The following is a 56,475-nucleotide window of genomic DNA, read 5'->3' on the forward strand; positions in this document are numbered from 1 at the left end:
TGCCCGGCCACGGCGGTGGTGATGCCGACGACCTCGCCGTTCGCGGTGGTGAGCGCGCCGCCGGAGTTGCCGGGGTTGAGGGCCGCGTCGGTCTGCATCACCGGTGGGATCAGTGGAAGAAGTGCCGCGCGCCGGTGAAGTACATCGTCACGCCGGCCTCGGCGGCCGCCGCGACGACCTCCTCGTCCCGGATCGAACCGCCCGGCTGGACGATCGCCTTGACGCCGGCCGCGATCAGGATCGCCGGGCCGTCCGCGAACGGGAAGAAGGCGTCCGAGGCCGCGTACGCGCCCTTGGCCCGCTCGCCGGCCCGCTCGACCGCCAGCTTGCAGGAGTCCACCCGGTTGACCTGGCCCATGCCGACGCCCACCGAGGCGCCGTCCTTGGCCAGCAGGATGGCGTTGGACTTGACGGCCCGGCAGGCCCGCCAGGCGAAGGCCAGCTCGGCCAGCTCCGCCTCGGTCAGCGCCTCACCGGTGGCCAGCGTCCAGTTCGCCGGGTCGTCGCCCTCGGCGTGCACCCGGTCGGTGTCCTGGAGCAGCACGCCGCCGGAGACCGGGCGCACCTCCTGGCGGTTGGCCGGGGCCTCGGGGGCCAGCAGCACCCGAAGGTTCTTCTTGCGGGCCAGCACCTCGACCGCGCCGTCCTCGTAACCCGGGGCCACCACGACCTCGGTGAAGATCGGGGCGATCTGCTCGGCCAGCTCGACGCTGACCGGGCGGTTGACCGCGATCACGCCGCCGTACGCGGAGACCGGGTCGCACTCGTGCGCCTTGCGGTGCGCCTCGGCGACGTCCGCGCCGGTCGCGATGCCGCACGGGTTGGCGTGCTTGATGATCGCGACGGCCGGCTCGGCGTGGTCGTACGCGGCGCGGCGGGCGGCGTCGGTGTCGACGTAGTTGTTGTACGACATCTCCTTGCCGTGCAGCTGCTGCGCGCCGGCCAGGCCGCCCGTGCCGTCGCTGTACAGCGCGGCGCCCTGGTGCGGGTTCTCGCCGTAGCGCAGCACGTTCTGGCGCTCCCAGGTGGCGCCCAGGAACTCGGGGAAGCGCTCGTCGCTCGGCGCGTAGCCGGCCTCGAACCAGGAGGCGACGGCCACGTCGTACGCGGCGGTGTGGGCGAACGCGGCACCGGCCAGGCGCTTGCGGGTGGCCAGGTCGAAGCCGCCCTCCCGGACGGCCGTCAGCACGTCGCCGTAGCGGGCCGGGTCGACCACGACGGCCACCGACGGGTGGTTCTTGGCGGCGGCGCGGACCATGCTCGGACCGCCGATGTCGATCTGCTCGACGCACTCGTCCGGGGTGGCGCCCGAGGCGACGGTCGCCTTGAACGGGTAGAGGTTCACCACGACCAGGTCGAAGGGCTCGACGCCCAGCTCGGCCAGCTGCTCACGGTGCGACTCCAGCCGCAGGTCGGCGAGCACGCCGGCGTGCACGCGGGGGTGCAGCGTCTTCACGCGCCCGTCCAGGCACTCCGGGAAGCCGGTCAGCTCGGAGACCTCCGTCACCGGGACGCCGGCGGCGGCGATCCGGCCGGCGGTGGAGCCGGTGGAGACGATGGCGACCCCGGCGGCGTGCAGGCCCTGGGCCAGCTCCTCCAGACCGGTCTTGTCGTACACGCTGATCAGCGCGCGACGGATCGGACGGATGTTCTCGGAGACAGGGGGGGTGGTGGAGCTGGCACTCATGCCGGGATCCATACCTTTCGGTCCTCGATGCGGTGACCTTCGCGGGCCAGCCGGCCCACGACGTCGACGAGCAGCTTGCGCTCGACAGTCTTGATGCGCTCGTGCAGCGCTTCGCCGCCATCGGCGTGATCGGCGTCGGCGACCTCGACGACGCCCTGCGCGATGATCGGCCCGGTGTCCACGCCGGCGTCGACCAGGTGGACGGTGCAGCCGGTGACCTTCACCCCGTACGCCAGCGCGTCGGTGACGCCGTGGGCGCCGGGGAAGGACGGCAGCAGTGCGGGATGGGTGTTGACGATCCGTCCCGCGAAGGCCGCGATGAACTCGGGGCCGAGGATCTTCATGAAACCGGCCGTGACCACCAGGTCCGGCTCGTACGCGGCGGTGGAGGCGGTCAGCGCGCGGTCCCAGTCCGCCCGGTCGGAGAAGTCCTTCACCCGGTGGACGAAGGTGGGCAGGCCGGCCTTCGCGGCGCGCTCCAGGCCGACGATCCCGTCCCGGTCCGCACCGACGGCGAGGATCTCGGCGCCGTAGGCCGGGTCGGCGACGGCGTCGATCAGCGCCTGCAGATTGGTGCCGGAGCCGGAGACCAGCACCACCAGGCGGGCCGGTCCGGGCGTACGGGGCGGGAAGAGCTGGGCGGGGGCGGCGGCCACTGCGCGATTCTCCGTAGGTCGGGCGCCGTCCGCTGGTACGTCCACCGGCGGTGGGGCCACTACGAACGGCAGGTCGAGCGAGGGGGAACACCAGGAAAACCCGCCGCGACGCGGGCCCCGGGAACCGATGTGAGCTGCTGACCGTCACCACGATAACGGCTGGTCGGACGGCCTCCGCACCCTCCCGGCGGCGCTACGCGCGTAGTTGAGACGGGGATCTCCCCGGCCACCGCACCCGCGCCGACCGGGCGGCCCGCCGCGCGGCCCGGGCCCCGGAGCGGCCGCGACCACGGGGCAGCCGCGGGGCAGGCCGCCGGTGGGCCGACGAACGACTGCGGGATCATAGGGGACGCGGGAGACCGCCCCTCCGACCGAGAAGGAATGGCCGAACCATGAGCAGCGGTGACGACACCGGCGAGCGCAACCCCTTCGCGCCGCCGCCGGCGGATGCCCCGGACCAGCCGTGGCAGCCACGCGGCCCCCGGCCCGGCGAAGGGGACGGCACCGGTGGGCCCGACGGCCAGGGCGACGGTCGGTACCCGCAGTTCCCGCCGCCGCACACCTGGGGCCCCGCCCACCCCGGCGACCAGCGCCAGCAGCGGCCGCCGGCCCCGCAGCCGCCCCGGCTCGACCCCACCGACCCGGCCCATCGCCGGGCCCGCAACGCCGCCATGTCCGGGCTGTTCTCGCTGGTCTCGCTGTTCGCCGGGTTCTACTGGGTCGCGTTGCTCGCCGGCGCGCTCGGCATCGTCCTCGGCATCGGCGCGATGCGCACCCGCAGGCCGGCCAAGGCCGCCGCGGTCGGCACCGGCTTCCCCGGCGTTCCCGGTGCCCACGGCTTCCCCGGTGCCCACGGCGTTCCCGGGCCCCCGGCGTCCAACCCGCTCACCCCGGCCGCGCTCGCCGGCATGCTCACCGGCGCGATGGCCGTCGTCGTCGCGACGTCCGTGATCGGGCTCGGGCTGTACTACCACGACTACGTCACCTGCGTCCGGGACTCCCTGACCACCGTCGGTGCCGACAACTGCGACCGGCTGGCGCCCAAGTGGTACGTCGACCTCACCGGGAACGGCCCCGAGTAAGGCCCGAGCAGGCCCTAGTCGTCCTCGGCCGGGCCCGCGTCCCCGCGCCCGCTCAGGCGCAGGACGGCGGCGTACGCGCGGGCGCGCAGCAGCAGCGTGCTCCGGCGGGCCTGGGCCGCGAGCCGGGCGCGAGCGGCGGGTCCGCGCCGGTCCGCGGTCGGCACGGCGGCCCGGCGGGCGGGGCTGAGCGCCCGGTACCGCACCAGCAGCGCGCCCGGCAGCGCCACCGCCGCGAACCAGCCCGCCGCCGCCAGGCCCGTCCAACCCGGCACCGGCCCCAGCCGGGCCATCCGGCCCGGCCCCAGCGCACCGCCGGACAACCAGCCCGACACCGCCGCACCGGCCCCGGTCAGCAGCGCCGCCGCCAGCACCGCCAGCACCGTCGCCGCCACCGGCCACGGCCCGTCCCCCGCCGGGCGCCGCCCCGCCGCCGCCCGCCCCAGCACCACCGCCGGCACCACCCCCGCCAGCACCGGCAGCAGCAGGGCCGCCAGCCGCCAGCCCCCCGGACCGGCCTCCGGCACCAGCGCGAACAGCGGAAACTCCGGCACCGGGCCCAGCACCGTGCCACCCGGCGCCACCGCCGTCCCGGAGCCCACCCCGAACCCCGGGCCCAGCGCGTACGCCGCACCCCACAGCACCGCGTTCGGCAGCAGCACCACCGCCAGCAGCGACAGCCCGACCACCGCCGCCGGCCCCCGCCCGAGCACCGCCATCCCGCGCCCGCCGCCGACCACCGCGTCCAGCACCGCCGCCACCGCCACCAGCAGCCCGCCCGCCGCCACCAGGCCCGACCCCGCCGCCAGCGCCGCGCCCCGTACCGCGGGCGCGCAGCCGTACGGACGGAACCCGGGCGGCAGGCGGTCCAGCAGCGGCCACCCGGGGCGGGCCGGTGCGGTCGGCCCGGTGGCGCGAGCCGACCGGACCCCGGCGGCCGTCGCCACCGCGGCCAGCAGTCCCACCGCCAGGACGTCCGGGAACACCCTCGCCCGGAACAGCCCGGCACCCGCGCAGTGCAGCACCACCGCGACCCCCACCGCGCAGTAGCCCGCCCACACCGCCACCGGCCCGCCCCACCACGACCGCAGCCCGCGCCGCGCCGCCACCCCGGCTCCCGCCCGGAACAGCTGAACCACCGCCAACACGCCGATCAGCAGCGGGGTGACGGTCAGCGGGGCGCCGGCGTCCCCGCGCAGCACCGGCGCGCCGTGCCCGAGCAGCCAGAACGCCCCCGCCAACCGGGTGGCCCCGGCCGCGCCGTCGTCCGCGTACGGCGTCGCCACCCACAGCCCCAGCACCGGCACTCCGACCACCGCCAGGCCGACCAGCGCCGTCCGCACCCCCGTCAGCAGGTCAGCCAGCACGGGGCGCCCGCCCAGCGCGCCCGGCACTTCCAGCATCGGACGGCCCATCAGCTGCGTCATGCGCCTCATGGTGCCAAGGCGACTCGCCATGCTCCGTGAACCGGCAAACCGCCGCCGTGTCCCAGATTATTGGCTTATGCGCATTTTCAGACCCTGCCCCCAAGCCGCCGGCGCCCCGGCCCGGAGCGTCTGATGACCACGCCCCCCACCGCCCACACGCCCACGCCGAACCGCCGCACCCGCAAGGACACGGCCCGCCTGCTGGCGAAGCTGACCCCCCGTGAGGCCCAGGCCCTCGCCCACCTCGCCGCCGGCCACGACCTCCCGCAGACCGCCGCCGCCCTCGGCATCACCCCCGCCACCGCCCGCGGCCACGTCCAACGGGCCATGCGCAAACTCGGCGTCACCACCGCGGCGGAAGCCATCGCCCTCACCTCCTCGCCCCCGGCCACCGCGGGCCCCGGCGGCGAGCGGAAACGGAAGGCCGGCAGCCCGGCGGACCCCGGCCGCAGCAGAGCCCCGGGCGGCGACACCCGGCAGCCACCGGCGAATCCCCGGCGCAACCCCGGCCCGGCCGCGCCGGCCGACCACGAACCGGCACACCCCCGCAGCGGAGCCGCACGCACGGGAGGCCACCACCCGGCAGCCGACCCCGCGGGCCACGATCCGGTGAACGGACGCAGCCGCCGGGCACCAGGCGACGGCCGGCAGACCGGACCGACAACGACCCCCACGACCAGCGCGCCCGCAGGCGCTCGCCACGCCGCCGACTCCACCGACTCCACCGACTCCGCAGACGACGAACGGGACACGCCCGCAGGCCACCGGCCGACAGACCCCCGCAGCAGCACCGGCCCGGCCGCGCCTGCGGATCAACCGCCGGCACACCTGCGCGGCAGCGGCGCGAGTCCCGGCGACGACCGGCAGGATGCGGCTGCGGGGCACCCGGCGCTGGGCCCCCACAGCGCGCAGGAGCAGCGTCCGGCAGGCGCACACGGCAACGCCGACCCCGCTGACGGCACGCGGGACGCGGCCGCCGGTCGCCGGCCGACAGGCCCCCGCAGAGCGGAGGACCAGCGCTCGGCACACGGCAGCCCGGCTCCCGGCGGCGGCAGCCAGCAGTTGGCTCCGGGCCGCCGGCCCGCGGGCCCGCGCAGGTCGCAGGAGCAGCACGAGGGCCCCCGCGCGGCACCGGCGGCGGCCGGGGCCGGGGCCGGTGGGCAGGGGTTCGAGGGGGTGTACGAGGGGGCGTACGTGCGGTTGGTGCAGCAGGCGTTCCTGCTGACGGCCTGTCGGCACCGGGCGGTGCACTGTGTGGCCCGGGCGTTCGGGGAGGCGGCGCGGGACTGGGAGGAGGTGGCCGGGGCGGGGGATCCGGAGGGGTGGGTGCGGGTGCGGGCGTTCGAGCTGGCGTTGTCGCCGTGGCACCGGGGCGGGCCCCGACGGGCGCACGCGTGGCGGTTGCCGCACCGGCGGATCAGGGTGCGTCCGGCCGACGAGTCGCAGGCGGTGCTGCCGGATCACGACCGGCTGACGGACCGGGACCGGGCGCTGCTGAAGGCGTTGAAGCGGCTGTCCCGGCCGCAGCGACGGGCGCTGGTGCTGCACGACGGGCTGGGGCTGCCGGCGGCGGCGGTCGCGGTGGAGGTGGAGTCGACCCTGGCGGCCGCCGAGGGGCGGGTGTGGACGGCGCGGGCGGCGCTGGCGCAGTGGGTGCCGGACCTGGTCGGGGCGGATCCGGCGGCGCCGGGCTTCGCGGACCGGTTGAGCGGTCTGCTGCACCGGGCGGCCGTGCGGGGCTGCCCGGAGCCGCACCGGCCGGCGGTGCCGGTGCTGCGGGCGCGGCACGGGCTGGTGCGGGCGGGCCGGACGGGGGCGGCGGCACTGCTCACGGTGGCGGTGGGCGGGGCGGCGCTGGCGACGTTGGCGGGGGTGCGGCCGGCGGTGTGGTTCCGGCCGCCGGAGCCGCCGGCCCCGTCGTTGTGCGTCCCGGTCACGGCGGCGGACGAACCGGGGGTGCCGGTGGCGCCGGACGGGCCGCCGGTCGGGATCAGCAGTCTGTGGTGCAGCCGCACCCCGGGCGTCGAGCCGGTGGTGCTGGAGCCGCAGCAGCGGGCGGTGGCGCTGTGGGAGCTGCCGCAGACCGCCCCCCGGGGCGGGGCCGACGCGCCGCCGCCGCGGGGTCCGGCGGCCGGTCCGCCGGTGTGTTCGCCCTGGTCGCCGCTGCCCTGCACGACCGGACCGACCCGGCCCTGAGGACGGCGAGCGAGGAAACGGCGAGCGCCCCCGCCCGGTTCGGGCGGGGGCGCTCGACGGCGATCGGACGGCGTCAGCCGGCGATGATCTCGCGCGCCAGGCGGGCGGTCTCGGACGGCGTCTTGCCGACCTTGACACCGGCGGCCTCGAGGGCCTCCTTCTTGGCCTGGGCGGTGCCCGAGGAGCCGGAGACGATGGCGCCGGCGTGGCCCATGGTCTTGCCCTCGGGGGCGGTGAAGCCCGCGACGTAGCCGACGACCGGCTTGGTGACGTGCTCGGCGATGTAGGCCGCGGCACGCTCCTCGGCGTCGCCACCGATCTCACCGATCATGACGATGAGCTCGGTCTCCGGGTCCTCCTGGAACGCCTTGAGGGCGTCGATGTGGGTGGTGCCGATGACCGGGTCACCGCCGATGCCCACGGCCGAGGAGAAGCCGATGTCGCGCAGCTCGTACATGAGCTGGTAGGTCAGGGTGCCGGACTTCGAGACCAGACCGATCTTGCCGGACGTGGTGATGTCGGCCGGGATGATGCCGGCGTTCGACTGTCCGGGGCTGATCAGGCCGGGGCAGTTCGGGCCGATGATCCGGGTCTTGTTGCCCTTGGAACCGGCGTAGGCCCAGAAGGCGGCGGTGTCGTGCACCGGGACGCCCTCGGTGATGACGACGGCGAGGCCGATCTCGGCGTCGATGGCCTCGATCACGGCGGCCTTGGTGAACGCCGGCGGGACGAAGAGGACGGAGACGTCGGCCCCGGTCTTCTCCATCGCCTCGGCGACGGAGCCGAAGACCGGGATCTCGGTGCCGTCGACGTCGACCGTGGTGCCGGCCTTGCGCGGGTTCACGCCGCCGACGATCTGGGTGCCGGAGGCGAGCATGCGGCGGGTGTGCTTCATGCCCTCGGCGCCGGTCATGCCCTGGACGATGACCTTGCTGTCCTTGGTAAGGAAGATAGCCATGGTGTGAAAGTCCCCTTCCTTACTTGTTGGCCAGCTCGGCGGCGCGGTCAGCGGCGCCGTCCATGGTGTCCACGCGCTGGACCAGCGGGTGGTTGGCGTCGTCGAGGATCTTGCGACCCAGCTCGGCGTTGTTGCCGTCGAGGCGGACGACCAGCGGCTTGTTGACGTCCTCGCCCTTGCTCGCGAGGAGCTCCAGGGCCTGCACGATGCCGTTGGCGACCGCGTCGCACGCGGTGATGCCGCCGAAGACGTTGACGAAGACCGACTTGACGTCGGGGTCGCCCAGGATGATCTCCAGGCCGTTCGCCATGACCTCGGCGGAGGCGCCGCCACCGATGTCGAGGAAGTTGGCGGGCTTGACGCCGCCGTGGTTCTCACCGGCGTAGGCGACCACGTCGAGGGTGCTCATGACGAGGCCCGCGCCGTTGCCGATGATGCCGACCTGGCCGTCGAGCTTGACGTAGTTCAGGCCCTTGGCCTTGGCGGCGGCCTCGAGCGGGTTGGCCGCGGCCTTGTCCTCCAGCGCCTCGTGCTCCGGCTGACGGAACTCGGCGTTCTCGTCCAGGGAGACCTTGCCGTCGAGCGCGATGATCTTGCCGTCACCGGACTTGATCAGCGGGTTGACCTCGACGAGGAGGGCGTCCTCCTTGATGAAGACGGTCCACAGCTTCTGCAGGACCTCGGCGACCTGGTCGGCGACCTCGGCCGGGAACTTCGCCGCGGCGACGATCTCGGCGGCCTTCTCCGGGGTGCAGCCCTCGTTGGCGTCGACCGGGATCTTGGCGAGCGCGTCCGGGTTCTGCTCGGCCACGACCTCGATCTCCACGCCGCCCTCGACGCTGGCCATGGCCAGGAAGGTGCGGTTGGTGCGGTCCAGCAGGAACGAGACGTAGTACTCGTCCTTGATGTCCGCGGTCTGGGCAAGCATCACCTTGTGAACGGTGTGGCCCTTGATGTCCATGCCGAGGATCGCCTCGGCCTTGGCGACGGCGTCCGCCGGGTCGGCGGCGAGCTTCACGCCACCGGCCTTGCCTCGGCCACCCACCTTCACCTGAGCCTTGACGACGGCGCGGCCGCCGAAGCGCTCCGCGATGGCGGCAGCGTCTGCGGCGGTCTCGATGACATCACCGTCAAGCACGGGCACACCGTGCTTGGCGAAGAGGTCCCTCGCCTGGTACTCGAACAGGTCCACGTGTTTGTCCTTGTTCGTGGTCGCGGATTGTGTCTCTACGAGCGTGCCACGGCAGGATCTTCGCTGCGGGTCGTCGGGGCGGTGCGGGTACGCAGAGGTACGGCCTTGCGGCCCACACAGCCACGGGCGCACACGTCAATCAACACGCGCGTCACGTCCGTCTGGCAGGTTATCCCCGCAGGACGGGCGTGTTCCGCCCGGGGCCTGCCCGTCTTGGGTGAGAACCGTCACAGACAGCCTACGGCGGGCCGCCGTGCGCCCCGGTCCACCGGTCGGCGGGTTTCGCACGTCCGGGTGAATCCGTCACACCCCCTGGTCGGGCACCGGGATCGGGCGCTTCTCGATCGCCGCGGCCATGATCTCCGGGAAGGCGTCCGGGGTGCAGGCGAAGGCCGGCGCGCCGAGGGCGGCCAGGGCGGCGGCGTGGGCGTGGTCGTACGCGGGCGCACCTTCGTCGGAGAGCGCGAGCAGGGCGATGAACTGGACGCCGGCGGCCTTCATGGCGGCGACCCGGCGGAGCATGCCGTCCCGGATGCCGCCCTCGTAGAGGTCGCTGATCAGCACCACGACGGTCTCGGACGGCCGGGTGATCTTCGACTGGCAGTAGGCAAGCGCGCGGTTGATGTCGGTGCCGCCGCCGAGCTGGGTGGCGAACAGGACGTCGACCGGGTCGGTGAGCTGCTCGGTGAGGTCGACCACCGAGGTGTCGAACACCACCAGGCGGGTGTCCAGGGTCCGCATCGAGGCGAGCACCGCGCCGAACACCGCCGAGTGCACCACCGAGGGCGCCATCGAGCCGGACTGGTCGATGCAGAGGATGACGTCCTTCTTCACCGCGCGCTGGGCGCGGGCGTAGCCGACCAGCCGCTCGGGGACGACGGTGCCGTGCTCGGGCAGGTAGTTCTTCAGGTTGGCCCGGATGGTGCGGTCCCAGTCGATGTCCCGGTGGCGCGGCCGGTTCACCTTGGCGCTGCGGTCGAGGGCGCCGCCCAGGGTGGCCCTGGTCCGGTCGGCGAGGCGGCGCTCCAGGTCGGCGACCACCTTGCCGACCACGGCGCGGGCGGTCTCCCGGGTGGTCTCGGGCAGCGCGTGCTTGAGCGAGAGCAGGGTGCCCACCAGGTGCACGTCCGGTTCGACGGCCTCCAGCATCTCCGGCTCCAGCAGCAGGCGGTCCAGGCCGAGCCGGGTGATCGCGTCCTGCTGCATCAGCTGGACGACGGTGGACGGGAAGTACTCGCGGATGTCGCCCAGCCAGCGGGCCACCTGCGGGGCCGAGCCGCCCAGCCCGGCGCTGCGGCGGGCGCCGCGCGCCGCCCGGGTGCCCTCCTCGGGCGCGCCCCGGTAGAGCGCGGCGAGGGCGCCGTCCATCGCGGCGTCCCGGCCGCTCAGGGTGCAGCCGGTGCCGTCGGCCTCGCCGCCGAGCACCAGGCGCCACCGGCGGAGCCGTTCGTCGGCGCTGGTCGTCGCGGTCATCTCGTCCTCCTTGAGGTCCTTGCGGTGGGGTTCAGGTGTTGCGGTCGGCGGCCTGCCGGGGGATCCGCGGCCGGACGCCGAGCAGCAGGGCGACCACCGGCACCGCCGCGTCGGCCCGGGCCCGGTCGAGCTCGTCGCCGGCGGCCCGCGCCGCCGGGGCCTCGCCGAGCGACCCGGCCGCGACCCGGCCGCCGATGGTGTTGCGCACGCCCGCCTCCAGGCCGGCGAAGGTGCGGCGCAGCAGCGGCAGGACGTCGGTGAAGACCTCGGCGGACACGCCGGTCAGCCATTCGTCGAGCAGGGCGAGCAGCCGGGGGTCGTGCAGCAGCAGGGCGCCGCCGCCGGTGAGGAAGCCCTCCACCCAGCCGGCCGCGTCCGCCGGGGCGCTGGCGACGGACAGGACGAGCCGCAGCCGCCGGCCGGCCTCCTCGGAGTCGAGCCGGCCGTCGTCCAGCAGGAGCCGGACGGCCCGACCGCGCAGCAGGCCGGGGGCGCCGGTGGCCGGTCCGCCGCCCGGTTCGCGGCGGGCCAGCGAGCGCAGGGCGCCGGCCCAGCGGTCGGCCAGGCCGTCCGACGGGTCCGCGTCGCCCGGGCCGTCCGGCCGCCCGCCGCCGGAGCCGGAGCCGGAGAGCAGGCCGATCGCGCCGTGCACCTCGTCCAGCCGGCCGCGCATCGCCGCCGCGCCCTCGGCGTCCAGGCCGACGCAGGCGGGCGGCAGGGCGACGCGGATCCGGTCGGCCAGGCCGGTGGCGACCTCGCCGAGCGCGCCGTGGTCGGTGCCGCGGACGTCGCCGTAGCGCAGCGCGCGGACCAGCGCGGGCAGCGCGCCGGCCAGGTGCGCGACATCGGTGTCCAGCGCCGCGCAGTCGGCGAGCACCCGCATCACGGCGGGCAGCGCGCCGGACAGGCCGGCCAGCAGGCAGGTCTCCACCAGGCCGGTCAGCTCGGCGAGTTCGACCGCCGCCCGGGCGGTGCCGACGGCCTTGCCGGTGGCCGCCTCCTCGACCGTGGTGCCCCACTGGGCGGCCTCGGCGATCCGGACCGCGAACTCGGGCTGCCAGCACAGCCGCCAGCTCTCCCGGAACGTCCCGGTCGAGTTCACCGCGGACCGCGCCGGCACGCCCCAGTCGATGCCGAGCAGCCGCAACCGGTGCAGCAGCCGGGACTTGGCGGCGTCGTTCTCCTTGCGCAGGTCGAGGTCGACGTCCTTCGGCGCGGCCTCCGGCTTCAGCCGCAGCGAGCGCTGCAGCCGGACGAGGTCCCGCTGGAGCGGCACCGTCGGTGCGGCGTCCGGGACTTCGCCGAGCGCGTCGCCGATCACCAGGCGGTCCCGGACCAGCTCCAGGGCGACGTCCGAGCCCTCGCACATCACGGCGCGGACGGCGTCCAGGGTCTCGGTCAGCCCGGCCAGCGGGCGGCCGCGCAGCACCGCCAGGGTGGTGGCGAGGCGGACCGCCTCGATCACGTGGGCGGAGGAGACCGGGTGGTCCTCGGCGCGCAGCAGCCCGGCGGCCCGGGCCATCCAGTGCGGCACCGGGTCGCCGTCGACGGTGAACAGGTGGTGGTACCAGCCGGGGGACTCCACGCCCGCGCCGTACCCGGCGGCCTGGGAGAGCCGGCGGTGCGTCCACGGCACCCAGGTGATGTCCGTCCGCACCTTCTTCGGCAGCCCGGCGAGCAGCGCCTTGTCGTGGGCGACGGTCGGCATGGCCGCCAGCGCCGGCACGTGGAAGGCCCCGCAGACCACGGCGATCCGCCGGTGCCCGGCCCGGCGGGCGGCGCGGATCTGCTGGCGCATGTACGCCTCGCGCAGTTCGTCCCGCCGGGACTCCCCCAGGCCCTCCGTGCGCAGCGCCGCCATCGCCTCCCCGACGGCGGCGAACGGCGCGAGCGCGTCCGCCCCGGGGGCCCGGTGCTCGATCACGTCCTCCCACCAGCGCTCCGGGTCGTCGTGCCCGGCGGCCCCGGCCAGCAGCGCGATCGGGTCGGCGGTCGGCCCGGGGGGCTCCTCCTCCTCGGCGCCGAGGCCGTACCCGGCGGGCAGGTCGATGAACCGGACCGGCAGCTCCCGTTCGACGCCGTACCGGATCGCCACCCACTCCGGGGAGAACTCGGCGTACGGCCAGAACGCGGCCTTCGCCGGCTCGTCCACCGCGTGGGCGAGCAGGGCGACCGGGGGCACCAGGTCCTTCTCGGCGGCCAGCGCGACGATCCCGTCGGCCTCCGGCGGGCCCTCGATCAGCACCGCGTCCGGCTGCCACTGCGCGAGCGCGGCGGCCACCGCCCGGGCCGAGCCCGGGCCGTGGTGCCGGATGCCGAGCAGTGCGACCTCGGCCGAGCTCATCGGACCTCCTCGCGGGCGGCCCGGTAGAAGTCCTTCCAGCCGTCGCGCTCGCGCACCACCCCTTCGACGTACTCGCGCCACACCGCCTGGTCCGCCACCGGGTCGCGGACGACGGCGCCGAGGATGCCGGCCGTGACGTCGCCGGCCCGCAGCACGCCGTCGCCGAAGTGGGCGGCCAGGGCGAGGCCGTTGGTCACCACCGAGATCGCCTCGGCGGTGGAGAGGGTGCCGCTCGGGGTCTTGACCTTCGTCCGGCCGTCCACCGTGAGCCCGGCCCGCAGCTCGCGGAAGACGGTGACCACCCGCCTGATCTCCTCGGCGCCGCCCGGCAGTTCGGGCAGCTCCAGGGAACGGCCGAGCTGGTTGACCCGGCGGGTGACGATGTCGACCTCCTCCTCCAGCGAGGCCGGCAGCGGCAGCACCACCGTGTTGAACCGGCGGCGCAGCGCGCTGGACAGCTCGTTGACGCCGCGGTCGCGGTCGTTGGCGGTGGCGATCACGTTGAACCCGCGCACCGCCTGCGTCTCGCTGCCCAACTCCGGCACCGGCAGGGTCTTCTCCGACAGGATGGTGATCAGACTGTCCTGCACGTCCGCCGGGATGCGGGTCAGCTCCTCGATCCGGGCGAGCTTGCCGTCCGCCATCGCCCGCATCAGCGGGGACGGCACCAGGGCGTCCCGGCTCGGGCCGTGGGTGAGCAGCTGGGCGTAGTTCCAGCCGTACCGGACGGCCTCCTCGGGGGTGCCGGCGGTGCCCTGCACCAGCAGCGTCGAGTCACCACTGATCGCGGCGGCCAGGTGCTCGGACACCCAGGTCTTCGCGGTGCCGGGCACGCCGAGCAGCAGCAGGGCGCGGTCCGTCGCCAGGGTCGTGACGGCGACCTCCACCACCCGGCGCGGGCCGATGTACTTGGGGGTGATGCTGGTGCCGTCGGCCAGCTCGCCGCCGAGCAGGTACGTCGCCACGGCCCACGGCGAGAGCTTCCAGCGTTCGGGGCGCGGACGGTCGTCCTGTGCGGCCAGCGCGGCCAGTTCGGCCGCGAAGGCGTCCTCGGCGTGCTGCCGCAGAACGTCGGTCATGGGGGCTCCTTCGGGTCGGCCGCCGGGCGCACGGGTGGCCGGACGGCAGGGTGATCGGGGGGAGCCAGGTCGGCGTCCCGGCCTGTGGGACCAACCCTGCACCGGGGCACTGACAGTCCGCCGGACGCTCCGGACGGACGGTCAGCCACTGTCAGTGCCCCCGCCTACCGTCGGTGGCATGGAGGAACGCTGGAGCACCGAACACGTCCTGTCCCTGGCACCTGACGCCGCGTCGCAGAAGGCGGCGGGCAAGCTCTCCTCGCCCGCGCCCTGGTCGGGCACGGGCACCGACGGCACCGCGGTCTGGGGCGAGTGCCGGGGCAGCGGCAGCACGCCGTACCGCACCGTGGTCGAACTCGCCACGCCCGCCTACCAGTGCAGCTGCCCGAGCCGGAAGTTCCCGTGCAAGCACGCGCTCGGGCTCCTCCTGCTGTGGAGCGGCGCCCCGGAGGCCGTCCCGGCCGCCGAACCAGCCGAGTGGGCGGCCGACTGGCTCCGGGCCCGCCAGGAGCGCGGCGAGAAGCGGGCCGCCGCCCCGGCCGACCCGGCGGCCGCCCGCCGCCGGGCCGAGAAGCGCGGCGCCCGGGTGGCCGCCGGCGCGGTCGAGCTGCGGCTGCGCCTGGCCGACCGGATCCGGCACGGCCTGGCCGACCAGTCCACCGCCGGACCCTGGGAGGAGGTCGCCGCCCGGATGGTCGACGCCCAGGCGCCCGGCCTGGCCACCCGGATCCGCGAACTCGACACCGTCCCGGCGGACCGGCTGCTGGAGGAGTACGCGATGCTCCACCTGCTCGCCACCGCCGCCACCCGGGTCGACGAACTGCCGGCCGAGCTGGCCGCCACCGTCCGCACCCGGGTCGGCATCACCACCGACACCGCCGAGGTGCTGGCCGGCCCGACCGTCCGGGACCGCTGGCTGGTCCTCGGCAGCCGGGACACCACGGACGACCGGCTCACCACCCGCCGGGTCTGGCTGCGCGGCGCCAAGACCGGCCGCCCGGCCCTGCTGCTCGCCTTCGGCCGCCCCGGCCAGGCCCCCGACCTCGCCCTGCCCACCGGCCACCTGCTGGAGGCCGAGCTCGCCTTCCACCCGGGTGCCCGCCCGCTGCGCGCCGCGCTCGGCACCCGGTACGGCGCGCCCGAGGCCGGCCCGGCCGCCCCGCCCGCCGGCCTCACCGTCGCCGAGGCGGTGGCCGGCTACGGCACCGCCGTCGCGGACGACCCGTGGCTGGACAGCTGGCCGACCGTCCTCACCGAGGTCGTGCCGGTCCGCACCCCGGACGGCTGGCACCTGACGGACGGCCACCACACCGTGCCGGTCCGCGCCTCGGCGGTGCCGGAGGCGGCGCTGTGGCGGCTGCTCGCGGTCTCCACCGGCCGCCCGCTGACGGTCTTCGGCGAGTACGGCCACCAGGGCTTCGCCCCGGTCACGGCCTGGGCCGGCGACCACCGCCCGACCGGCCTCACCACCGCCTGACCGGCCGGCCCGCCTCAGCACCGCCACCACCGCCCGACCGGCCGGCCCGCCTCAGCACCGCCACCACCGCCCGACCGGCCGGCCGAAGACCGTCGGACCGGCCCGGTCGCCGTCGCGCCCGCGCCGCTCAACCCACCTCAGGAGCCCCGAGAATGACCATCACCCAGGACCCGTGGGAGACCCTGCACACCACCGCCCTGCTCGGCACCGACCGCCGCCCGCTCCCGGCCACCGCCCTGCCCCTCGCCGAGTCCGTGGACCAGGCCGACCCGGCCACCGCCCTGCTGGAGCTGGCCGCCCTGGCCACCGTCCGCCGCCGGGCCGGCGCCCTGCCCGTCCTCGCCGCCGAACCGCCCGGCCCGCCCGCGCCCGCGGACCCCCGCCCCGAGCTGCCCGCGCCCGCCGCCCGCCGGCTCGCCGTGCTGCTCACCGGTCGGCCCGCCGGCGGCACCGGCGCCACCTTGGCCAACCTCGCCGAGCTGCTGCCCCAGTGGCTCGCCACCGCCCGCGCCCGGGGCCTGCGCCCGCCCGCCGCGCTGATACCCGGCCTGCTCGACGCGGCCCGGGCCCGCAGCGAACTGCGCTCCGACGCCGTCGCGTTGGCCGGTCCGCCGGGCCGCTGGCTGGCCCGGCAGAACCCGGACTGGCGGTTCGTGCTGCGCACCACCACCCCCGAGGCGGCCGAGCGGCCCGGGCCGGGCGAGGACCACCAGCTGTGGCACGAGGGCCTGTTCGCGGAGCGGGTCACCCACCTCACCCTGCTGCGCCGCCGTGACCCGGCCGCCGGGCTGGAGCTGCTGCGCAGCACCTGGTCCACCGAGCGCGCCGAGGACCGTCTGCTCTTCCTGGACGCCCTCCAGGACGGCCTCTCCCCCGCCGACGAGCCGTTCCTGGAGGCCGCCCTCGGCGACCGCAGCAAGAACGTCCGCGCCACCGCCGCCGAACTGCTGTCCACCCTGCCCGGCTCGGCCCTCGCCGCGCGGATGGCCGAGCGCGCCCGGGCCGCCGTCCGCCTCGCCGAGGCCGGCACCCACCTGCTGGTCACCCCGCCCGCCGAGTGCGACGCGGCCATGCAGCGCGACGGCATCGCGCCCAAGTCCCCCACCGGGCGCGGCGAACGGGCCTGGTGGTTCGGCGAGGTGGTCGCCGCCGCCCCGCTGGCGGTGTGGCCGCGCAGCACCGGCCTGACCCCGGAGCAGTTGCTCGCCCTCCGGGTCGGCGACAGCATCGACGAGACCAGCAGCAGCTGGGCCGACGACCTGCGGGAGGCCTGGGCGCGCGCCGCCGTCCGCCAGCACGACGCCGACTGGGCCCGCGCGCTGCTCGGCCCGGCCCCCACCCCGCCCACCCGGGGCGCCGGCCGCGCCCGGGCACCGCGCGCCACCGGTGCCCCCGCCAAGCTGCTGGCCGTCCTGCCGCCCGAGGAACGGGCCGCCTGGACGGCCGCGTTCATCGAGGTGCACGGCCTGGGCGAGGCGTTCCAACTGCTCGGCGCCTGCGGCACGCCGTGGACGCCGCCGCTGTCCACCGCCGTGGTCGCCGCACTGGCCCGGGCCGCCGCCTCCGGCGCGTACCCGTGGAGCCACAGCGGGGTGCTCGGGATGACGGAACGCGCGCTCGCCCCGGAGACGGCGGCCGCCGTCGAGGAGCTGGCCGCCGGGGCCACCCCGGACTCCGCCTGGTCCGAGACCTTCGCGCGGCTGGCCGGCACGCTGCGCTTCCGCGAGGCGATGCTCGCCGAACTCGACGGCTAGCCGGTCACCGGAACCGGAGAACGACGACGGCGGGCCGGTCCCGGGACACACCCCGAGGAACCGGCCCGCCGCGTAGGTCGAACTTCAGCCCGCCGCCCGCAGGTTGGCCTCCACCCAGGCGACCACGTCGCGGGTGGGCGTGCCCGGGGTGAAGATGTCCGCGACGCCCATCGCCTTGAGCTCGGCGATGTCCTCGTCCGGGATGATCCCGCCGCAGAAGACCTTGATGTCCTCCGCGTCGCGCTCCTTCAGCAGCTCCAGCACCCGGGCGCAGAGCGTCATGTGGGCGCCGGAGAGGATCGACAGCCCGATGCCGTCCGCGTCCTCCTGGATCGCGGTGTCGACGACCTGCTCGGGCGTCTGGTGCAGGCCGGTGTAGATGACCTCCATACCGGCGTCCCGCAGGGCGCGCGCAATGACCTTGGCACCACGGTCGTGACCGTCGAGCCCCGGCTTGGCGACCACCACACGGATCGGCCCCGACACACTCATCACTGCCTCCTGGACCTCGTCGTCCACACATCCGACCGGACCTTGTGGGCCACGGGCGCGGTTAACGGTCGATAACCAACCTGAGGGGAGGTTAGCGCCACCCGGCCCGGTTGGCCTTGCCGCCTCCCAAGAGGAGGGCAAAGTCACAGCCCCGAGCCTTGCTACCAGTGGGTATACCCCTCCGCACGTCCTCCGCAGACCCCGCACGGGGATTCCGCAGGGACCCCCGGCCGTCCTCTTGACAACCGGAAGGTTTTCCGGGGGGTCGGCCTTGCGGCTACAGTCTCGGCTGTTTTCCCCCGCCCCAGCCCGACGACGTGCCCGAGGCCCACCGAGGAGGCAGCCCCCGATGGCTCCCGACGCAGCCGCCCGCCCGACCCGTGCGGAGCTGCGCCTCGCCGCCCGCGAGCAGTCCCGCGCCCAGCGCCGCGGCGCCGCCAAGGCGGCCACCCGGACGGCACTGCTGCGGGTCGCCCTCCCGTCGGTGGCCGCGCTCGGGGTCGCCGCCGCCGCGGCCGTCACCGTGCAGGGGGAGGCCGACCAGCGCACCCAGGCGGCCGGCCGGGTGCCCGCGCAGGCCACCGCCGCCGACGCCCCGGACAACACGGCCCCCGACGCCGCCCACGCGGCCGCCCAGCAGGCGGTCGCGGCCGGCGACCCGGCGGCGGCCTCGCGCGGCGACGCCCGCCAGCCGCTGGCCGGCGCCCAGCCCGACGCACCGGCCGCCCAGCCCGCGGCCCCGAAGGTCGTCATGCCGGTCGCCCAACACGGCCTCGGCGAACTGTTCGGCGCGGCCGGCACCCACTGGATGAACCGCCACACCGGCATCGACTTCCCGGTGGACGGCGGCACCGAGGTCATGGCCGTCACCGACGGCGTGCTCCGGACGCAGTGGAACCCGTTCTACGGCTACATGGCGATACTCAAGATGCCCGACGGCACCGAGGCCTGGTACTGCCACCTGCGCGCGTACAAGGTCCGCAAGGGGCCGGTGAAGCAGGGCGACGTCATCGCCTTCGTCGGCAGCAGCGGCAACTCCACCGGGCCGCACCTGCACTTCGAGATCCGCCCGGCCGGCAGCGGGCCGGTCGACCCGCTGCCGTGGTTCCTCTCCAACGGGCTGGACCCGCGCTAGAGCTTCTCCACCGGCGCGTAGCGCAGCAGCAGCTGCTTGCGCCCCTCGGAGCCGAAGTCCACCGTGGCCTGCGCCCGGTCGCCGACGCCGGTGACGCCGACCACCGTGCCCAGCCCGAAGGTGTCGTGGGTGACCCGGTCCCCCACGGCGAGCGAGACGGCCTCGCGCTCCACCACCTTGCCGCCGCGCCGCGCCGACTGCCCCCAGCCCGCCTTGGGCGAGGCCGAAGTGGCCGACGACCCGCGCGAACTCCCGCCGCCCGACGGGGACTTGCCCCAGGACGAGCCCGAGGAGTAGCCGCGCTGAGCCGGCGCCTGCGCCGCCCCCGTGCGCTTCCACTCCACCAGGTTGTCCGGGATCTCCTCCAGGAACCGCGAGGCCGGGTTGTACGCCGGCTGCCCCCACGCGCTGCGCAGCACCGAGCGGGTCAGGTACAGCCGCTGGCGCGCCCGGGTCAGCCCGACGTAGGCGAGCCGCCGTTCCTCCTCCAGCTCCTTGACCTGGTTGAGCGCCCGCATGTGCGGGAAGATCCCGTCCTCCATGCCGGTCAGGAAGACCACCGGGAACTCCAGGCCCTTGGCGGTGTGCAGGGTCATCATGGTGATGACGCCCTGGCCCTCCGCGTCCTCGTCCGGGATCTGGTCCGAGTCGGCGACCAGCGCGACCCGCTCCAGGAAGTCGGCCAGCGAGCCGACCGGCGGTGTGCCCTCCTCGCCCGCGTCCGGGCGCTCGCCCGGGTCCTGCTCGTACTCCAGCGCCACCGAGGCGAGCTCCTGGAGGTTCTCCACCCGGGTCTCGTCCTGCGGGTCCGTCGACGACTGCAGCTCGGCCAGGTACCCGGTCTCCTCCAGGACGGCCTCCAGCACCGCCGCCGGGCCCGCGCCGGACTCGACGACCTGCCGCAGCCCGGCCATCAGCACGTTGAACTTCTTGACGGCGTTGGCCGAGCGCGCGGCCATCCCGTACGCCTCGTCGACCCGCAGCAGCGCCTGGGCGAAGGAGATCCGCTCCCGCGCGGCCAGCGCGTCGATCATCGCCTCGGCCCGCTCGCCGATGCCGCGCTTGGGCACGTTGAGGATCCGGCGCAGCGGCACGGTGTCCTCCGGGTTGGAGAGCACCCGCAGGTACGCCAGGACGTCCCGGACCTCCTTGCGCTCGTAGAAGCGCACCCCGCCGACCACCTTGTACGGCAGGCCGACCCGGATGAACACCTCCTCGAACACCCGGGACTGGGCGTTGGTGCGGTAGAAGATCGCGACGTCGCCGGGCTTGGCCTCGCCCTTGTCGGTGAGCCGGTCGATCTCGTCGGCGATGAACTGGGCCTCGCCGTGCTCGTCGTCCGCGACGTAGCCGACCACCTTCTCGCCGTGCTCGCCGGCCGTCCAGAGCTTCTTCTCGCGCCGGTTGGCGTTGCGCTCGATGACGGCGTTGGCGGCGCTCAGGATGGTCTGCGTGGAGCGGTAGTTCTGCTCCAGCAGGATCGTGGTCGCGTTCGGGTAGTCCTCCTCGAACTGGAGGATGTTGCGGATCGTCGCGCCGCGGAAGGCGTAGATCGACTGGTCCGCGTCACCGACCACGCACAGCTCGGCCGGCGGCACCTCGGCGAGGTGCGCGGCGGCCGGGTTCACGAACTCCCCGTCCACCGTGCGCTTCGGCGCGGCCCCGACGGATCCCCCGCTCAGCTCCCGGACGAGCATGTACTGGGCGTGGTTGGTGTCCTGGTACTCGTCGACCAGGATGTGCCGGAACCGCCGCCGGTAGTGCTCCGCGACGTCGGGGAAGGCCTGGAGCAGGTTCACCGTCGTCATGATGATGTCGTCGAAGTCCAGCGCGTTGGCCTCGCGCAGCCGCCGCTGGTACAGCGCGTACGCCTCGGCGAGCTTCTTCTCCATCGGGTTGGCGGCCTGGTCGGCGAAGGTCTCCTCGTCGATCAGCTCGTTCTTCAGGTTGCTGATCTTCGCCATGAAGGACTTCGGCGGGAACTGCTTCGGGTCCAGGTCGAGATCGCGGCAGACCAGCGCCATCAGCCGCTGCGAGTCGGCCGAGTCGTAGATCGAGAAGCTGGAGGTGAAGCCCAGCACCTTGGACTCGCGGCGCAGGATCCGCACGCAGGCGCTGTGGAAGGTGGAGACCCACATCGCCCGGGCCCGCGGCCCGACCAGTGCCTCCACCCGCTCGCGCATCTCGCCCGCGGCCTTGTTGGTGAAGGTGATCGCCAGGATCTCGCCCGGCTGCACCCCGCGCGCGCCCAGCAGGTGGGCGATCCGGTGCGTCAGCACCCGGGTCTTGCCGGAGCCCGCGCCCGCCACGATCAGCAGCGGCGAACCGGCGTGCAGCACCGCCTCCCGCTGCGGGTCGTTCATCCCCTCCAGCAGCTGCGCCGGGTCCACCACCGGCCGGGCGGCTCCGTTGCGGTACCAGGCGTCCCGCGCGGCCTCGGCGGCGTGGTCGGTCTGGAACAGCCCCTCCGGGATCGCCTCCTCGTACGCGTCGTACGGCAGGTCGTCCTCGTACGGCGGGGGCTCCTCGTCGAGGGGCGCGGCGGGCTGCTTCGACCCGGCGGCGGGGGCCTCGAAACCGGGGAGCGGAAGGTCGTCAAAGAGGCTACTCATGGCACATCGAGTCTATGGCCCCCCACCGACAACCCGGCCCGGCCCGGGAAATCCCCGGGCCGGGCCGGCTCGACGGACAATTCAGACCAGGCCGGCTCAGACCAGGCGGCGGGCGGTGGCCCAGCGGGTCAGCTCGTGCCGGTTGCTCAGCTGGAGCTTGCGCAGGACGGCGGAGACGTGGCTCTCCACCGTCTTCACCGAGATGAACAGCTGCTTGGCGATCTCCTTGTAGGCGTAGCCACGGGCGATCAGGCGCAGCACCTCGCGCTCGCGCTGGGTGAGGCGGTCCAGGTCCTCGTCGACCGGCGGGGTGTCGGTGGCGGCGAAGGCGTCCAGGACGAAGCCGGCCAGCCGGGGCGAGAACACCGCGTCGCCGTCGGCGATCCGGAAGATCGCGTTGACCAGGTCGGTCCCGGTGATCGTCTTGGTGACGTAGCCGCGCGCGCCGCCGCGGATGACGCCGATGACGTCCTCGGCGGCGTCCGACACGGACAGCGCCAGGAACTTCACTCCCCCCTGCTCCCCCATCACGCCGGCCGAGCGGCGCAGCACCTCGACGCCACCGCCGCCCGGCAGGTGGACGTCGAGCAGCACCACGTCCGGCCGGGTCTCGGCGACGACCCGGACCGCCGACTCCACGTCGTCGGCCTCGCCGACCACGTCGATGCCGGTCACCTCGGTGCGGCCGATCTCGGCCCGGACCCCCGTCCGGAACATCCGGTGGTCGTCCACCAGGACGACCCTCGCCATTCGCTCCGGAGCTGCCTCAGTCATGCGTTCTCTCCATCTCCAGCTCGACCTCGGTCCCGCCGTCCGGCGCGGGCCGCACCCGTGCGGTGCCGCCGTTGCGCTTCATCCGGCCGAGGATCGACTCCCGTACGCCCATCCGGTCCTCGGGCACCGTGTCGGGATCGAAGCCGGGGCCGTGGTCGCGGACGAACACCATCACCGTCCTCCCCTCCACCTCGGCGTAGACCTGGACCGGTCCCCCGCCACCGTACTTGGCCGCGTTGACGGTCGCCTCCCTCGCGGCCTGCATCTGTGCCGCGATCCGCTCGTCCATCGGGCAGTCGCCGACGATCACCAGCTCGACCGGGACGCCGTGCCGGTCCTCGACCTCGGCGACGACGGCACGCAGGCTCTCCGCCATGGTGTCCGGCGCGGCCTCGGCGGCGGCCTCCGGGCGGTACAGCCAGAGCCGCAGCTCGCGCTCCTGGGCCCGGGCCAGCCGCAGCACCTCCTTGGGGTCCTCGGCCCGACGCTGGATCAGGGTGAGCGTGTGCAGCACCGAGTCGTGGACGTGCGCGGCGATCTCGGCCCGCTCCTGGGCCCGGATGCGGGCGGTGCGCTCGGCGCCGAGGTCCTGCCAGAGCCGCAGGCCGTACGGGCCGACCAGCACCAGCACCCCGGCGAGCACGGCGAGCGAGGCCTCGACCACCGAGCCGAGCGTCGAGCCGCTGCCCTGCATGGCGAGGAAGGCGATGGTGCCGGCCACCACGAGCAGCACGCCGGCCCCGACCCGGGTGTAGGCGCCGCGCCGCCGCTCGCCCTCCTCCAGGCCGAACCAGCGCTGCCAGCGCGAGTCGTCGGCCTGCCGCCAGACCAGCGCGACGCCGACGCCGATCGCCAGCAGCGGCCAGGTGTACGGCTTGGCGGTCTGCCAGCCGAGCACGTTGAGCAACGCGATCATGCCGATCACGGTCATCACCAGGGCGGCGAGCTGGCCGAGGCCGCCCTGCGAGGACTTGGCCGGCACGGGCGCGGCGCCGTCCTCCGCGACGGCCGCCGGCGCCGCCGGGGCCGCGACCGGTTCGCCCTGGAGCGCGTGCTGGAGCAGTTCGCGCAGCCGGCCGACCCAGCCGCCGCGCCCCTTGACCAGCTGGGCGCCCGGCTGCTGCCCCGGCCCGGCCGGGACGAACGCGCCGTTGACGTACACCCAGTGCGCGCCGCCGCGCTGCGCGGGCTCGCCGATGCCGATCGGCACCGCGAACCAGAACGCCGCGTACAGCAGCGCCCCGATGCCCTGCGCGAAGAACAGCAGCACGAACGCCAGCCGGACCCACCGGACCGGCAGCCCGAGGTGCACCGCGAGGCCGTGCGCGACGCCGCCGAGCATCCGCCCCTGCGGGCTGCGGTAGAGCCGGCGGTAGGGCGGCCGCCCGCCGTCGGGCACGGTCGGGTCGGCGCCGCCGGCCGACGGCGGGGCGTCGGGGACGAGGGGTCGGGGATCGGTACCGGGTGCTGCCACGGCACCGATGGTTCCACGCGCGTACCCGCCGGCGCATCAGGGTGCCTCCCTAGCTTGTATCAGGGACAAGTCAGGGTCCGGACAGGGCTCGCACCGGTTGGGCCGGGCACCCGTCAGCCGCGAGGATGGTGGCCATGACCGAGGACCACCGCATCGAGGAGGCCGGGCCCGCCGCCCCGCCGGAACCGGACCGCCCCCCGCTCACCAGGACCGAGCACCACCGCGTGGTGGCCGGCGTCTGCGGCGGCCTGGGGCGGCACCTGGACATCGACCCGGTGGTCTTCCGGGTGGTCACGGTGGTGCTCTGCCTCTCCGGCGGCCTCGGGCTGTTCCTGTACGGCCTGGCCTGGTTGGTCGTCCCGACCGAGCCGGTGCCGGACGGCAAGGGCGGCACCCGGCACGGCCGCACCGAGCTCCAGCGGGTGCTCACCGGCCGGGTGGACGGCCAGTCGATCGGCGCGGTGCTGCTGACCGTGATCGGCACCGGGGTGTTCTTCTCCTCGATGGACGACGGCGACCAGATGGCCCCGCTGGTGCTGCTCGCGGGCCTGGTCTTCCTCGCGGTGCGCTACGACCCGGACCGCCGCCACCGCCGGGTGCGCGGGCGGGTCCGCCGGCGCGGCGGGCCGTACGACCGCCACTTCCCCGAGCCGGAGCCGGCCGCGGCGTACCTCTGGCCCCGGCCGGAGGAGGAGGACGCGGTGCGCGCCCGGCACGCCGCCGATCGCGCGGCCGGGACGGTCCCGGCCGACACCCCGGCGCCCGGCCCGAGTGGCTACCTGTGGGACCCGCGCCACCCCGAGCGCAACCCGTACGGCGGCGCCACGCCCCCGTACGGCACTCCGGTGCCGCCGCCGGGCGGCCCGGCCCAGCCGTGGTGGCAGCGCGCCGACCTGCCGGAGGGCGACCCACTGCGCAAGGGCCGGCCGCCGCGCCGGCCCCACCCGGCCGCGGTCCGGCACCCGCGGGAGCGGTCGGCGCTCGGCTTCTTCGGCCTGCTGCTGGCGATCGGCACGGCCACCGCGGTCTGGTCGGCCAACTCCGGCCAGGCCCGCGTCACGGTGCTGAGCGCGGCCACGCTGGCCTCCGCACTGCTGGTGGTCGGCCTGACGCTGCTGGTCGGCGCGAAGTTCGGCCGGGCCCGCAAGCTCGCGGCGGTGGGCCTGCTGCTCACCCTGGCGCTGTCCTTCGTCGGCCGCTCGCCGGACTCCCTGCAGAACGCGGTCGGCGACCGCGTGTTCACCGTCTCCTCGGCGGCCGAGTTGCAGCCCAAGTACACGCTCGGCGCCGGTGACGTCCGACTGGACCTGTCCGGGCTCGACCCGGCCGGGGCCACGCTGGCCAGCAAGGTCGAGCTCGGCGTCGGCGACGTCACGGTCACCCTCCCGCCGGACGTCACGGTGAACCTGGTGACCCGGATCGGCCTGGGCGACTCCGACGTCCCCGGGGACGTCAACAACGGCAGCGGGCGCCACAGCTACCTGCTGTCCCCCGGCAGCGGTCACACGTCCAAGGGCACGCTCGACCTGGAACTCTCGGTCGGGCTCGGCAACATCAAGGTGGTCCAGCAGTGAGGAAGCACCGGATCGATCTGTTCTCGCTGATCGCGGGCGGCTTGTTCACCGTGATCGCGGTCCTCTACCTGGTGGCGGCGCTCAACGACCAGTCGGTGAACGGGCGGATCGTCATCCCGGTCACCTTCATCGTGCTGGGCGTCGGCGGCCTGGCCGGCGCGGTCGCGGCGGTCACCCGACGCGGCCGCACCGACCGGGACGAATGACCCTACCTAGCTCTGCTGCGGGCCCAGGTTGAGCTTGTCGCCGTCCTTGGTGACGGCGTAGCGCGGCAGCGGCTTGGTGGCGGGCCCGTTGATCACCGCGCCGGTGGCGGCGTCGAAGCGGGAGCCGTGGCACGGGCAGTAGAGCTGGCCGTTCTTCGGGGCGTCGACCGCGCAGCCGGAGTGGGTGCACACCGAGGAGAGGCCGCAGTACTGGCCGGCCTTGGGCTGCACGATGTAGACGGCGTCGCCGGTGGCCGGGTCCTTGACCTGGGCGGAGCCGCCGACCGGCACGCTCGCGGCGGACACCGAGGGGGCCGGCCCGGCGGCCGCGGGGGCGGTGGAGAGCGGGGCGGCCGACTGCTTGGGCGCGGCCTGCTTGTCCCGGCCGAAGGTGCGGGTCAGCGAGCCGGTGAGCAGTCCGGCGCCGCCGATCGCGACGGCGGCGATCCCGCCGTCGACCAGCGACCGGCGCTTGACGTGGTCCTCGGTCAGCCCGCGGGTACGGTCGCGGCCGGCGCGCCGGGCGAGGTAGCCGTCGATCGAGAGCACCGGGGTGCCGGCCAGCAGCAGCGGGGTCCAGGCCATCAGGTAGACGAGGTCGTTGCCGAGGTAGTACGGCGACACGTTCCAGCTGACGGTGAACCAGAGGCTGAGGTTGATCAGCGCGCCGCCGAGCGCGGCGACCCGGCCCCAGAGGCCGAGCAGGGTGCCGAGGCCGACCGCCAACTCACCGAAGGCGATGGCGAGGGCGAACAGGGTCGGCGCGTCCAGGGCGAAGCCGAGCAGGAAGGAGATCGGGCTGCTGCCCTTGGCCGCCTGGGTCTGCGAGACGAACGACGCCGGGTCGCCCGCGCCGGCCAGGTAGTGCGCGTCGGCCAGCTTGTCGAGCGCCGCGTAGACGAAGGTGACGCCGAGGAAGAGCCGCAGCGGCAGCATCGCGTACCGGGTGGCGAACTCCCGGCGCTGGGCCGCCCGGGCGGCCCGACCGGCCGCTCCCCCGTCGACCGCCACGGAGTTGCTGGCCTCCGACATTTCCTCACACCTTCCCTCGCGGCCTGCCACTCCCTGACAGGTCCGGTCCGCATTCTGCCCGGTCCTGAACGCTTTCGCTGGGAGGGCCCACCCGTCCGACCGGCCCCCGCACCGCGAACGGCCGCGCCGCCGCTCCCTCTGTATACGGGAACGACGGCGCGGCCGTTCAGCACCGGTCAGCAACCGGCGGGAGTGATCACTCCCACTCGATGGTGCCCGGCGGCTTGCTGGTGACGTCGACCACGACGCGGTTGACGTCCCGCACCTCGTTGGTGATCCGGGTGGAGATCTTGGCCAGCACGTCGTACGGCAGGCGCGACCAGTCCGCGGTCATGGCGTCCTCGGACGAGACCGGGCGCAGCACGATCGGGTGGCCGTAGGTGCGGCCGTCGCCCTGCACCCCGACGCTGCGCACGTCGGCGAGCAGCACGACCGGGCACTGCCAGATCTCGCGGTCCAGACCGGCCGCGGTCAGCTCCTCGCGGGCGATCGCGTCGGCGTCGCGGAGCAGGTCCAGCCGCTCCTTGGTGACCTCGCCGACGATCCGGATGCCCAGGCCCGGGCCCGGGAACGGCTGGCGCTGGACGATCTCCTCCGGCAGGCCGAGCTCCTGGCCGACCATCCGGACCTCGTCCTTGAACAGCTTGCGCAGCGGCTCGACCAGCTGGAACTGCAGGTCCTCGGGCAGGCCGCCGACGTTGTGGTGGGACTTGATGTTGGCGGTGCCGGTGCCGCCGCCGGACTCCACCACGTCCGGGTACAGGGTGCCCTGGACCAGGAAGTCGACCGACTCGCCGTGCTCGCCGGCCTCGGCGACGATCTCGGCCTGGGCCTGCTCGAAGACCCGGATGAACTCGCGGCCGATGATCTTGCGCTTCTCCTCGGGGTCGGTGACCCCCTTCAGCGCGTCCAGGAAGCGCTCGGAGGCGTCGACGACCTTCAGCTGCACGCCGGTGGCCGCGACGAAGTCCTTCTCGACCTGCTCGGTCTCGCCCTTGCGCATCAGACCGTGGTCGACGTAGACGCAGGTCAGCTTGTCGCCGATGGCCTTGTTGACCAGCGCGGCCGCGACCGCGGAGTCCACGCCGCCGGAGAGGCCGCAGATCGCGCGCTTGTCGCCGACCTGGGCGCGGATCAGCGCGACCTGCTCGTCGACCACGTTGCCGGTGGTCCAGGTCGGGGCGATGCCGGCACCGCGGTAGAGGAAGTGCTCCAGGATCTGCTGGCCGTGGTCGGAGTGCAGCACCTCGGGGTGGTACTGGACGCCGTAGAGGCGGGCCTCGTCGTTCTCGAAGGCCGCGACCGGCACCACGTCGGTGGAGGCGGTGACGGTGAAGCCGGCCGGGGCGGCGGAGCAGGCGTCGCCGTGCGACATCCATACCGAGTGCTGCGCCGGGACGCCCTCGAACAGGGTCGAGCCGGTACGGCTGACGGTCAGCGGGGTGCGGCCGTACTCACGGGCACCGGTGTTGTCCACCGTGCCGCCGAGGGTCTTGGCCATCAGCTGGAAGCCGTAGCACATGCCGAAGACCGGCACCCCGGCCTCGAAGATCGCACGGTCGAGCTGCGGCGCACCGTCCTCGTAGACCGACGACGGGCCGCCGGAGAGGATGATCGCCTTCGGGTTCTTGGCGAGCATCTCGGCGACCGGCATGCTGCTCGGCACGATCTCGCTGTAGACCCGCGCCTCACGCACCCGACGGGCGATGAGCTGGGCGTACTGGGCACCGAAGTCGACCACCAGCACGGTGTCGGTCTCAGGCGCGGACTGGACGGGAATTGCAGAGGACACAGACGGCCTTCCGGCAGCGGTATCGAGGGTGTCGCACGCGGCGCCTCCCCGGCGGGGGCTGCGGCGGCTGGCGACGGGTGGGGGTGTCTGAACACCGATTCTACCGGGCTGTCCGGTTTCACTCGTCTGCCCGTCCAAAGAACCGTGACCGGGCGGGGCCGCGCTTCGTTGCTTCTGACGACCGTACGACCGCGCCGCGCTCGCCAGGCGCGCCGCCTCCGCCCCGGCCAGGGGCGCCGCCGTACGGTCCGCAGGACCACGCGTGGAGCTTCACCCCAGTCCACCGGCGCACGTGGCGCCACCGACCCGGCCCGCCGGGAGCGGGGCGCCGTGGGACCGTGCGCGGGTGCCGCGGCCGGCCAGCAGGGGACAGCGACCCCGGCCGCGACTGGACCGAGAGGTGGGACGGCCGGCCCCCGGGGACGCCCGGGGACGGCCGTCGCACCCGCACCCCGTCCCGGGGGCGCACCCGGGGCGCACATCCGTCACCGTCCTACGCCGCTACGCGCGTCCCCGTGCGCCGCAGCCGCCCACACCACTACGCACCGTGATCATCGAAGCCCTGCCCCGAGGCCCGTCCACCGGTGTCGGCGGGCCCGGGAACGGCCCCGGCGACCGGGCCGGAGCCGGTGGCCGAAGCGGCGGCCGCCGTAAATGGACTGTGCCGAAGTGTGCCGAATCGGTTGCAGAGCAAGCCCTTCGTCCAGCACGATGCTGCGTGGAAGCGGTTCTCCCGGCCGCCGGAAGGCGCCCCGTGGAGGCCTCGACCGATGCCGCCGAGCGCTCGGGTGGCAATGATTTTCACCTTACGCTCCGTGAGCGAAGGTCAGGCGCAGACCTGCGCGCCGACCCGCCGCGCCGTGAGCGTGCGCGCCCCGCGCTGCCGGCCACCCACGCCGGCGCCGTACGGGCGCGCCCCCGAAGCCGACCGACACGACGGCGCTCCTCCCCCGGCGCCGTCACCCCAGCACCGGCGCAGCCCTGACGCCGCGTGCTGAGCGACAAAGGGCCCCGTTCCCCCGCGGGGCCCTTTGCCCTGTCCGGCCGCCGGCGGTCCTAAGGGTGCTTCGGGTCCTACGGCTGCTACGGGTGCTCGCGCCAGACGCTCGGGTCGACCGGGTCCTCGGCCGCACCGGCCGACGCGGCGGCGGCCGCACCGGGCGGCGGTGCGGCCGGCTCCTCGTGCGAGCCGATCACCTCGCTCACCCCGGCCCCGGGCGCGCCCTGCGCCGGCACCACCGGCGCCCCGCCCTGGTCCGAACCGACCGGGTCCGAACCGACCGGGTCCGAACCGACCGGGTCCGAACCGACCGGGTCCGACCCGCCCTGGTCCGACCCGCCCTGGTCCTTGCCCAGGTCGACCACCCCCCGGTACGGCACGGTCTCCGGCGCCCCGGCCGGGTACGGCACCCCCGGCGGCGGCACGGCGCCGTACGGCGCGGCGGGGCCCCGGCCGCGGCCGGCCGCCAGCAGCGCGGGCACCACCAGGGCGCCGATCGCCGCCCAGACCAGGTTGGCCAGCAGCAGGCTGCCGAAGCCCAGGCTCACCGAGGTGTCGCGGGCGAGGTCCGAGCCCCGGGAGGCGCCCCACCCCGAGTCCGCGAAGGTCATCGTGGTCGTCATCACCGCACCCGCCACCGCCATCAGCGCGGTGAGCGCCACGGCATGGACCGCCGCGAGCCGCAGCCGGTCGGCCGCGTCCAGCTGCCGCCGGTACGCCGACCAGCCGAGGACGCCCGCGGCGGCGAGCGCCAGCAGTCCGGTCCAGCGCCAGTCGGCGGTCTGGTCGTGCAGGTCGAAGAAGGAGAACTCCAGGTCGTCCCGGCCCGACCGCCAGCTCTTGTCGGGGTCGGACAGGCCGCTGTGCGCCTGGAAGGTCGCCCCCGAGCCCAGGCCCAGCAGGAACAGCCCGACGTTCGGCAGGAAGGCCAGCGAGAGCCCGGTCCGCCAGCCCTGGCCGTCGCTGGTGGCCGCGACCAGGATGAAGCCCGCCACCGAGGCCAGGCCGAGTGTCAGCGCCAGGGCCCGGCCCGCCGTCAGGGCGGCCACCGCCCAGCCGCGCACCGCCCGGCTGCGCCAGGCGGCCCAGCGCAGCGCGTCGGTGCCGTAGACGGCGAAGGCCGTCACCCCGGCCAGCAGGGCGGTCCAGGCGACCGCCTCCAGCCAGCCGGTGTCCGCGGTGTACGTGATCCCGAGGTGCCGGGCGATGGTGTCCGGGTAGCGGCCGGTCTGCTGCGGCTGCCAGGTCGTCCCGCCGAGCAGCCCGAGCAGCAGCGTCACGGCCGCCAGGACCACGGCGGTGCGCAGCGCCTCACCGGCGGCCTGGCCCCGGGTGAGCTGGCCGGTGACGGCCTTGCGGCGGCGCACCCCGGCCCGCAGGCCGAGCCAGAGCGCCAGCGTCCACAGCAGGGTGACGGTCATCGGCACCACCCGCAGCAGCACGTCCATCTGCTGCGAGTCGCCGCGCCGCGCCGGCTGCGCGTACCCCAGCTTGAACGGCGCGCCGAGCGCGTTCAGGGCCGTCGCCAGGGTGGCGCCGAAGCGCTCGCCGAAGTCGGGCGCGCGGAACAGGTACGCGTACTGGTAGTCGGCCGGGACGGCCGCGATCAGTGCCGCCAGCAGCAGCACCAGGGTGGGCGCGACGGCCACCCGGAGCGCCGGGCGCCAGTCCGAGCCGGCCAGCCAGCGCAGCGCGGCCGACTGCCCGGCCGCCGGGTCGTACGGCCGGCCGCCGCCCCAACTGCCCAGCGCCGGCGGGGCGGTGGGCGGCGGGGGGCCGTACCCGGGCCCGGCCGGCGGCGGGTGGCCCGGACCGTGGCCGGGCGGCGGGGGCGGCGGCGCCACCGGCCGCCCGCAGGCGGCGCAGGCCGACGCCCCCTCCGCCGTCGCCGCTCCGCACGATGCGCAGATGGCCATCAAACCGCGTTCCCCCCGCTCGACGACTCCCCGATCCCCCGGGAAGCCCGTTTATCCCATCGGATCCGAACGGATGTCAACCGGGAAGCGGGGAGGCCGGATTGGCCCCGACGCGGCCGGTCAGTCGCGCTTCTTCGGGACCTCCGGGACGGGCAGCAGCGGCAGCCGCAGCGCCCCGAACGCGCCCTCCGGCACGGCCGGGCGCAGCGGCACCACCGGGGCGACCCGGCGGTAGTCCTCGCCCTGGGCCGGGCGCTCGTCGTCCTCGCCCTTGTTGGGCCACATCGACATGGCGCGCTCGGCCTGCGCGGTGATGGTCAGCGAGGGGTTCACCCCGAGGTTGGCGGAGACGGCCGCGCCGTCCACCACGCTGATCCCCGGGTGCCCGTACAGCCGGTGGTACGGGTCGACCACGCCGGTCTCGGGGGCGTCGCCGATCGGACAGCCGCCGAGGAAGTGGGCGGTCATCGGGATGTCGAAGATCTCGCCCACGGTGCTGCCGGCGAAGCCGTTGATCTCGGCGGCCAGCGCCTGGGCGCCCTTCTCGGCGGCCGGGATCCAGGTCGGGCTGGGCGCGCCGTGGCCCTGGGTGGAGGTCAGCCGGCTCTTGCCGAGCGGGCCCTTCTTCAGCGAGACGGTGATCGAGTTGTCCAGCGACTGCATCACCAGGCCGATGATCGTCTTCTCGGACCACCCGCGCTGGTTCATCGAGCGGGCGAAGGTCACCGGGTGGAGCGCCGAGTTGCCCAGGTAGCGCAGCCAGCGCGGGCCCCGGCCGCCGCCCTTGACCTGGGCGATCGACAGCGCGCCCATCGCGTTGGAGCCCTTGCCGTAGCGGACCGGCTCGATGTGGGTGTTGGCGTCCGGATGGATCGAGGAGGTGATCGCCACACCCTTGGTGAAGTCCGCCTTGGTGCCGTACCGCCGGTCGGTGGTCTGCGCGCCCACCAGCGCCTCGGAGTTGGTGCGGGTCAGCTCGCCGAGCCGGGCCGAGATGCGGGGCAGGTGCCCGGCCTCGCGCATCCGGTGCAGCAGCGACTGGGTGCCGTAGGTGCCGGCCGCGACCACCACCCGGGCGGCGGTGATGGTCCGCGCGCCCGCCTTCACCCGGTCGGTGGTCGAGCGGGCGTCGGTGCGCCGCACGTCCACCGCGTAACCGCCACCGCTCTCCCGGATCCGGGCCACCGTGGTCAGCGGGTGGATCTCGGCGCCGCCCCGCTCGGCCAGGTACAGGTAGTTCTCGGTGAGCATGTTCTTGGCGCCGTGCCGGCAGCCGGTCATGCACTCGCCGCACTCCACGCAGGCCTTGCGGGCCGGGCCGGCGCCGCCGAAGTACGGGTCGGCGACCTCCTCCCCGGGCGTGGCCTTGGCCGTGCCCCCGGCGTCCTGGCCGTCCCCGAAGAAGACCCCGACCGGCGCCATGTGGAAGGTGTCGCCGACGCCCATCCGCTCGGCGGCCGCCTTGAGGTGGACGTCGGACGGCGTGACGGTCGGGTTGAGCCGGACCCCGAGCATCCGCTGCGCCTGGTCGTAGAACGGTGCCAGCTCCTCCTGCCAGTCGGTGATGTGCTGCCACTGGCGGTCCTCGAAGAAGGCCTTCGGCGGCACGTACAGGGTGTTGGCGTAGTTCAGCGAGCCGCCGCCGACCCCGGCGCCGGCCAGGATCAGCACGTTGGCCAGCAGGTGGATCCGCTGGATGCCGTAGAGGCCGAGCTTCGGCGCCCACAGGTAGTTCGGCAGGTCCCAGGAGTTCCTGGGCAGTTCGTCGCGGTCGAAGCGCCGCCCGGCCTCCAGGACGGCGACCCGGTACCCCTTCTCGGTCAGCCGCAGCGCGGCGACCGAACCGCCGAAGCCGGAGCCGACCACGACCACGTCGTAGTCGAACTCGCCCTGTGCCGGGGACCCCACCATCTGCCACTGCTCCTTCGGAAGACGAACCTGACCGTGCCGGGCATCGGAACCACCGGCAGGCTGCTACTTGAACCGCAGCGCCTTCAGCGCCCGCAGCCCGCCGGTGAACACCGCGGCGAACTGCCGGTCGTCCAGCCCGAAGGACGGCGCGAGCGGCATCACCCGCTGGGTCGCGATGGTCTGCGCCTCGGTGAACCGCAGGATGCCCTCGGCGCCGTGCCGGCGGCCGAGCCCGGAGTCGCCCATGCCGCCCATCGGCGAGGCGACCGAGCCGTACGCGGCCGCGTAGGCCTCGTTGACGTTGACCGTGCCGGTGCGCAGCCGGGCCGCGACCGCCCGGCCGCGCCGCAGGTCCCTGGTCCAGACGCTGGAGTTCAGGCCGTACGGCGTGGAGTTGGCGGCGGCCACCGCCTCGTCCTCGGTGTCGAAGCGGTAGACCGAGACCACCGGGCCGAAGGTCTCCTCGCCGCACACCGCCATGTCCGGGGTGACCCCGTCCAGGATGGTCGGCTCGTAGAAGTACGGGCCGAGGTCCGGCCGGGCACGGCCGCCGGCCAGCACCGTGGCGCCGGCCTTGACCGCCTCCTCCACGTGCCGGGTGGTGGTCTCCAGCTGGCGCACCGAGACCAGCGAGCCCATGTCGGCGCCGTAGGCGAGGCCGCCGCCGAGGCGCAGCGCCCGGGTGCGGGCGGCGAAGCGCTCCAGGAAGTCGTCGGCCACCGAGCGGTGCACCAGCAGCCGCTCGATGGAGATGCACAGCTGCCCGGCGGAGGAGAAGCAGGCCCGGACGGCACCCGCGGCGGCCCGGTCCAGGTCGGCGTCGGCGAGGACCAGCAGGGCGTTCTTGCCGCCGAGCTCGAGCGAGGCGCCGACCAGCCGCGCGGCGGCGCGCTGGGCGACGTCCCGGCCGGTGCGGGTGGAGCCGGTGAACGAGACGTAGTCGGCGTGCTCCACGACGGCCGGGCCGATCACCGGGCCGTCGCCGATCACGATCTGCCACAGGTCGGCCGGCAGCCCGGCCTCGACCAGCAGTTCGCGGGCCCACAGCGCGGTCAGCGCGGTCTGGGTGTCCGGCTTGTTGACGACCGCGTTGCCGGCCACGAAGGCGGGCAGCGCGTCCCCGACGGACAGCTCCAACGGGTAGTTCCACGGCGAGATGTGGCCGATCACGCCCTTGGGGTGGCGGGCCTCGACGGCCTGGGTGAGCAGCGGCAGCGCCCCGCCGTGCCGCTTGTCGCGCAGGTAGCCGTGTGCGGCCCGGCCGTAGTGGCGGGCGGCCATGGCGACGGCGAGCACCTCTTCGAAGGCGTGCAGCCGGGCCTTGCCGGTCTCCGCCTGGATCAGGTCGAGCACCTCGTCCTGCCGCTTCAGCAGCAGGTCGTGGAAGCGCAGCAGGACGGCGGCACGGCGGCGCACCGGCAGCGCGGCCCAGGCCGGCTGGGCGCGGCGGGCCAGCTGGAAGGCCACCTCGACGTCGGCCGGGGTGGACTGCGGCAGGCTCGCCAGCCGCTCGCCGGTCAGCGGGGCGACGGTGTCCACCAGGCTGGGCTCGCCGGTGGCGGTGACGCCGGCGCCCAGCCGGGAGATCAGGGACGGCGGGACGGCCGCGGTGACGGTCCGGCCACCGCCCGGGGCTGCCGGGTTGCCGCCGCCGGAGCCGGCGTCGGGGTGTTCGGTGGCCACTGCGTCTGCTGTGAGGTCCGACATACGGCGCAGCCTAGGCGCTCGACGGCCGGTGCGGTACCCGTCGGTAACAAGAATCTGCCGGAGTCGGGCGAAAGCGGGCGCCCGCCGTCAGGAGCGGCCGGTCACCGGGTCGGCGTGAAGTAGTGGAGCACCGCGTTGAAGCGCTGCTCGGCCTCGTTCCACTCGTTGTTCCGCTCCGGGCTGGACGAGTAGATCGCGTAGCTGGTGCCGTCGTCGTCGATGAACTCGGCCTCGATCGCCCGCCGGCGCCCGCCCTCCTTGGCCGCGTAGCTGAACTCCCAGACGGCCGCCTCGTGGCCGTTCACCGCGACGCCGGTCAGCTTGTGCTGCTTGTAGTCCTTCAGGTTCTTGGAGAGGGTGCCCTCCATCTGCCGCATGTGGTCCAGCGGCTTGACCGACTGCCCGACGGTGACCGCGAACTGCAGGTAGTGCACCTTGTTGTCGGGGCTGTAGTAGATCTGGTTGTCCGACGTGCTGCTGCGCTGCCAGACCGGGGTGCCCGAGGGCAGCGGGAAGCGGAAGCCGGCCGGGTCGTCGGCCCAGCGGTAGCCGTTGGGCGCCGCCGGCTCGGGGCTGGCGTCGCTGGTCGGCTCCGGCTCGGCGGTCGCGGTCGGGGTGGGGGTGTCGACCGGCGGGCCGACCACCTCCCGGGTGGCGAGGAAGGTCACCACGGCCGCCGCCAGACCGACGACCAGCGCGACGGCGACGATCCGCAGCGTGTTCCGGCGCTTGGCCGGACCGCGCGCGGGCGCGACGGGGTACGCCACCGGCGCGACCTGGACGGTGCGCGCCTGCACAGCCGCGGCGGCAGCGGCGGCTGCCGCAGCAGCAGCGGCAGCGGTGACGGCAGTGCCGACAGCGGTGTCCGGAGCGACGGCGGCCGCACCGGGCGTGGTCAGCTCCTCCGAACCCTGCGGCGGACCCTGCTCCGCCGGCTGCTCCACCGCCGACTCACTGCGGTCCACCACCGGCACCGACAGGGTGGGCGTCCGGACCGGCGCGACCGCCGCCTTCAGCCCGATGGTGTGCCCGGCCTGCACCTCGGCCAGCATCCGGGCCGCCTCGTCGGCGCTCGGCCGGTCGTCCGGGTCCTTGGCCATCAGCGCGGCCAGCACCGGCCCGAGCGGCCCGGCCCGGCGGGACTCCGGCAGCGGCTCGTCGACCACCGCGGCCAGCGTGGTGATCGGCGAGTCGCGACGGAACGGCGACTGGCCCTCCACCGCCGCGTACAGCGTGGCCCCGAGGCCCCACAGGTCGGAGGCCGGTCCGGGCCGCTCACCCTGGGCGCGCTCCGGCGCCAGGTAGTCCGGCGAGCCGACCAGGTCGCCCGGCCGGGTGAGCTCGGTCGAGCCCTCGTACTTGGCGATACCGAAGTCCAGCAGGACGACCCGGCCGGTGCCGCGCTCCAGCAGCACGTTGGCCGGCTTGACGTCCCGGTGCAGCACGCCCAGCTGGTGGCCGCGGTGCAGCGCGGCGAGCACCTGGCTGCCGACCTCGGCGGCGGCGCGCGGCGGCAGCGTGCCGTCCTGGCTGATCACGTCGGCCAGCGAGCGGCCGTCCACCAGCTCCATCACGATCCACGGCCGGCCGTCCTGCTCCAGCACGTCGTGCACGGTGATCACGCCGGGGTGCTTGATCCGGGCGGCGGCGCTGGCCTCCCGCTTCATCCGGGTGTGCAGGATCTGGAGGTCCTCCTCGGGCAGGTGGTTGACGGTCAGCTCCTTGACCGCGACCTCGCGGTCCAGCATCCGGTCCCAGGCCCGCCAGACGGTGCCCATGCCGCCCCGGCCGAGCTTGTCGCCCAGCGCGTACCGCCCGGCCAGCAGCCGCTCCGCCTCGGCCGCCTCCGGCCCGTCCTGCACGCCCATCGGCGACCACTCCCCCCTCACATCCACCTGCCGTCACGTGACGGAGAACCTGGTACAGACCGCTGTTCGAACAAATCTCACGCACACATTAGGCGTACCGTGGCGCCCCCGGTAATCACGCCCGCCCACCTCGACGGCGGGCCGGAACGCGGCCGGGCCGTCAGCCTGCGAACAGCACCACCGCCGCGACCCCGAGCACCAGCAGCAGGAAGACGCCCCCCACCAGCAACGGCCCGAACAGGGCCGGGGGTATCCGCGGCGGCCGCGCCGCACCCGCCTCCCGCTGCCCGCCGCCGGCCTCCGCCCGCCCGGTTCCGCCGCGCCGCCGCGGCCGCAGCGGCACCAGCGGCCCGTCCGGCCGCAGCACCACGGCCCGCGCCGCCCGCTCCTGGTCGGCCGGCTCGGGTGCGCCCGCCAGCAGCTGCGCCAGCTCCGACCGGACGGCCTCCGCGGTCGGCCGCAGCGTCGGATCCGGCTGTAGCAGCCGCTCGACCAGCGGCGCCAGCGGCCCGCAGAGCGTGGACGGCTCCCGCCGCCCGTCCCGGACGGCCGTCACCAGCTCCGGGACACCGTGCTCCGGGAACGGCGAGCGGCCGGTCACCAGCCGCTGCACCAGCACCCCGAGCGCCCAGCAGTCGCCCGCCGGGCCGCCGTCCAGCGGCCAGCGCTCCGCCACCGGGCCGACCAGCGCGGCCCGCACGTCGTACCGGCGGCGCCCGCCCGGCCCGCCCAGCTCCTCGGCCAGCGCCTCCTGCGCCGCCCCGGCGAGCAGGCCGCCGAGCATCGCCGCGCCGTCCTCGCAGACCAGCACCGACTCGGCGGTCAGGTTGCCGTGCGTCAGCCCGGCCGCGTGCAGCGCCCGCAGCGCGCCGGCCAGGTCGGCGGCCAACTCGGCCGCCCGGTACGGCGGCACCGGTCCGTCCGACAGCAGGTCGGCCGGCGTCGCGCCGGCCGCCCGCTCCTCCACCGTCCACAGCAGGTCGTCCTCGACGAACGCCCCGACCCCGCGCAGCAGCCGCGGGTGCCCGGTCGGCGCGACCGAACCCACCTCCGCCACCCGGCGGACCAGCCGGTCGGCCTGCGCGGACACCTGCTCCTCCGGATCCTGACCGGTGGTCAGCAGCGCGGGCAGCTCCACGGCGCGCAGCAGCACCGACTCCCCGGTCCGCTCGTCCACCGCGAGGGCACGCAGCAGTTCGGGACGGTCCGTCAGCCGGTAACGCCCCGCCAGCAACTGCCCCGGGCCGACTCGCATGCCAGTTCCTCTCGCTCGGCGACCAGCCTACTGAGCGGCCCCTCTACCCTCGATCCCATGGACTGGACCGATCTGATCGACGCCGCCTTCGACGTAGCGGGCAACACCAGCAGCGCCAACCGGGCGGAGGCCGTCCGCACCGTCGAGGCGAACGTCATACCCGGTGAGCAGCCGGTCGCCTCCACCGCCGGGCGCCACCCCGACCACTTCCGCCGGGGCGTGCTCGTCCTCACCACCCACCGACTGCTCTTCCTGAAGGACGGAAAACCGCCGGTCCCGGTTCCGCTTTCGGCCGTCACGGACGCGACGGTGAGCCGCAGTCGGCTGAACGGCGAGGTACTGCTGATCGTCGCACTGACCGGCTCGCACCGCTTCGAGGACGTGCTCAAGGCCGAGGTGTTCGCCGAGCAGATCCGCGCCGCCGCCCGGCTCGCCCGGGCGGCCGACCAGCCCTCGCCGGCCGCCGCACCGCTCACCGAGGACGCCCCGGCCGGGCCCGCCGCCGGCGACCGACTCCTCGACCAGCTGGAGCGGTTGGCCGCCCTGCACCGCTCCGGAGCGCTCACCGACGAGGAGTTCGCCCGGGCCAAGCAGCGCCTGATCGGCTGAGCCCGGCGCCCGGCAGGTACTACGGCGCGGGCTGGAAGCTGGCGAAGACCGTGTCCCGGGCCTGGGCCTGGGAGTTCCAGTCCGCGTCGGGCGTGATCCAGTAGATCGCGTAGCCGTGGTTGGCCGGATTCCCGGTCACGAAGCCGCGGTTGAGCGAGTGCGTCTTCGGCGTGCCGTTGGTCCACTCCCAGTCGGCCGCGTTCGGCCACTGCCGGTAGTTGACGGACGCCAGGTTGATCCGCTGGTAGTTGCTGACCTGGGCGCGCAGGCCGGGCTCGGCATCCTGCCAGTCGGCGAGCGCGCTCGCGCCGGGGGTGGTGGTCCACTCGATCTTCAGGACGCTGCCGTTGCCCTTGAAGGTCCGCCGGGTGGCCTCGCTGCCGGCCGGCTGGAGCCAGTCGGGCAGGACGACCGAGAAGCCGCTCGGGTCCTTGTACTCGTGGTAGCCGGCCGGCACCGGGGCACCCGAGGCGGTCGGGGTCGACGGCTGGGTCGGCGTCGGGACGGCGGGCGTCGTGGTGCTCGGCGCCGGAGGCTGCGCGGCGCCGGTCGAGGCCGTCGCACCGGTGCCGGTCGCCGGAGCGCCGGTCGCCGGAGCGCCGGTCGCGGCGGTACCGGTCGTGGGCGGGGCCGCCGGTGCCGGCTCGGTCGCCGTCCCCGGCGCGGCCGCGCCGGTGCTCGCGCCGGTGCTCGGCGTCGCCTCGGTGGTGGTCGCCACCGGAGAGGTGCCGCCCGCGCCGCGCGCCGTCCCGTTCTTCGCGCCGCCGGCCCCGCCGACGGCCTGCACCACCGCGACCACCCCGGCGATCAGCAGCAGCACCAGCACCACGGTGACCACGGCCAGCCGCCGCCGGCCCTTGCGCGGGTCGGCCCCGGCCGCCTGCGTCGCGCCCATCGTCCACTCGCTGGTGACCGGCCGGATCGGCTCGGTCGGCGGGGCGGCCGCCGGCTCCGCCGCCGTCGGCTCGGCGAGCGGCACCGCGGCCGGCTCCTCGTCGCGGGCCCGGCTGCCCACCCGTACGGTGCCCAGCAGCCCGCCCACGGACCGCTTGCGCGGCTCCTCGGGCAGCACCGGGGCGTCCTGCGCAACGGCCTGCGCGGCCGGGGCGGGGGCGGGGGCCGGCCGCACCGGCACCGCCTGCTCAGTGGTCGACTCCGCCTTCGCGGTGGCCTGCGCCACGACCCGCTTGAGCATCGACCGGGTCTGCGAGGCGTCCAGCCGCTCGGCCGGGTCCTTCTCCAGCAGCCCCTCGATCACCGGCAGCAGCGGCCCGGCGTTCACCGGGGTGGTCAGCGGCTCGGTCATCACCGCGGTCAGGGTGGCCAGCGCCGAGCCGTGGTCGTACGGCGGCCGGCCCTCCACCATCGCGTACAGCGTGCCGCCGAGCGACCACAGGTCGGCCGGCGGGCCGGGCTTCTGCCCGCGCGCCCGCTCCGGGGATATGTACGAGGGCGCGCCGACCAGCATGCCGGTGGAGGTGACCGAGGGGTCGCCCTCCACGCTGGCGATGCCGAAGTCGGTGAGCACCACCCGGCCGTCCTCGCCGATCAGCACGTTGGACGGCTTGACGTCCCGGTGCAGGATGCCCAGCGCGTGCGCGGCGCTCAGCACGCCCAGCACGTCGAGCGCGATCTCCGCGGCCCGGGCGGGCGCGAGCGGCCCGTCCTCCCGGATGACGTCGGCCAGCGAGCGGGACTCCACCAGCTCCATGACGATCCACGGCCGGTCGTCCTCCTCGACCACGTCGAAGACGGTGACCGCCGAGTTGTGCCGGATCCGCGCCGTCGCCTTGGCCTCGCGCAGCGTCCGGACGATCAGCCGGTGCTTCTCCTCCTCCTCGACGCTCGCGTTCATCCGCAGTTCCTTGACCGCGACCGTGCGGCCGAGCATCTCGTCCTCGGCACGCCAGACGGTGCCCATACCGCCGCGCCCGAGCACGCCGTTCAGCCGGTAGCGTCCGGCCAGGAGGCGGCCGGTGGAACCCTGCGCCTGGGTCATTCGGAACGTTCCCCCATGTGCTGCTGGCGGTCGTGGTGACGGCGCGTCGGCCCGGCGTCGGCCCGATGCCAAGCCTCCATCATCCCCTGTCCCCGGAGCTCGCGACCACCCGCCCCCCGTCCCAAGCCGGGACGAACCGGAACGGGTGCGGCGCTCCGTGCCCGATCTGTGATCGAAAACTCGCCAAGATCTGTCCGGGACACTGCTACCGTTCGGCAGCCCATCGTCTTTCCGGGGGGATCCGACGTCCATGACCGCACCCGCACCGGGCACTGACGGCCAGTCGGTCCGGCCCCGCACCGCCGAGCACTTCTCGGTGGCTCCCGTCCTGGACGCCCCGGAGGGCTACGTCGCCCCCGGCATGCCCGGCGCGCCGGTGACCGGATACGACCCCTCGGTCCACGCCGCCGTCACCCCGGCCGGTCCGCGCCGCCGCACCGCCCTGGCGATCGCCGCCGCGCTCCTCGCCATGCTGCTCGGCGGCCTCGGCTACGGCTGCGCCCCGCTGCGGGCCGCCGACAGCCTCGGCTGGCTGGCCATCGCCCTCGCCGCCCTGGTCGCCTGGCCGCTCGGCCGGCTCGGCGGACGCAGCCGGGTGCTGCCGCTGCTCGGCGCGGTGCTCGCGGCCGGCGCACTCGCCCTGGGCCAGCTCGCTGAAACGTTCCGCCGCATCCGCGGGGCCGAGCCCGGCCCGCACGGGCTCGTGCACGACACCCTGACCCACTGGCGCGCCGGCCTGCACCCGCTCGACCTCGCCTTCTACGGCATCGCCCTGATCGGCGGCTTCCTCCTCACCCGCCGCGCCGCCACCCGCAACTGAGCCCGGCACAGCTCCCGGCACACCACGAAGGCCCCCGCCGGTCGTTCCGGCGAGGGCCTCCGTCAGCACTGACTCAGCGGTGGTCGGCCGTCGGGTTGACGGTCACCTCGACCCGCTGGAACTCCTTGAGCTCCGTGTAGCCGGTGGTGGCCATCGCGCGGCGCAGCGCGCCGAACAGGTTCATGGTGCCGTCGGGGGTGTGCGACGGACCGGTCAGGATCTCCTCGGTGGTGCCGACCGTGCCGAGGTCCACCCGCTTGCCGCGCGGCAGCTCCTCGTGGACGGCCTCCATGCCCCAGTGGAAGCCCTTGCCGGGCGCGTCGGTGGCCCGGGCCAGCGCGGCCCCGATCATCACCGCGTCGGCGCCGCAGGCGACGGCCTTCGGGATGTCGCCGCTGTAGCCGACCCCGCCGTCCGCGATGACGTGCACGTAGCGGCCGCCGGACTCGTCCATGTAGTCGCGGCGGGCAGCGGCCACGTCGGCGACGGCGGTGGCCATCGGCACCTGGATGCCGAGGACGTTCCGGGTGGTGTGGGCGGCGCCGCCGCCGAAGCCGACCAGCACGCCGGCCGCGCCGGTGCGCATCAGGTGCAGGGCCGCGGTGTAGGTGGCGCAGCCGCCGACGATCACCGGGACGTCCAGCTCGTAGATGAACTGCTTGAGGTTCAGCGGCTCGGCGCCGCTGGAGACGTGCTCGGCCGAGACGGTGGTGCCGCGGATGACGAAGACGTCGACGCCGGCGTCCACGACGGCCTTGGAGAACTCGGCGGTGCGCTGCGGCGAGAGCGCGGCGGCGGTGACCACGCCGGAGTCGCGGACCTCCTGGATCCGCTGCTTGATCAGCTCGGCGCGGATCGGCGCGGCGTAGATCTCCTGCATCCGGCGGGTCGCGGCGGCCTCGTCGGTGATCGAGGCGATCTCGTCGAGCAGCGGCTGCGGGTCCTCGTAGCGGGTCCAGAGGCCTTCCAGGTTCAGCACGCCCAGGCCGCCGAGGCGGCCGATGGCGATGGCCTGCTGCGGCGAGACCACGCTGTCCATCGGGGCGGCCAGGAACGGCAGCTCGAAGCGGTAGGCGTCGATCTGCCAGGCGATCGAGACCTCCTTCGGGTCCCGGGTACGGCGGCTGGGGACGACGGCGATGTCGTCGAAGGAGTACGCCCGGCGGCCGCGCTTGCCTCGCCCGATCTCGATCTCAGTCACTTCGAGCCCTTCTGGTTTGTTGCTCATGCCCGCCGGGTCACCCCGGCCGCCCCCAGTATCCCGTACTGGGGCCGCTCACGCCCCGACGGCCCGGCCCCCGGACACGCGGAAGGGGCCCGCCGGAGCGGGCCCCTTCCGGATGCGGTGCGTCAGCGCGCGGAGTAGTTCGGCGCCTCGACGGTCATCTGGATGTCGTGCGGGTGGCTCTCCTTGAGCCCCGCCGAGGTGATCCGGACGAAGCGGCCCTTGCTCTCCATCTCGGCGATGGTGGCGGCGCCCACGTAGCCCATGGTCTGCCGCAGGCCGCCGACCAGCTGGTAGAGCACGGCCGAGAGCGGGCCGCGGTACGGCACCTGGCCCTCGATGCCCTCGGCGATCAGCTTCTCGTCGGAGGTGACCTCGCCCTGGAAGTAGCGGTCCTTCGAGAAGGACCTCGCCTGCCCGCGGGACTGCATGGCGCCCAGCGAGCCCATGCCGCGGTACGACTTGTACTGCTTGCCGTTGATGAACAGCAGCTCGCCCGGGGACTCCTCGCAGCCGGCCAGCAGCGAGCCCAGCATCACGGTGTCGGCACCGGCGGCGAGCGCCTTGCCGATGTCGCCCGAGTACTGCAGGCCGCCGTCGCCGATGACCGGCACGCCGGCCGCCTGGCAGGCCAGCGCGGCCTCGTAGATCGCGGTGACCTGCGGGACGCCGATGCCGGCGACCACGCGGGTGGTGCAGATGGAGCCGGGACCGACGCCGACCTTGACGCCGTCGACACCCGCGTCGATCATCGCCTGGGCGCCGTCCCGGGTGGCGACGTTGCCGCCGACGATGTCGATGCCGACCGCCGACTTGATCTTGGACATCCAGCGCAGCGCGTTGCTGTTGTGGCCGTGCGAGGTGTCGACGACCAGGAAGTCCGCCCCGGCCTCGACCAGGGCCTGGGCCCGGTCGAACGCCTCGGCGCTGGCACCGACGGCGGCGCCGACCAGCAGCCGGCCCTCGGCGTCCTTGGCGGCGTTCGGGTACTTCTCGGCCTTGACGAAGTCCTTGACGGTGATCAGGCCCTTGATCCGGCCCTCGTCGTCGACCAGCGGCAGCTTCTCGATCTTGTGACGGCGCAGCAGCGCCATCGCGTCCTCGCCGGAGATGCCGACCTTGCCGGTGATCAGCGGCATCGGGGTCATGATCTCGCGGACCTGGCGGCTGCGGTCCGTCTCGAAGGCCATGTCCCGGTTGGTGACGATGCCGAGCAGCTTGCCGGCCTCGTCGGCGATCGGCACACCGGAGATGCGGAACTTGGCGCACAGGGCGTCGGCCTCGGCCAGCGTGGTCTCCGGGCCGACCGTGATCGGGTCGGTGACCATGCCGGACTCGGAGCGCTTCACCAGGTCGACCTGGTTGGCCTGGTCCTCGACCGACAGGTTGCGGTGCAGGACGCCGACGCCGCCCTGGCGGGCCATCGCGATCGCCATCCGCGCCTCGGTGACCTTGTCCATCGCCGCGGAGAGCAGCGGGATGTTGACGCGCACGTTCCGGGAGACCCGCGAGGAGGTGTCGACCTGGTTCGGCAGCACCTCGGAGGCCCCGGGCAGCAGCAGGACGTCGTCGTACGTGAGCCCGAGCATGGCGAACTTCTCGGGTACGCCTGCGGCGTTGTAAGACATTTGGGGGGTACCTTCCGTGGCCGGCCTATTCCGCTCACGCCCTGAGGGTGGGGGCGCGTTCATCGCTCACTCGCGCAGACCGCCGAAAGCCGGATGGTTTTGGAGGAACCTCCAGGGGAACCCCGTTCTCACCCGTGAAACTTTGGCAACCCGCCCAGGCGCCGATACCCCATGGTACTGGCACCGCGAATGTGTTCTCGTGTGCCCTTGACAACACCCGGGACAACACCCGCACCCCGTGGCCCATTCCGCGGGCCACGGATCAGGACGACTCCTCGGCGAGCGCCCGCAGCCGGCTGAGCGCCCGGTGCTGGGCCACCCGGACGGCCCCGGGGGACATCCCCAGCACCTCTCCGGTCTCCTCCGCCGACAGCCCGGCCGCCACCCGCAGCAGCACCAGCTCGCGCTGACGGGCCGGCAGGTTGGAGAGCAGTTCCTTGGCCCAGGCGGCGTCGCTGCTGAGCAGCGCCTGCTCCTCCGGGCCGAGCGCCTCGTCCGGCACCTCCGGCAGGTCGTCCTGCGGGACGACCGTCGAGCCGGGACCGCGCATCGCGGCCCGCTGCAGATCGGCGATCTTGTGCGCGGCGATGCCGTAGACGAAGGCCTCGAACGGCCGCCCCTGGTCCTTGTACCGGGGCAGCGCGCACAGCACCGCGACGCAGACCTCCTGTGCCACGTCGTCCACGTGGTGCCGGGCCCCGCCGGGCAGCCGGACCAGCCGGCCGCGGCAGTACCGCAGCGCCAGCGGGTGGACGTAGGCGAGCAGGGCGTCGATGGCCGGGCCCTCGCCGCGGACGGCGGCCGCGACCAGCTCACCCACCAGCGGCGAGCCGCCCGTGCCGAGCACCGGCGGTCGACCGGGGCCGGCGGGCACACCACCGGGGTCGCCCGCGTCGGCGTACGACGGATCGCGACCCGGGCCGGAGGGCTCGGCCTCCACCGGGTCCGCCTGGCCGGCCGGACCGGCGACGTCGTCACGCATCGGTCCATGGTGCCTGGTCGAACGGGAAAACGCGGCACCGCGTCCGGAGTTGTGCACCGGAACGTTATGCGCTGCGGCACCGCGCGGCGTGCCGCCGCGCACCACCGGCCCCTCCTGCACCGTGCCGCCTCCCGCCCCGCCGCCGTGGGTGGTCCCGTCCGTCGCGCCGTCCGCCGAGTGTCCTGCGGCTGCGTGGTTCGCCGCAGTGCCTGTCCGCTGGTCCCCGAGGTGCTCCACTCCTCCATGGTGCAACCTCGGGACCGTAACGTCACACGCCTGTGCGGTGCCCGTCCCGGGAATCGCCAGCAGCGCGCCACGGCCGGCGGCGCCGCCGGCGGTCAGCGGACCAGGCCCCAGCGGAAGCCGAGCGCCACCGCGTGCGCGCGGTCGGAGGCGCCGAGCTTCTTGAACAGTCGCCGGGCGTGGGTCTTGACGGTGTCCTCGGACAGGAACAGCTCGCGGCCGATCTCGGCGTTGCTGCGGCCGTGGCTCATGCCCTCCAGCACCTGGATCTCACGCGCCGTCAGGGTCGGCGCCGCGCCCATGTCGGGGCTGCGCAGCCGGCGCGGGGCGAGCCGCCAGGTCGGGTCGGCGAGGGCCTGGGTGACGGTGGCCCGCAGTTCGGCGCGCGAGGCGTCCTTGTGCAGGTACCCGCGGGCGCCCGCGGCCACCGCGAGCGCGACACCGTCGAGGTCCTCGGCGACGGTGAGCATGATGATCCGCGCGCCCGGGTCGGCGGACAGCAGCCGCCGGACCGTCTCGACCCCACCGAGGCCGGGCATCCGGACGTCCATCAGAACGAGATCGGAGCGGTCGGCCACCCAGCGGCGGAGGACCTCCTCCCCGTTCGTCGCGGTGGTGACCCGGTCCACTCCGGGTACGGTCGCGACCGCGCGGCGAAGCGCCTCGCGGGCGAGCGGGGAATCGTCGCAAACGAGAACGGAAGTCATGACCGTCGTCCTCCGCAGCTGATCCGCGTCACGTTGAGCCTCCTGGCTGGTACGAACCTCTCCGACACGGCCGATCGGCGACAGACTCCGTGCTGATCGCCTTCAACTTCCCCGCGATCGTTCCCGACGTCCGGCGCCCGCTAACCGCCTCCGCACTTCCAACGACCGTCACTCGAATGAGTTACGGCCTTCAGGGCCATCTCCACCACTGTACGTGGCCAACCCATTACCGATCAGCCGCATCGCGGTGCACACGCCGCACTTTTGCCCAGCTCGCGCGCGGTCGGCGTACGACCCGCACACCGGTGCGAGGGGATCGCGCGCCCGTCGGCCACCCGATTGCCACGCCCGCGCCCGCCGAAACCCTTGCCCACTTTGCCCGTTTTTATAGCTTTCGTATGGTCATTGACTGTTGTGCCACTCTGTGGGTGACTTGTCCATGGAGTTGCCTTAAGTCATATTTCCAGGTGTCCACACCAGTGCATCGACGCCCCGCCGCGCCGCCCAGCAGCAGCCCGCTGAGCGCCGGCCCGCGGCCGACGAGCCTCTGAAGGGAATGAGCCATGGCAGATTTCTCCCGCCTCCCCGGTCCCAACGCGGACCTCTGGGACTGGCAGCTCTCCGCGGCCTGCCGAGGCGTGGACAGCTCGCTCTTCTTCCACCCCGAGGGTGAGCGCGGAGCCGCGCGCAGCTCGCGCGAGGCCAGCGCCAAGGAGGTCTGCATGCGCTGCCCGGTGATCGCCGAGTGCGCGGCACACGCACTGGCGGTCCGCGAGCCGTACGGCGTCTGGGGCGGGATGACCGAGGACGAGCGCGAGGAGATGCTCGGGCGCTCGCGGCACCGACTGGTGGAGGTCCCGCTGACCCCGCCGGTCATCGCCCGGCACTAGTCCCGACTCCACGGCGCGCCGTGAAGAAACGTTTCTTCGCGGCGCCTCAGGCTGCTCCGACCCGCCCGAGCCGCGGGTGACCCGCCGTCACAGCAGCCGTCAGCGGTCGGCGGCCGCCCCCGCCAGCCGCTCCAGCATCAGCGCCACGGCCGGCACCTCGGCCAGGTCCGGCAGGGTCAGCGCGACCACCTGCCGCACCGCCGGCGCCCCCGAGGCGGTCCGCACCGGCACCGTCGACACCCCGTCAGGACGCACCGACTGCAACGCCAGCCGGGGCAGCACCGCCACCCCCAGCCCGGCCGCCACCAGGCCGACCACCGCCGGGTAGTCGTCGGTCGCGAAGTCGATCCGGGGCTCGAAGCCGGCCCCCGCGCAGAGCTCCACCAGGTGCCCGCGGCACTGCGGACAGCCGGCGATCCACTGCTCCTGCGCCAGCTCGGCCAGCCGCACCGGCCCGCCGCGGCCCGCCAGCGGGTGCGCGGCGGGCAGCAGGCCCACCAGCGGGTCGTCCAGCAGCGGGGTGACCACCAGATCCGACCAGTCGGTCCCGGCGCTCAGCTGCTGCGCCTCCAGATTGGCCTCGGCGCGGGCCTCGCGCGGCGTCCCGTGCGCGGGCGCGGGCAGCGCGGCGGCGCCGTCGGACTGCGGGTAGCGGAAGGCCAGCGCGATCTCGCACTCGCCGCCGCGCAGCATCGCCAGCGACTCCGGCGGCTCCGCCTCGACCAGCGACACGCGCACCCCCGGATGGCCGTCCCGCAGCCGGGCGACCGCGGGCGGCACCAGGGTGGAACTCGCGGTCGGGAAGGAGACCAGCCGCACCCGACCGGCCCGCAGCCCGGCGATCGCCGCGACCTCCTCCTCGGCGGCGGAGAGCCCGGCCAGGATCCCGGTGGCGTGCTTGAGCAGCACCCGCCCGGCCTCGCTGAGCTGCATCCCCCGGCCGGAACGGACCACCAGCGGGGTGTCCACCGACTTCTCCAGGGCCTTCATCTGCTGGCTGATGGCGGGCTGCGTACAGCCCAGCTCGCGGGCGGCGGCGGAGAAGGAGCCGGTCCGGGCGACGGCGCGCAGGACGCGCAGATGGCGGGCCTCGATCATGCCTCAGTTATAAGGCAAGCTTTGCTGTAAGCAAAATTCAACTGATAGTTGAACGGGAAACGCGTGCCCCGCACGCGCCGGAGGCCCGGTCCGCTCCCCCGAAGGAGCGGACCGGGCCTCCGGTCACTGATCAGGCGTCAGTGGGAGTGGCCGTGCCCGCCGTGCGAGTGGCCGTGACCGTTGTCGGCCTCCTCCTCCTTCTTCTCCACCACGAGGGTCTCGGTGGTGAGCAGCAGGGAGGCGATCGAGGCGGCGTTCTCCAGGGCGGAGCGGGTGACCTTGACCGGGTCGATGACGCCGGCCTTCACCAGGTCGCCGTACTCGCCGGTGGCCGCGTTGTAGCCCTGACCGAGCTCCAGCTCGGCGACCTTGGAGGTGATGACGTAGCCCTCCAGGCCGGCGTTCTGGGCGATCCAGCGCAGCGGCTCGTGCAGCGCCTTGCGGACGACCGCGACACCGGTCGCCTCGTCACCCGACAGGCCCAGGCCGTCGTTCAGCACCTTGGCGGCGTGGACCAGGGAGGCGCCACCACCGGCGACGATGCCCTCCTCGACCGCGGCGCGGGTCGCCGAGATGGCGTCCTCCAGGCGGTGCTTGCGCTCCTTCAGCTCCACCTCGGTGGCGGCGCCGACCTTGATGACGCAGACGCCGCCGGCCAGCTTGGCCAGGCGCTCCTGCAGCTTCTCGCGGTCCCAGTCGGAGTCGGTGTTGGCGATCTCGCCCTTGATCTGGGCGACGCGGCCGGCCACGGCCTCGCTGTCGCCGGCACCCTCGACGATGGTGGTCTCGTCCTTGGTGATGGTCACGCGGCGGGCGGTGCCCAGCACGTCCAGACCGGCCTGGTCGAGCTTGAGGCCGACCTCCTCGGAGATCACCGTGCCGCCGGTCAGGGTGGCCAGGTCGCCGAGGATCGCCTTGCGGCGGTCACCGAAGCCCGGGGCCTTGACGGCGACGGCGTTGAAGGTGCCACGGATCTTGTTCACCACGAGGGTGGACAGCGCCTCGCCGTCGACGTCCTCGGCGATGATCAGCAGCGGCTTGGAGGTGCCGCCCTGGAGGATCTTCTCGAGCAGCGGCAGCAGCTCCTGGATGGAGGAGATCTTGCCCTGGTTGATCAGGATGTACGGGTCCTCCAGGACCGCCTCCTGCCGCTCCGCGTCGGTGACGAAGTACGGCGACAGGTAGCCCTTGTCGAACTGCATGCCCTCGGTGAAGTCCAGCTCCACGCCGAAGGTGTTCGACTCCTCGACGGTGATGACACCGTCCTTGCCGACCTTGTCGATCGCCTCGGCGATCAGCTCGCCGACCTGGGTGTCCTGGGCGGAGAGGGAGGCGACGGCGGCGACGTCGTCCTTGCCCTCGATCTCGCGGGCCACCGACAGCAGGTGCTCGGAGACGGCGGCGACGGCCTTGTCGATGCCCTTCTTCAGGGCGGCCGGACCGGCGCCGGCGGCGACGTTCCGCAGGCCCTCGTTGACCAGGGCCTGGGCCAGCACGGTGGCGGTGGTGGTGCCGTCACCCGCGACGTCGTTGGTCTTGGTGGCGACCTCCTTGACGAGCTGCGCGCCAAGGTTCTCGTACGGGTCGTCCAGCTCGACCTCACGGGCGATGGTGACACCGTCGTTGGTGATGGTCGGGGCGCCGAACTTCTTGTCGATGACGACGTTGCGGCCCTTGGGGCCGATGGTCACCTTGACGGTGTCGGCCAGCTTGTTGACACCGCGCTCCAGCGAGCGGCGGGCGTCCTCGTCGAACTGCAGGATCTTCGCCATGTTCCCTATTCCCTCGGGGCTGCGGCCGGCCCACCGGCCGCCGAACTACGTGAACCAACAACCACGCCCCGGGCCCCTGTCACTTGGGACACGGATCCGGGGCGGGTCGGAACGACTTACTTCTCGATGATCGCGAGAACGTCGCGGGCGGAGAGGACGAGGTACTCCTCGCCCTGGTACTTCACCTCGGTGCCGCCGTACTTCGAGTACAGGACGATGTCACCGACGGCGACGTCGAGCGGCAGACGCTGGCCGTCCTCGAAGCGGCCCGGGCCGACGGCCAGGACGACGCCCTCCTGGGGCTTCTCCTTGGCGGTGTCCGGGATGACCAGGCCGGAGGCCGTGGTCGTCTCGGCGTCGAGCGGCTGGACCACAATGCGGTCCTCAAGCGGCTTGATGGCAACCTTGCTGCTGGTGGTCACGTCCGAGCTCCCCTTCGGAGATTACGGGGTTTTCTAACGGGTAGGGGCGAACCTGCGAGCCTGCCGTCGCGGGGGTCAGACACGCGTCATCGCGTTAGCACTCCCCCAGTGGAGAGTGCCAAGGACGACCATAGGCGGGTGTTAGCACTCAGTCAACCAGAGTGCCAACGGCGCGCCCGGGATCCCGGTCTACGGATGAGTAGCCGTACTCATGTGCGAGCGCCCGCCCTTGGGCAGACTCCCCACCATGACCGCCACTCAGTTACGGATCGGCCCGTCCCGGCTGAAGGACGCCCTGCTCGCGCTCCTCGTCGTCCTGCCACTGCTCGGCGCCCTCCCGGTCGGCACCTTCGTGCTCGTCGGCGGACTCGCCGAGGCCGCCAGCGACGACCAGGACCTGATCCTGTCGGTCGCCGGGCTGTCCGGGCTGGTCATCGGCTGCTCGTTGCCCGTCGTCGTGTTCCTGCGCAGCTGGCGGGCCGGCTACCTGCTCGTACCGGCCGCCTCCGTCATCGCCCCGGGACTGCTGCCCGCCCTCGCGGGCTCCGGGCTGCTGTGGTGAACCGACCCGCGCGCCCGCGTATCCACTGGTCGGCGGACCTGCTGCTCTCCCTGTTGGTGCTCCTGGCCACGGGCACGGTGATCTACGCCGGAGCGATCGTGATCGGCCTGGTCATGTTGACGCAGCGCGACCACACGGTGACCTCGACGTACACGGCCACGGCGACCGGTGCCGCGATCCTGCTCCTGCTGGCGGGTTGGACCGCCCGGGGCTGCTGGCGGCTCGGGTACCGGATCGCGCCGTACGTCACCGCGGCGGCGCCGTTCCTCTGGCCGCTGGGGTTCTGGCTGGCTGTTGAGCTCGGCCTCCTGTGACCGGTCAGAATGACCTCGTGGACACCGAGAACCTCCAGCCCCTGCTGACCCCCGAGGGCCAGGCCCTGCTCGCCGAGCTGCGCGAGTTCACGCCCGAGGAGGAGCTGGCGCTGGCCACCCGGCTGCGACGGGAGCACCCGGCCGGGCTGGTGTCGGCGGCGTTCGGGCAGGCCCGGCTGCGGCAGCGGGCGCGGGCGAAGTTCGGGGCGGACGCCGACCTGATGTACTTCACGCCCAACGGCGTCGAGCAGTCCACCCGGCGCAGCGTGGCCGAGTGGCGGGCCGCCCGGTTCGCCGGGCTCGGGGTGCGCCGGCTGGCCGACCTGTGCTGCGGGATCGGCGGGGACGTACTGGCGCTGGCCCGGGCCGGGATCGAGGTGCTGGCCGTCGACAAGGACCCGGCGGCCTGCGCGGCCACCGCCGCCAACGCCGCCGCGCTGGGCCTGTCCGAGCTGGTCGAGGTGCGCTGCGCGGACGTCGCCGAGGTGGACGTCTCCGGCTACGACGCGGTGTTCACCGATCCGGCCCGCCGGACCTCGCGCGGCCGGGTGTTCGACCCGGAGGCGTACGCCCCGCCGCTCTCCTGGGCGATCGCGGCCGGGCGCCGGACCCCGATCGGCGCGCTGAAGGTCGCGCCGGGCATCCCGCACGAGGCCGTCCCGGCGGACGCCGAGGCGGAGTGGGTCTCCGACCATGGCGACGTCAAGGAGGCGGTGCTGTGGTTCGGCACCAGGGCCGCCCGCCCGCACCGCGCCACCCTGCTGCCGCAGGGCGCCAGCCTCACCGGCGGCGACCTGCCCGACCCGCCCGCCGGCCCGGTCGGGCGCTACCTGTACGAGCCGGACGGCGCGGTGATCCGGGCCCACCTGGTGGCCGAGGTGGCCGAGCAGGTGGGCGGCCGGCTGATCGACCCGAAGATCGCCTACCTGACCTCGGACGAACTGGTCGCCACCCCGTACGCGCACGCCTTCGAGCTCACCGACGTGCTGCCGTTCCACATCAAGAAGTTGAAGGCGCTGCTGCGCGAGCGCGGCGTCGGCACGGTGGTGATCAAGAAGCGCGGGATGGCGATCACCCCCGAGGAGTTGCGCCGTCAGCTCAAGCCCTCCGGGCCGAACACCGTCACGGTGATCCTCAGCCGCACCGACCACGGCCCGCTGATGATGCTCGGTCAGCCCGTCCAGGCCCCGCAGGTCCAGGTCTAGGAGGCCGGCGGCTGGATGTAGTCCTCCAGCCGGGCCACCGCGAAGCCCTGCTCCTGGATCCGGGCCAGCAGGTCGGCGAACATCTGGGTCATCGTCGCGCCCTTGAGCTCCTTCGGGCCGCGGAAGTGCGCCAGGATGATGTCGCCGGGCTTCAGCTTCTTGTCCGCCGCCTGGTACTGCATGTCGTGGATCTGCATCGACTCGCGCCAGAGCACGATCGCGCGCGGCCCGCACTGCTGCACCGAGGTGTTCAGCACCGGGGTGTTGGCGCCGTCGCCGAACGGCGGGCGGAACAGCAGCGGGGCGGCGCCGTACTGCTGGGTGAGCGCGGACTGCGCGTCGCAGACCTCGGACTTCTGCTTCTCGGCCGGGATCTTGCTCATCACCGGGTGGTCCACGGTGTGGTTCTGGACGTGGTTGCCGAGCGCCTGGAGCGGCTTGAAGTAGCCGTAGTCGTTCTTGACGATGTCCCGGGTCAGGAACATCGAGATCGGCACCTTGAGGTCGGTCAGCATCTCGACGAACTTCGGGTCCTTCTCGGCGCCGTCGTCGATGGTGATGAAGACGACCTTGTCGCTCGTCTTCACCTCGCTGAACACCGGTACGGTACCGGTCCGTTCGAGCTTGATGGGCTTGTCGGCGGGCGCCGCGGGGGCCGGTGCCAGCGGCGTGAGCTTCCACTTCGCCCACGCCGCCGCGTCCCCGCCGGCCGGGGCCGGGGCGGGCGTGCCGGCCGCGGTGGCGGCGGGCGCGGCGGTGCCGCCGGCCGGCTGGGGTGCGGCCGCGGTGGTGGCGGCCGGCGCGGCCTTGCCCTCCCCGCCGTCGTTGCCGCCGCAGCCGGTGGCGGCGGCCAGCAGGGCCAGCGCCCCCGCCGCGTACGTCCTGGTCCTGCTCCGCCCGTCCCTCTTCACCGCACCGCGCTCCCGGTCCCGTCCAGCCTTCTCTCCGCTATGCACGGTAGCGGCCGGGGCTCCGGTTCCCGGACCGCGGCTATTCGGGCTGCCCGGACTGCTCGACGTGCTCGCTGGTGAAGGACCAGCGGTGCACCGGCCGGCCGAGCAGCTCGGCCGGCGGGTCGGCGACCGGCACGGGTGTGCCGGTCCACCAGGTGATCAGCAGCACCCTCCCGCCGGGGGCGGAGAACAGCTCGGTGCGAACCAGCCCGGCCGTGCCGCGCAGCGCGGGCAGCGCCGACTCCCGTGCCCAGGAGGCGAGTTCGGCGCCCCGGCCGTCGGCGGCCCGGGCCTCCCACATCGCCGCGAGGGTCACCGGGCGCCGCCGAGCGCGTCGTACGCCTGGCCGTGCAGGTCCGTGTGCGGGACGTGCACCTCGGTGACGGGCAGCGAGGAGTCCGCGGACAGGTCGAAGGCGGACGGCGTGCGGTTGCGCCAGACCATCTCGGCGCCCAGCGCGGCCACCATCGCGCCGTTGTCGGTGCACAGGCCCGGCCGGGGCACCCGCAGCCGGATGCCGGCCCGCTCGCAGCGCTGCTGGGCCATCTCGCGCAGCCGCGAGTTGGCCGCGACCCCGCCGCCGATCATCAGGTGGTCGACGCCGTTGTCCCGGCAGGCCTTGACGGCCTTGCGGGTGAGCACGTCGGTCACGGCCTCCTGGAAGGACGCGGCCACGTCGGCGATCGGCACCTCCTCGCCGGCCCGGCGCTTGGCCTCCACCCAGCGGGCGACGGCGGTCTTCAGGCCGGAGAAGGAGAAGTCGTACTCCGGGTCGTTCTTGCCGCTCAGGCCGCGCGGGAAGGCGATCGCCTTGCGGTCACCCTCGCGGGCCGTCCGGTCGACCACCGGGCCGCCGGGGAAGCCCAGGCCGAGCACCCGGGCGACCTTGTCGAAGGCCTCGCCGGCCGCGTCGTCGATGGTCGCGCCGAGCGGGCGGACGTCGCTGGTGATGTCCTCGCTGAGCAGCAGCGAGGAGTGCCCGCCGGAGACCAGCAGGGCCATCGTCGGCGAGGGCAGCCGGCCGTGCTCCAACTGGTCGACGCAGATGTGCGAGGCGAGGTGGTTGACCCCGTACAGCGGCTTGTCGAGCGCCCAGGCGTACGCCTTCGCCGCGCTCACGCCCACCAGCAGCGCGCCGGCCAGGCCGGGGCCGGCGGTGACCGCGATGCCGTCCAGGTCGCTCGCCTTGATCCCGGCGGTGTCCAGGGCCCGCTGGATGGTCGGGACCATCGCCTCCAGGTGGGCACGGCTGGCGATCTCGGGCACCACGCCACCGAAGCGGGCGTGGTCGTTGACGCTGGAGGCGACCGCGTCGGCCAGCAGCGTGGTGCCGCGCACGATGCCGACGCCGGTCTCGTCGCAGGAGGTCTCGATGCCGAGGACGAGCGGTTCGTCAGCCATGGCGGGTGTCCTCAATGTCCTTCGGGTCAGTGCGGTCAGTGCTCGGGCGGTCGAGGCGCATCACCAGCGCGTCGACGTTGGCGGGCTGGTAGTAGCCGCGTCGGATGCCGACCGGTTCGAAGCCGAACCGCTCGTACAGCCGCTGGGCGCGCTGGTTGTCCACCCGGACCTCCAGCAGCAGTTCGACGCAGTCGCGGCGGGCGGCTTCCCGGATCAGGTCGGCCAGCAGCGCCGCGCCGAGGCCGGTGCCCTGGTGTCGCTGGTCGACGGCGATGGTCTGGACGTCGCCCTCGCCGGCGATCGCCATCAGCCCGGCGTAGCCGACGACGGTGCCGTCCGCGGTGGTCGCGACGGTGTAGTGGCGGGTCCCGCCGGGGTGGGTCTCGGCCAGTTCGGACCAGTACATCCCGGTGGACCAGGCGTCCTCGGGGAAGAGCCGCAGCTCCAGTTCCATCACCGGCGCGATGTCCCACCAGCGCATCGGGCGCAGGGTGGTGCCGTGGTTCACGCCGGGAGCACCGCCTTGTAGCCGGCCGGCACCTGGGCGTCGGGGCGGCGCAGGTAGAGCGGCTGGTTCGGCAGCAGCTCGCGGCCGGCGGCCAGCTCCGCGGCCGCGAACCCGGCCAGGGCGCCGGCCGACACGTGCTCCGGGCCGTGGGCGCCGGGGAAGGCCTCGGGGTAGAGCACGGCACCGGCGCCGACGGCCCGCGGCTGCGGGGTCAGCTCGGCCGGGCGGTCCACGGCGGGGCCCTCGGTGCGGCGGCCGTCGGCGTCGTACGAGGCCCAGTAGACCTCCTTGCGGCGCGCGTCGGTGGCGACCGTGAACGGCTGCCCGGCCAGGCCCTCGGCGCGGGCCTGGAAGGCGATCGCGTCCAGGGTGCAGACGCCGTGCACCGGCAGCCCGAGCGCGTGGCCGAGCGCGGCGGCGGTGACCAGGCCGACCCGCAGGCCGGTGTACGGGCCCGGGCCGACGCCGACCGCGATGCCGGTCAGCCGGTGCTTGTCGACGCCGGCCGCCCGCAGCACCTGGTCGACGGCGGGCAGCAGCAGTTCCCCGTGCCGTCTGGCGTCGACCTGGTGGGTCTCGGCGAGGACGGCCGTGCCGTCGTGGACGGCGGCGGTGACGGCGGGGGTAGCGGTGTCGAACGCGAGCAGCAGCACGGGGTCAAGGTTAGACCGACGTTGGGCCGACCGGCCGACCGTGTGGGTGTGCCGACCCGGAACACACGTCCGAGGCGCTGCGACCCACCCGGGCGAACCTGGCACGATAAGGCGGTACGTAACGGGACGGCGGTGGGAGCGGCAGTGGCGAAGATGGGTCCTGGAGTGGTGGTCACGGGGCTGACCCTGGGGGCCCTGGCGGCGGTCAGCCTGCTGGCCTTCCAGGCCAACGGCGCCCAGGAGCGCGCGGGCGGCGCCAAGCCGACCGTCACCGCCGCCGCGACGTCGAGCGGGCCGGCCGCCTCCGCGACGCCGACCGCCTCGGCCACCCCGACCGTCCCGGCGCTGCCGGCCACCTCGGGCAGCGGCACGCGCGTGGTCTACTCGGTCGGCAGCCACTACGTCTGGCTGGTC

46 protein-coding genes and 1 pseudogene (1 of these 47 only partly in view) are annotated in these 56,475 nt (G+C 74.4%); 14 read left to right on the forward strand and 33 right to left on the reverse strand.

Going from position 1 to position 56,475, the window contains the following annotated elements; genetic code table 11:
* Positions 1-109: 109 nt before the first annotated feature.
* Together purH and purN are read right to left on the reverse strand one after the other, a co-directional pair.
* Entirely contained in the window at positions 110-1,687 is a 1,578-nt protein-coding gene (purH, locus tag ABTY15_RS00005; protein ID WP_350573889.1) for a bifunctional phosphoribosylaminoimidazolecarboxamide formyltransferase/IMP cyclohydrolase, read from the reverse strand.
* Positions 1,684-2,343: a phosphoribosylglycinamide formyltransferase gene (gene purN, locus ABTY15_RS00010; protein ID WP_350573891.1), complete on the reverse strand. Its 660-nt coding sequence runs from the start codon at positions 2,341-2,343 to the stop codon at positions 1,684-1,686. The genes purH and purN overlap by 4 nt, the downstream gene beginning before the upstream one ends.
* Before the next feature lie 392 nt (positions 2,344-2,735).
* Between purN and ABTY15_RS00015 the strand changes: the two genes are divergently transcribed.
* Complete coding sequence (locus ABTY15_RS00015) at positions 2,736-3,425, forward strand: hypothetical protein (RefSeq protein WP_350573893.1); 690 nt, start codon at positions 2,736-2,738, stop codon at positions 3,423-3,425.
* Between the two features lie 14 nt (positions 3,426-3,439).
* Here ABTY15_RS00015 and ABTY15_RS00020 read toward each other — a convergent pair whose 3' ends face one another.
* The gene (locus ABTY15_RS00020) at positions 3,440-4,849 is read right to left on the reverse strand and encodes a cell division protein PerM (protein WP_350573895.1); all 1,410 of its coding nucleotides are present in this window, start codon (positions 4,847-4,849) and stop codon (positions 3,440-3,442) included.
* A 132-nt stretch (positions 4,850-4,981) separates the two neighbouring features.
* On the opposite strand from ABTY15_RS00020, the gene ABTY15_RS00025 reads away from it, so the two are divergent.
* Entirely contained in the window at positions 4,982-7,045 is a 2,064-nt protein-coding gene (locus ABTY15_RS00025) for a sigma factor-like helix-turn-helix DNA-binding protein (RefSeq protein ID WP_350573896.1), read from the forward strand.
* Between the two features lie 73 nt (positions 7,046-7,118).
* Here the strand turns inward: ABTY15_RS00025 and sucD are convergent, their stop codons facing one another.
* The 5 genes from sucD to ABTY15_RS00050 form a co-directional block, all read right to left on the reverse strand.
* On the reverse strand, positions 7,119-8,003 hold the full coding sequence (gene sucD, locus ABTY15_RS00030; RefSeq protein WP_350573897.1) for a succinate--CoA ligase subunit alpha: 885 nt from the start codon (positions 8,001-8,003) through the stop codon (positions 7,119-7,121).
* Between the two features lie 19 nt (positions 8,004-8,022).
* Positions 8,023-9,195: an ADP-forming succinate--CoA ligase subunit beta gene (sucC, locus tag ABTY15_RS00035; RefSeq protein WP_350573899.1), complete on the reverse strand. Its 1,173-nt coding sequence runs from the start codon at positions 9,193-9,195 to the stop codon at positions 8,023-8,025.
* A gap of 303 nt (positions 9,196-9,498) precedes the next feature.
* Entirely contained in the window at positions 9,499-10,668 is a 1,170-nt protein-coding gene (locus ABTY15_RS00040) for a VWA domain-containing protein (protein WP_350573901.1), read from the reverse strand.
* A gap of 31 nt (positions 10,669-10,699) precedes the next feature.
* The gene (locus ABTY15_RS00045) at positions 10,700-13,012 is read right to left on the reverse strand and encodes a DUF5682 family protein (protein WP_350573902.1); all 2,313 of its coding nucleotides are present in this window, start codon (positions 13,010-13,012) and stop codon (positions 10,700-10,702) included.
* Positions 13,009-14,091 (reverse strand): ATP-binding protein, encoded by a 1,083-nt coding sequence (locus tag ABTY15_RS00050; RefSeq protein WP_350573904.1) that lies wholly within the window; start codon positions 14,089-14,091, stop codon positions 13,009-13,011. The genes ABTY15_RS00045 and ABTY15_RS00050 overlap by 4 nt, the downstream gene beginning before the upstream one ends.
* Before the next feature lie 178 nt (positions 14,092-14,269).
* Here ABTY15_RS00050 and ABTY15_RS00055 point away from each other — a divergent pair, with 178 nt between their 5' ends.
* Together ABTY15_RS00055 and ABTY15_RS00060 are read left to right on the forward strand one after the other, a co-directional pair.
* Positions 14,270-15,568 carry an SWIM zinc finger family protein gene (locus ABTY15_RS00055; RefSeq protein ID WP_350573905.1) on the forward strand — a complete coding sequence of 433 codons (1,299 nt, stop codon included), beginning with the start codon at positions 14,270-14,272 and terminating at the stop codon, positions 15,566-15,568.
* A gap of 152 nt (positions 15,569-15,720) precedes the next feature.
* Positions 15,721-17,322: a DUF5691 domain-containing protein gene (locus tag ABTY15_RS00060; protein ID WP_350573906.1), complete on the forward strand. Its 1,602-nt coding sequence runs from the start codon at positions 15,721-15,723 to the stop codon at positions 17,320-17,322.
* 84 nt (positions 17,323-17,406) lie between these two features.
* Here ABTY15_RS00060 and icmB read toward each other — a convergent pair whose 3' ends face one another.
* Positions 17,407-17,814 carry a coenzyme B12-dependent isobutyryl CoA mutase small subunit gene (icmB, locus tag ABTY15_RS00065; RefSeq protein WP_350503520.1) on the reverse strand — a complete coding sequence of 136 codons (408 nt, stop codon included), beginning with the start codon at positions 17,812-17,814 and terminating at the stop codon, positions 17,407-17,409.
* Between the two features lie 349 nt (positions 17,815-18,163).
* Between icmB and ABTY15_RS00070 the strand changes: the two genes are divergently transcribed.
* Complete coding sequence (locus ABTY15_RS00070) at positions 18,164-18,949, forward strand: M23 family metallopeptidase (RefSeq protein WP_350573908.1); 786 nt, start codon at positions 18,164-18,166, stop codon at positions 18,947-18,949.
* Here ABTY15_RS00070 and pcrA read toward each other — a convergent pair.
* The 3 genes from pcrA to ABTY15_RS00085 form a co-directional block, all read right to left on the reverse strand.
* Positions 18,946-21,561, reverse strand: coding sequence for a DNA helicase PcrA (gene pcrA, locus ABTY15_RS00075; RefSeq protein WP_350573910.1), 2,616 nt, complete (start codon positions 21,559-21,561; stop codon positions 18,946-18,948). The genes ABTY15_RS00070 and pcrA overlap by 4 nt on opposite strands.
* Before the next feature lie 96 nt (positions 21,562-21,657).
* The gene (locus ABTY15_RS00080) at positions 21,658-22,335 is read right to left on the reverse strand and encodes a LuxR C-terminal-related transcriptional regulator (RefSeq protein ID WP_350573912.1); all 678 of its coding nucleotides are present in this window, start codon (positions 22,333-22,335) and stop codon (positions 21,658-21,660) included.
* The gene (locus ABTY15_RS00085; protein WP_502893398.1) at positions 22,328-23,677 is read right to left on the reverse strand and encodes an ATP-binding protein; all 1,350 of its coding nucleotides are present in this window, start codon (positions 23,675-23,677) and stop codon (positions 22,328-22,330) included. Before ABTY15_RS00085 ends, ABTY15_RS00080 begins: the two co-directional genes overlap by 8 nt.
* Before the next feature lie 266 nt (positions 23,678-23,943).
* On the opposite strand from ABTY15_RS00085, the gene ABTY15_RS00090 reads away from it, so the two are divergent.
* Positions 23,944-25,383 (forward strand): PspC domain-containing protein, encoded by a 1,440-nt coding sequence (locus ABTY15_RS00090; RefSeq protein WP_350573914.1) that lies wholly within the window; start codon positions 23,944-23,946, stop codon positions 25,381-25,383.
* On the forward strand, positions 25,380-25,589 hold the full coding sequence (locus tag ABTY15_RS00095; protein WP_350573916.1) for a hypothetical protein: 210 nt from the start codon (positions 25,380-25,382) through the stop codon (positions 25,587-25,589). Before ABTY15_RS00090 ends, ABTY15_RS00095 begins: the two co-directional genes overlap by 4 nt.
* Before the next feature lie 6 nt (positions 25,590-25,595).
* On the opposite strand, the gene ABTY15_RS39775 is transcribed toward ABTY15_RS00095, so the two are convergent.
* From ABTY15_RS39775 to ABTY15_RS00135, 8 genes and pseudogenes are all read right to left on the reverse strand, one after another.
* Positions 25,596-25,895 (reverse strand): QcrA and Rieske domain-containing protein, encoded by a 300-nt coding sequence (locus ABTY15_RS39775; RefSeq protein ID WP_502893399.1) that lies wholly within the window; start codon positions 25,893-25,895, stop codon positions 25,596-25,598.
* A gap of 195 nt (positions 25,896-26,090) precedes the next feature.
* Positions 26,091-26,621: pseudogene (locus tag ABTY15_RS00105) on the reverse strand (DoxX family membrane protein); the annotation flags it as partial.
* Positions 26,622-26,817: 196 nt separating this feature from the next.
* Positions 26,818-28,413 (reverse strand): glutamine-hydrolyzing GMP synthase, encoded by a 1,596-nt coding sequence (guaA, locus tag ABTY15_RS00110; RefSeq protein WP_350573918.1) that lies wholly within the window; start codon positions 28,411-28,413, stop codon positions 26,818-26,820.
* A gap of 1,083 nt (positions 28,414-29,496) precedes the next feature.
* Positions 29,497-31,329 carry a hypothetical protein gene (locus tag ABTY15_RS00115; protein ID WP_350573921.1) on the reverse strand — a complete coding sequence of 611 codons (1,833 nt, stop codon included), beginning with the start codon at positions 31,327-31,329 and terminating at the stop codon, positions 29,497-29,499.
* A gap of 120 nt (positions 31,330-31,449) precedes the next feature.
* Entirely contained in the window at positions 31,450-33,240 is a 1,791-nt protein-coding gene (locus ABTY15_RS00120) for a GMC oxidoreductase (protein ID WP_350573924.1), read from the reverse strand.
* A gap of 63 nt (positions 33,241-33,303) precedes the next feature.
* A complete protein-coding gene (locus tag ABTY15_RS00125) occupies positions 33,304-34,947 on the reverse strand; it encodes a succinic semialdehyde dehydrogenase (RefSeq protein WP_350573926.1) in 1,644 nt (547 codons plus the stop codon).
* A 101-nt stretch (positions 34,948-35,048) separates the two neighbouring features.
* Entirely contained in the window at positions 35,049-36,815 is a 1,767-nt protein-coding gene (locus tag ABTY15_RS00130; RefSeq protein ID WP_350573928.1) for a serine/threonine-protein kinase, read from the reverse strand.
* Between the two features lie 160 nt (positions 36,816-36,975).
* Positions 36,976-38,070 carry a protein kinase domain-containing protein gene (locus tag ABTY15_RS00135; protein ID WP_350573930.1) on the reverse strand — a complete coding sequence of 365 codons (1,095 nt, stop codon included), beginning with the start codon at positions 38,068-38,070 and terminating at the stop codon, positions 36,976-36,978.
* 57 nt (positions 38,071-38,127) lie between these two features.
* On the opposite strand from ABTY15_RS00135, the gene ABTY15_RS00140 reads away from it, so the two are divergent.
* Positions 38,128-38,679 carry an SHOCT domain-containing protein gene (locus ABTY15_RS00140; RefSeq protein ID WP_350573932.1) on the forward strand — a complete coding sequence of 184 codons (552 nt, stop codon included), beginning with the start codon at positions 38,128-38,130 and terminating at the stop codon, positions 38,677-38,679.
* Between the two features lie 19 nt (positions 38,680-38,698).
* Here the strand turns inward: ABTY15_RS00140 and ABTY15_RS00145 are convergent, their stop codons facing one another.
* Entirely contained in the window at positions 38,699-40,678 is a 1,980-nt protein-coding gene (locus ABTY15_RS00145) for a serine/threonine-protein kinase (RefSeq protein ID WP_350573934.1), read from the reverse strand.
* Between the two features lie 250 nt (positions 40,679-40,928).
* Here ABTY15_RS00145 and ABTY15_RS00150 point away from each other — a divergent pair, with 250 nt between their 5' ends.
* The gene (locus tag ABTY15_RS00150) at positions 40,929-41,498 is read left to right on the forward strand and encodes a hypothetical protein (protein WP_350573935.1); all 570 of its coding nucleotides are present in this window, start codon (positions 40,929-40,931) and stop codon (positions 41,496-41,498) included.
* Between the two features lie 73 nt (positions 41,499-41,571).
* Here the strand turns inward: ABTY15_RS00150 and ABTY15_RS00155 are convergent, their stop codons facing one another.
* The 4 genes from ABTY15_RS00155 to ABTY15_RS00170 all read right to left on the reverse strand — a co-directional run bounded on the left by ABTY15_RS00155 (position 41,572) and on the right by ABTY15_RS00170 (position 46,283).
* Complete coding sequence (locus ABTY15_RS00155; protein WP_350573937.1) at positions 41,572-42,699, reverse strand: GuaB3 family IMP dehydrogenase-related protein; 1,128 nt, start codon at positions 42,697-42,699, stop codon at positions 41,572-41,574.
* Between the two features lie 149 nt (positions 42,700-42,848).
* A complete protein-coding gene (guaB, locus tag ABTY15_RS00160; RefSeq protein WP_350573939.1) occupies positions 42,849-44,351 on the reverse strand; it encodes an IMP dehydrogenase in 1,503 nt (500 codons plus the stop codon).
* A gap of 262 nt (positions 44,352-44,613) precedes the next feature.
* A complete protein-coding gene (locus tag ABTY15_RS00165) occupies positions 44,614-45,333 on the reverse strand; it encodes a sigma-70 family RNA polymerase sigma factor (RefSeq protein WP_350573941.1) in 720 nt (239 codons plus the stop codon).
* A 338-nt stretch (positions 45,334-45,671) separates the two neighbouring features.
* Positions 45,672-46,283 (reverse strand): response regulator transcription factor, encoded by a 612-nt coding sequence (locus tag ABTY15_RS00170; protein WP_014136228.1) that lies wholly within the window; start codon positions 46,281-46,283, stop codon positions 45,672-45,674.
* Positions 46,284-46,846: 563 nt separating this feature from the next.
* Here ABTY15_RS00170 and ABTY15_RS00175 point away from each other — a divergent pair.
* Positions 46,847-47,173 carry a WhiB family transcriptional regulator gene (locus tag ABTY15_RS00175; protein ID WP_350573943.1) on the forward strand — a complete coding sequence of 109 codons (327 nt, stop codon included), beginning with the start codon at positions 46,847-46,849 and terminating at the stop codon, positions 47,171-47,173.
* 99 nt (positions 47,174-47,272) lie between these two features.
* Here the strand turns inward: ABTY15_RS00175 and ABTY15_RS00180 are convergent, their stop codons facing one another.
* The 3 genes from ABTY15_RS00180 to groES form a co-directional block, all read right to left on the reverse strand.
* Positions 47,273-48,271, reverse strand: a complete 999-nt coding sequence (locus tag ABTY15_RS00180; RefSeq protein WP_350573945.1) for a LysR family transcriptional regulator — start codon at positions 48,269-48,271, stop codon at positions 47,273-47,275.
* A gap of 137 nt (positions 48,272-48,408) precedes the next feature.
* Positions 48,409-50,043, reverse strand: coding sequence for a chaperonin GroEL (gene groL, locus ABTY15_RS00185; protein WP_350573947.1), 1,635 nt, complete (start codon positions 50,041-50,043; stop codon positions 48,409-48,411).
* 116 nt (positions 50,044-50,159) lie between these two features.
* A complete protein-coding gene (gene groES, locus ABTY15_RS00190) occupies positions 50,160-50,465 on the reverse strand; it encodes a co-chaperone GroES (protein ID WP_014136232.1) in 306 nt (101 codons plus the stop codon).
* Between the two features lie 247 nt (positions 50,466-50,712).
* Here groES and ABTY15_RS00195 point away from each other — a divergent pair, with 247 nt between their 5' ends.
* From ABTY15_RS00195 to ABTY15_RS00205, 3 genes are read left to right on the forward strand one after another with little or no spacing between them, the layout of a single operon-like run.
* On the forward strand, positions 50,713-51,027 hold the full coding sequence (locus ABTY15_RS00195; RefSeq protein ID WP_350573949.1) for a hypothetical protein: 315 nt from the start codon (positions 50,713-50,715) through the stop codon (positions 51,025-51,027).
* The gene (locus tag ABTY15_RS00200) at positions 51,024-51,341 is read left to right on the forward strand and encodes a hypothetical protein (protein WP_350573951.1); all 318 of its coding nucleotides are present in this window, start codon (positions 51,024-51,026) and stop codon (positions 51,339-51,341) included. The genes ABTY15_RS00195 and ABTY15_RS00200 overlap by 4 nt, the downstream gene beginning before the upstream one ends.
* A 17-nt stretch (positions 51,342-51,358) precedes the next feature.
* A complete protein-coding gene (locus ABTY15_RS00205; RefSeq protein ID WP_350573953.1) occupies positions 51,359-52,546 on the forward strand; it encodes a THUMP-like domain-containing protein in 1,188 nt (395 codons plus the stop codon).
* Here the strand turns inward: ABTY15_RS00205 and ABTY15_RS00210 are convergent.
* From ABTY15_RS00210 to tsaB, 5 genes are all read right to left on the reverse strand, one after another.
* Entirely contained in the window at positions 52,543-53,457 is a 915-nt protein-coding gene (locus ABTY15_RS00210) for a polysaccharide deacetylase family protein (protein ID WP_350573955.1), read from the reverse strand. The two genes, ABTY15_RS00205 and ABTY15_RS00210, sit on opposite strands and share 4 nt — an antisense overlap.
* Before the next feature lie 79 nt (positions 53,458-53,536).
* Positions 53,537-53,800 carry a hypothetical protein gene (locus ABTY15_RS00215; protein ID WP_350573957.1) on the reverse strand — a complete coding sequence of 88 codons (264 nt, stop codon included), beginning with the start codon at positions 53,798-53,800 and terminating at the stop codon, positions 53,537-53,539.
* Positions 53,801-53,811: 11 nt separating this feature from the next.
* A complete protein-coding gene (gene tsaD, locus ABTY15_RS00220) occupies positions 53,812-54,900 on the reverse strand; it encodes a tRNA (adenosine(37)-N6)-threonylcarbamoyltransferase complex transferase subunit TsaD (protein WP_350573959.1) in 1,089 nt (362 codons plus the stop codon).
* Positions 54,893-55,381, reverse strand: coding sequence for a ribosomal protein S18-alanine N-acetyltransferase (rimI, locus tag ABTY15_RS00225; protein WP_350574550.1), 489 nt, complete (start codon positions 55,379-55,381; stop codon positions 54,893-54,895). The genes tsaD and rimI overlap by 8 nt, the downstream gene beginning before the upstream one ends.
* Positions 55,382-55,404: 23 nt before the next feature.
* Positions 55,405-56,061 (reverse strand): tRNA (adenosine(37)-N6)-threonylcarbamoyltransferase complex dimerization subunit type 1 TsaB, encoded by a 657-nt coding sequence (gene tsaB / locus ABTY15_RS00230; protein WP_350573961.1) that lies wholly within the window; start codon positions 56,059-56,061, stop codon positions 55,405-55,407.
* 153 nt (positions 56,062-56,214) lie between these two features.
* On the opposite strand from tsaB, the gene ABTY15_RS00235 reads away from it, so the two are divergent.
* Positions 56,215-56,475 carry the 5' portion of a hypothetical protein gene (locus ABTY15_RS00235; RefSeq protein WP_350574552.1) on the forward strand. 312 nt of this gene lie beyond the right edge of the window, so the window shows 261 of its 573 coding nt (coding positions 1-261); it begins with the start codon at positions 56,215-56,217; its stop codon lies off the right edge, out of view.

Source organism: Kitasatospora sp. NPDC097643, assembly GCF_040302625.1.
Taxonomy (GTDB): domain Bacteria; phylum Actinomycetota; class Actinomycetes; order Streptomycetales; family Streptomycetaceae; genus Kitasatospora.

Excerpts from the sequence above, each read along its gene's own strand:
- ABTY15_RS00150 (WP_350573935.1), top strand. The coding sequence starts at position 40,929 with ATGACCGCACCCGCACCGGGCACTGACGGCCAGTCGGTCCGGCCCCGC.
- ABTY15_RS00180 (WP_350573945.1), bottom strand. The coding sequence starts at position 48,271 with ATGATCGAGGCCCGCCATCTGCGCGTCCTGCGCGCCGTCGCCCGGACC.
- ABTY15_RS00170 (WP_014136228.1), bottom strand. The coding sequence starts at position 46,283 with ATGACTTCCGTTCTCGTTTGCGACGATTCCCCGCTCGCCCGCGAGGCG.
- ABTY15_RS00145 (WP_350573934.1), bottom strand. The coding sequence starts at position 40,678 with ATGACCCAGGCGCAGGGTTCCACCGGCCGCCTCCTGGCCGGACGCTAC.
- ABTY15_RS00060 (WP_350573906.1), top strand. The coding sequence starts at position 15,721 with ATGACCATCACCCAGGACCCGTGGGAGACCCTGCACACCACCGCCCTG.
- groL (WP_350573947.1), bottom strand. The coding sequence starts at position 50,043 with ATGGCGAAGATCCTGCAGTTCGACGAGGACGCCCGCCGCTCGCTGGAG.
- purH (WP_350573889.1), bottom strand. The coding sequence starts at position 1,687 with ATGAGTGCCAGCTCCACCACCCCCCCTGTCTCCGAGAACATCCGTCCG.
- ABTY15_RS00025 (WP_350573896.1), top strand. The coding sequence starts at position 4,982 with ATGACCACGCCCCCCACCGCCCACACGCCCACGCCGAACCGCCGCACC.
- rimI (WP_350574550.1), bottom strand. The coding sequence starts at position 55,381 with ATGCGCTGGTGGGACATCGCGCCGGTGATGGAACTGGAGCTGCGGCTC.
- ABTY15_RS00045 (WP_350573902.1), bottom strand. The coding sequence starts at position 13,012 with ATGAGCTCGGCCGAGGTCGCACTGCTCGGCATCCGGCACCACGGCCCG.
- ABTY15_RS00050 (WP_350573904.1), bottom strand. The coding sequence starts at position 14,091 with ATGACCGACGTTCTGCGGCAGCACGCCGAGGACGCCTTCGCGGCCGAA.
- ABTY15_RS00140 (WP_350573932.1), top strand. The coding sequence starts at position 38,128 with ATGGACTGGACCGATCTGATCGACGCCGCCTTCGACGTAGCGGGCAAC.
- ABTY15_RS00070 (WP_350573908.1), top strand. The coding sequence starts at position 18,164 with ATGGCTCCCGACGCAGCCGCCCGCCCGACCCGTGCGGAGCTGCGCCTC.
- icmB (WP_350503520.1), bottom strand. The coding sequence starts at position 17,814 with ATGAGTGTGTCGGGGCCGATCCGTGTGGTGGTCGCCAAGCCGGGGCTC.
- ABTY15_RS00130 (WP_350573928.1), bottom strand. The coding sequence starts at position 36,815 with ATGGGCGTGCAGGACGGGCCGGAGGCGGCCGAGGCGGAGCGGCTGCTG.
- ABTY15_RS00040 (WP_350573901.1), bottom strand. The coding sequence starts at position 10,668 with ATGACCGCGACGACCAGCGCCGACGAACGGCTCCGCCGGTGGCGCCTG.
- ABTY15_RS00215 (WP_350573957.1), bottom strand. The coding sequence starts at position 53,800 with ATGTGGGAGGCCCGGGCCGCCGACGGCCGGGGCGCCGAACTCGCCTCC.
- sucD (WP_350573897.1), bottom strand. The coding sequence starts at position 8,003 with ATGGCTATCTTCCTTACCAAGGACAGCAAGGTCATCGTCCAGGGCATG.
- ABTY15_RS00015 (WP_350573893.1), top strand. The coding sequence starts at position 2,736 with ATGAGCAGCGGTGACGACACCGGCGAGCGCAACCCCTTCGCGCCGCCG.
- ABTY15_RS00055 (WP_350573905.1), top strand. The coding sequence starts at position 14,270 with ATGGAGGAACGCTGGAGCACCGAACACGTCCTGTCCCTGGCACCTGAC.
- ABTY15_RS00120 (WP_350573924.1), bottom strand. The coding sequence starts at position 33,240 with ATGGTGGGGTCCCCGGCACAGGGCGAGTTCGACTACGACGTGGTCGTG.
- ABTY15_RS00090 (WP_350573914.1), top strand. The coding sequence starts at position 23,944 with ATGACCGAGGACCACCGCATCGAGGAGGCCGGGCCCGCCGCCCCGCCG.
- pcrA (WP_350573910.1), bottom strand. The coding sequence starts at position 21,561 with ATGAGTAGCCTCTTTGACGACCTTCCGCTCCCCGGTTTCGAGGCCCCC.
- guaB (WP_350573939.1), bottom strand. The coding sequence starts at position 44,351 with ATGTCTTACAACGCCGCAGGCGTACCCGAGAAGTTCGCCATGCTCGGG.
- ABTY15_RS00165 (WP_350573941.1), bottom strand. The coding sequence starts at position 45,333 with ATGCGTGACGACGTCGCCGGTCCGGCCGGCCAGGCGGACCCGGTGGAG.
- tsaD (WP_350573959.1), bottom strand. The coding sequence starts at position 54,900 with ATGGCTGACGAACCGCTCGTCCTCGGCATCGAGACCTCCTGCGACGAG.
- ABTY15_RS00125 (WP_350573926.1), bottom strand. The coding sequence starts at position 34,947 with ATGTCGGACCTCACAGCAGACGCAGTGGCCACCGAACACCCCGACGCC.
- ABTY15_RS00115 (WP_350573921.1), bottom strand. The coding sequence starts at position 31,329 with ATGGCCATCTGCGCATCGTGCGGAGCGGCGACGGCGGAGGGGGCGTCG.
- ABTY15_RS00085 (WP_502893398.1), bottom strand. The coding sequence starts at position 23,677 with ATGCTCGGCGGCGTCGCGCACGGCCTCGCGGTGCACCTCGGGCTGCCG.
- ABTY15_RS00135 (WP_350573930.1), bottom strand. The coding sequence starts at position 38,070 with ATGCGAGTCGGCCCGGGGCAGTTGCTGGCGGGGCGTTACCGGCTGACG.
- ABTY15_RS00020 (WP_350573895.1), bottom strand. The coding sequence starts at position 4,849 with ATGACGCAGCTGATGGGCCGTCCGATGCTGGAAGTGCCGGGCGCGCTG.
- ABTY15_RS00080 (WP_350573912.1), bottom strand. The coding sequence starts at position 22,335 with ATGACTGAGGCAGCTCCGGAGCGAATGGCGAGGGTCGTCCTGGTGGAC.
- ABTY15_RS00175 (WP_350573943.1), top strand. The coding sequence starts at position 46,847 with ATGGCAGATTTCTCCCGCCTCCCCGGTCCCAACGCGGACCTCTGGGAC.
- ABTY15_RS00195 (WP_350573949.1), top strand. The coding sequence starts at position 50,713 with ATGACCGCCACTCAGTTACGGATCGGCCCGTCCCGGCTGAAGGACGCC.